50 protein-coding genes (1 of these 50 cut by a window edge) are annotated in these 56,875 nt (G+C 70.5%); 27 read left to right on the top strand and 23 right to left on the bottom strand.

The genetic code is table 11. The features are described from left to right. Nucleotides 1-15: 15 nt before the first annotated feature. Complete coding sequence (locus WMF12_RS18955) at nt 16-300, bottom strand: hypothetical protein (protein ID WP_437872977.1); 285 nt, start codon at nt 298-300, stop codon at nt 16-18. Between the two features lie 124 nt (nt 301-424). Beyond that, nucleotides 425-2,659 (bottom strand): tetratricopeptide repeat protein, encoded by a 2,235-nt coding sequence (locus tag WMF12_RS18950; RefSeq protein WP_437872976.1) that lies wholly within the window; start codon nt 2,657-2,659, stop codon nt 425-427. 249 nt (nt 2,660-2,908) lie between these two features. On the opposite strand from WMF12_RS18950, the gene WMF12_RS18945 reads away from it, so the two are divergent. After that, nucleotides 2,909-3,088, top strand: coding sequence for a hypothetical protein (locus tag WMF12_RS18945; protein ID WP_437872975.1), 180 nt, complete (start codon nt 2,909-2,911; stop codon nt 3,086-3,088). A gap of 140 nt (nt 3,089-3,228) precedes the next feature. Next, nucleotides 3,229-3,510, top strand: coding sequence for a hypothetical protein (locus WMF12_RS18940; protein ID WP_437872974.1), 282 nt, complete (start codon nt 3,229-3,231; stop codon nt 3,508-3,510). A gap of 4 nt (nt 3,511-3,514) precedes the next feature. Here WMF12_RS18940 and WMF12_RS18935 read toward each other — a convergent pair whose 3' ends face one another. After that, nucleotides 3,515-3,736, bottom strand: coding sequence for a hypothetical protein (locus WMF12_RS18935; RefSeq protein ID WP_012236178.1), 222 nt, complete (start codon nt 3,734-3,736; stop codon nt 3,515-3,517). Between the two features lie 144 nt (nt 3,737-3,880). Here WMF12_RS18935 and WMF12_RS18930 point away from each other — a divergent pair, with 144 nt between their 5' ends. The 7 genes from WMF12_RS18930 (at nt 3,881) to WMF12_RS18900 (ending at nt 12,003) form a co-directional block, all read left to right on the top strand. Further along, a complete protein-coding gene (locus tag WMF12_RS18930; protein WP_437872973.1) occupies nt 3,881-4,030 on the top strand; it encodes a hypothetical protein in 150 nt (49 codons plus the stop codon). Beyond that, nucleotides 4,030-5,070, top strand: a complete 1,041-nt coding sequence (locus tag WMF12_RS18925) for an STAS domain-containing protein (protein ID WP_437872972.1) — start codon at nt 4,030-4,032, stop codon at nt 5,068-5,070. The genes WMF12_RS18930 and WMF12_RS18925 overlap by 1 nt, the downstream gene beginning before the upstream one ends. 100 nt (nt 5,071-5,170) lie before the next feature. Continuing rightward, nucleotides 5,171-6,166, top strand: coding sequence for a phosphogluconate dehydrogenase (NAD(+)-dependent, decarboxylating) (gnd, locus tag WMF12_RS18920; RefSeq protein ID WP_437872971.1), 996 nt, complete (start codon nt 5,171-5,173; stop codon nt 6,164-6,166). Nucleotides 6,167-6,210: 44 nt separating this feature from the next. Next, nucleotides 6,211-7,524 (top strand): DUF6531 domain-containing protein, encoded by a 1,314-nt coding sequence (locus WMF12_RS18915; RefSeq protein WP_437872970.1) that lies wholly within the window; start codon nt 6,211-6,213, stop codon nt 7,522-7,524. Continuing rightward, nucleotides 7,521-8,447: a hypothetical protein gene (locus WMF12_RS18910; protein WP_437872969.1), complete on the top strand. Its 927-nt coding sequence runs from the start codon at nt 7,521-7,523 to the stop codon at nt 8,445-8,447. Before WMF12_RS18915 ends, WMF12_RS18910 begins: the two co-directional genes overlap by 4 nt. Before the next feature lie 4 nt (nt 8,448-8,451). Next, nucleotides 8,452-9,450, top strand: a complete 999-nt coding sequence (locus WMF12_RS18905; RefSeq protein WP_437872968.1) for an RHS repeat-associated core domain-containing protein — start codon at nt 8,452-8,454, stop codon at nt 9,448-9,450. 33 nt (nt 9,451-9,483) lie between these two features. Next, nucleotides 9,484-12,003: an AAA family ATPase gene (locus tag WMF12_RS18900; RefSeq protein ID WP_437872967.1), complete on the top strand. Its 2,520-nt coding sequence runs from the start codon at nt 9,484-9,486 to the stop codon at nt 12,001-12,003. A 99-nt stretch (nt 12,004-12,102) separates the two neighbouring features. On the opposite strand, the gene WMF12_RS18895 is transcribed toward WMF12_RS18900, so the two are convergent. After that, nucleotides 12,103-13,944 carry an inositol monophosphatase family protein gene (locus WMF12_RS18895; RefSeq protein WP_437872966.1) on the bottom strand — a complete coding sequence of 614 codons (1,842 nt, stop codon included), beginning with the start codon at nt 13,942-13,944 and terminating at the stop codon, nt 12,103-12,105. 29 nt (nt 13,945-13,973) lie between these two features. After that, nucleotides 13,974-14,291 (bottom strand): LysR family transcriptional regulator, encoded by a 318-nt coding sequence (locus WMF12_RS18890; protein WP_012236172.1) that lies wholly within the window; start codon nt 14,289-14,291, stop codon nt 13,974-13,976. Nucleotides 14,292-14,394: 103 nt separating this feature from the next. On the opposite strand from WMF12_RS18890, the gene map reads away from it, so the two are divergent. Together map and WMF12_RS18880 are read left to right on the top strand one after the other, a co-directional pair. Beyond that, nucleotides 14,395-15,144 (top strand): type I methionyl aminopeptidase, encoded by a 750-nt coding sequence (gene map / locus WMF12_RS18885; protein WP_437747042.1) that lies wholly within the window; start codon nt 14,395-14,397, stop codon nt 15,142-15,144. Between the two features lie 15 nt (nt 15,145-15,159). Beyond that, nucleotides 15,160-15,690, top strand: a complete 531-nt coding sequence (locus WMF12_RS18880) for a Uma2 family endonuclease (protein ID WP_437873870.1) — start codon at nt 15,160-15,162, stop codon at nt 15,688-15,690. 32 nt (nt 15,691-15,722) lie between these two features. Here the strand turns inward: WMF12_RS18880 and WMF12_RS18875 are convergent, their stop codons facing one another. After that, nucleotides 15,723-16,214 carry a hotdog fold domain-containing protein gene (locus WMF12_RS18875; protein WP_437747041.1) on the bottom strand — a complete coding sequence of 164 codons (492 nt, stop codon included), beginning with the start codon at nt 16,212-16,214 and terminating at the stop codon, nt 15,723-15,725. Between the two features lie 77 nt (nt 16,215-16,291). After that, nucleotides 16,292-17,950: a protein kinase domain-containing protein gene (locus WMF12_RS18870; RefSeq protein WP_437872965.1), complete on the bottom strand. Its 1,659-nt coding sequence runs from the start codon at nt 17,948-17,950 to the stop codon at nt 16,292-16,294. Nucleotides 17,951-18,125: 175 nt separating this feature from the next. Between WMF12_RS18870 and WMF12_RS18865 the strand changes: the two genes are divergently transcribed. Beyond that, the gene (locus tag WMF12_RS18865; RefSeq protein WP_437872964.1) at nt 18,126-19,382 is read left to right on the top strand and encodes a dicarboxylate/amino acid:cation symporter; all 1,257 of its coding nucleotides are present in this window, start codon (nt 18,126-18,128) and stop codon (nt 19,380-19,382) included. 131 nt (nt 19,383-19,513) lie between these two features. After that, nucleotides 19,514-19,924, top strand: coding sequence for a hypothetical protein (locus WMF12_RS18860; protein ID WP_437872963.1), 411 nt, complete (start codon nt 19,514-19,516; stop codon nt 19,922-19,924). Nucleotides 19,925-20,170: 246 nt separating this feature from the next. On the opposite strand, the gene WMF12_RS18855 is transcribed toward WMF12_RS18860, so the two are convergent. The 4 genes from WMF12_RS18855 to WMF12_RS18840 all read right to left on the bottom strand — a co-directional run bounded on the left by WMF12_RS18855 (nt 20,171) and on the right by WMF12_RS18840 (nt 23,976). After that, on the bottom strand, nt 20,171-20,488 hold the full coding sequence (locus WMF12_RS18855) for a hypothetical protein (RefSeq protein ID WP_437872962.1): 318 nt from the start codon (nt 20,486-20,488) through the stop codon (nt 20,171-20,173). Nucleotides 20,489-20,584: 96 nt separating this feature from the next. Continuing rightward, nucleotides 20,585-20,986, bottom strand: coding sequence for an SPW repeat domain-containing protein (locus WMF12_RS18850; protein WP_437872961.1), 402 nt, complete (start codon nt 20,984-20,986; stop codon nt 20,585-20,587). Nucleotides 20,987-21,263: 277 nt separating this feature from the next. After that, nucleotides 21,264-22,283, bottom strand: coding sequence for a M23 family metallopeptidase (locus WMF12_RS18845; protein WP_437872960.1), 1,020 nt, complete (start codon nt 22,281-22,283; stop codon nt 21,264-21,266). Between the two features lie 238 nt (nt 22,284-22,521). Beyond that, a complete protein-coding gene (locus WMF12_RS18840; RefSeq protein ID WP_437873869.1) occupies nt 22,522-23,976 on the bottom strand; it encodes a DEAD/DEAH box helicase in 1,455 nt (484 codons plus the stop codon). 707 nt (nt 23,977-24,683) lie between these two features. Between WMF12_RS18840 and WMF12_RS18835 the strand changes: the two genes are divergently transcribed. Both WMF12_RS18835 and WMF12_RS18830 read left to right on the top strand, forming a co-directional pair. Further along, nucleotides 24,684-25,817 carry a hypothetical protein gene (locus tag WMF12_RS18835; RefSeq protein ID WP_437872959.1) on the top strand — a complete coding sequence of 378 codons (1,134 nt, stop codon included), beginning with the start codon at nt 24,684-24,686 and terminating at the stop codon, nt 25,815-25,817. A 482-nt stretch (nt 25,818-26,299) separates the two neighbouring features. Then, nucleotides 26,300-29,569: a UvrD-helicase domain-containing protein gene (locus WMF12_RS18830; RefSeq protein ID WP_437872958.1), complete on the top strand. Its 3,270-nt coding sequence runs from the start codon at nt 26,300-26,302 to the stop codon at nt 29,567-29,569. Here the strand turns inward: WMF12_RS18830 and WMF12_RS18825 are convergent. Next, complete coding sequence (locus tag WMF12_RS18825) at nt 29,566-31,176, bottom strand: SEL1-like repeat protein (protein ID WP_437872957.1); 1,611 nt, start codon at nt 31,174-31,176, stop codon at nt 29,566-29,568. The genes WMF12_RS18830 and WMF12_RS18825 overlap by 4 nt on opposite strands. Before the next feature lie 124 nt (nt 31,177-31,300). Here WMF12_RS18825 and WMF12_RS18820 point away from each other — a divergent pair, with 124 nt between their 5' ends. The 3 genes from WMF12_RS18820 (at nt 31,301) to WMF12_RS18810 (ending at nt 33,418) form a co-directional block, all read left to right on the top strand. Next, entirely contained in the window at nt 31,301-31,552 is a 252-nt protein-coding gene (locus WMF12_RS18820) for a hypothetical protein (protein ID WP_437872956.1), read from the top strand. A gap of 102 nt (nt 31,553-31,654) precedes the next feature. Then, nucleotides 31,655-33,088: a magnesium transporter gene (gene mgtE, locus WMF12_RS18815; protein WP_437872955.1), complete on the top strand. Its 1,434-nt coding sequence runs from the start codon at nt 31,655-31,657 to the stop codon at nt 33,086-33,088. Between the two features lie 39 nt (nt 33,089-33,127). Continuing rightward, nucleotides 33,128-33,418 (top strand): SelT/SelW/SelH family protein, encoded by a 291-nt coding sequence (locus WMF12_RS18810; protein WP_437872954.1) that lies wholly within the window; start codon nt 33,128-33,130, stop codon nt 33,416-33,418. A 30-nt stretch (nt 33,419-33,448) separates the two neighbouring features. Here the strand turns inward: WMF12_RS18810 and WMF12_RS18805 are convergent, their stop codons facing one another. Both WMF12_RS18805 and cysK read right to left on the bottom strand, forming a co-directional pair. After that, nucleotides 33,449-34,441, bottom strand: coding sequence for a serine O-acetyltransferase (locus WMF12_RS18805; protein WP_437872953.1), 993 nt, complete (start codon nt 34,439-34,441; stop codon nt 33,449-33,451). Between the two features lie 7 nt (nt 34,442-34,448). Beyond that, nucleotides 34,449-35,441: a cysteine synthase A gene (gene cysK, locus WMF12_RS18800; protein ID WP_437872952.1), complete on the bottom strand. Its 993-nt coding sequence runs from the start codon at nt 35,439-35,441 to the stop codon at nt 34,449-34,451. A 772-nt stretch (nt 35,442-36,213) separates the two neighbouring features. Here cysK and WMF12_RS18795 point away from each other — a divergent pair. Beyond that, nucleotides 36,214-37,452 (top strand): hypothetical protein, encoded by a 1,239-nt coding sequence (locus WMF12_RS18795; protein ID WP_437872951.1) that lies wholly within the window; start codon nt 36,214-36,216, stop codon nt 37,450-37,452. A gap of 67 nt (nt 37,453-37,519) precedes the next feature. Here WMF12_RS18795 and WMF12_RS18790 read toward each other — a convergent pair whose 3' ends face one another. Then, nucleotides 37,520-37,936, bottom strand: coding sequence for a hypothetical protein (locus WMF12_RS18790; RefSeq protein WP_437872950.1), 417 nt, complete (start codon nt 37,934-37,936; stop codon nt 37,520-37,522). A 106-nt stretch (nt 37,937-38,042) separates the two neighbouring features. Between WMF12_RS18790 and ligD the strand changes: the two genes are divergently transcribed. The 4 genes from ligD (at nt 38,043) to WMF12_RS18770 (ending at nt 42,280) form a co-directional block, all read left to right on the top strand. Then, entirely contained in the window at nt 38,043-40,088 is a 2,046-nt protein-coding gene (ligD, locus tag WMF12_RS18785; RefSeq protein ID WP_437872949.1) for a DNA ligase D, read from the top strand. 192 nt (nt 40,089-40,280) lie between these two features. After that, the gene (locus WMF12_RS18780; RefSeq protein ID WP_437872948.1) at nt 40,281-40,913 is read left to right on the top strand and encodes a hypothetical protein; all 633 of its coding nucleotides are present in this window, start codon (nt 40,281-40,283) and stop codon (nt 40,911-40,913) included. A gap of 152 nt (nt 40,914-41,065) precedes the next feature. Next, nucleotides 41,066-41,665 carry an RES family NAD+ phosphorylase gene (locus WMF12_RS18775; protein ID WP_437872947.1) on the top strand — a complete coding sequence of 200 codons (600 nt, stop codon included), beginning with the start codon at nt 41,066-41,068 and terminating at the stop codon, nt 41,663-41,665. 189 nt (nt 41,666-41,854) lie between these two features. Next, entirely contained in the window at nt 41,855-42,280 is a 426-nt protein-coding gene (locus tag WMF12_RS18770; RefSeq protein ID WP_437872946.1) for a hypothetical protein, read from the top strand. A 52-nt stretch (nt 42,281-42,332) separates the two neighbouring features. Here the strand turns inward: WMF12_RS18770 and WMF12_RS18765 are convergent, their stop codons facing one another. From WMF12_RS18765 to WMF12_RS18755, 3 genes are all read right to left on the bottom strand, one after another. Further along, on the bottom strand, nt 42,333-42,941 hold the full coding sequence (locus WMF12_RS18765) for a DUF4360 domain-containing protein (RefSeq protein WP_437747021.1): 609 nt from the start codon (nt 42,939-42,941) through the stop codon (nt 42,333-42,335). Nucleotides 42,942-43,205: 264 nt separating this feature from the next. Then, the gene (locus WMF12_RS18760; protein WP_437872945.1) at nt 43,206-45,047 is read right to left on the bottom strand and encodes a M14 family zinc carboxypeptidase; all 1,842 of its coding nucleotides are present in this window, start codon (nt 45,045-45,047) and stop codon (nt 43,206-43,208) included. A 205-nt stretch (nt 45,048-45,252) separates the two neighbouring features. Further along, a complete protein-coding gene (locus tag WMF12_RS18755; RefSeq protein ID WP_437872944.1) occupies nt 45,253-46,206 on the bottom strand; it encodes a hypothetical protein in 954 nt (317 codons plus the stop codon). A gap of 741 nt (nt 46,207-46,947) precedes the next feature. On the opposite strand from WMF12_RS18755, the gene WMF12_RS18750 reads away from it, so the two are divergent. Together WMF12_RS18750 and WMF12_RS18745 are read left to right on the top strand one after the other, a co-directional pair. Next, complete coding sequence (locus tag WMF12_RS18750) at nt 46,948-47,235, top strand: hypothetical protein (protein ID WP_437872943.1); 288 nt, start codon at nt 46,948-46,950, stop codon at nt 47,233-47,235. 931 nt (nt 47,236-48,166) lie between these two features. After that, nucleotides 48,167-49,231, top strand: a complete 1,065-nt coding sequence (locus WMF12_RS18745) for an IS1 family transposase (RefSeq protein ID WP_437872942.1) — start codon at nt 48,167-48,169, stop codon at nt 49,229-49,231. Between the two features lie 223 nt (nt 49,232-49,454). Here WMF12_RS18745 and WMF12_RS18740 read toward each other — a convergent pair whose 3' ends face one another. The 3 genes from WMF12_RS18740 to WMF12_RS18730 all read right to left on the bottom strand — a co-directional run bounded on the left by WMF12_RS18740 (nt 49,455) and on the right by WMF12_RS18730 (nt 51,318). After that, nucleotides 49,455-50,348 (bottom strand): BRO family protein, encoded by an 894-nt coding sequence (locus WMF12_RS18740; RefSeq protein ID WP_437872941.1) that lies wholly within the window; start codon nt 50,346-50,348, stop codon nt 49,455-49,457. Nucleotides 50,349-50,512: 164 nt separating this feature from the next. Then, nucleotides 50,513-51,064 carry an RNA polymerase sigma factor gene (locus WMF12_RS18735; RefSeq protein ID WP_437872940.1) on the bottom strand — a complete coding sequence of 184 codons (552 nt, stop codon included), beginning with the start codon at nt 51,062-51,064 and terminating at the stop codon, nt 50,513-50,515. Beyond that, the gene (locus WMF12_RS18730; RefSeq protein WP_437872939.1) at nt 51,061-51,318 is read right to left on the bottom strand and encodes a transcriptional regulator; all 258 of its coding nucleotides are present in this window, start codon (nt 51,316-51,318) and stop codon (nt 51,061-51,063) included. Before WMF12_RS18730 ends, WMF12_RS18735 begins: the two co-directional genes overlap by 4 nt. Nucleotides 51,319-51,835: 517 nt before the next feature. Between WMF12_RS18730 and WMF12_RS18725 the strand changes: the two genes are divergently transcribed. Both WMF12_RS18725 and WMF12_RS18720 read left to right on the top strand, forming a co-directional pair. After that, on the top strand, nt 51,836-52,846 hold the full coding sequence (locus WMF12_RS18725; RefSeq protein ID WP_437872938.1) for an extensin family protein: 1,011 nt from the start codon (nt 51,836-51,838) through the stop codon (nt 52,844-52,846). A gap of 632 nt (nt 52,847-53,478) precedes the next feature. Next, nucleotides 53,479-54,843, top strand: a complete 1,365-nt coding sequence (locus WMF12_RS18720; protein ID WP_437872937.1) for a hypothetical protein — start codon at nt 53,479-53,481, stop codon at nt 54,841-54,843. Nucleotides 54,844-54,883: 40 nt separating this feature from the next. Here the strand turns inward: WMF12_RS18720 and WMF12_RS18715 are convergent, their stop codons facing one another. Both WMF12_RS18715 and WMF12_RS18710 read right to left on the bottom strand, forming a co-directional pair. Then, nucleotides 54,884-55,234 (bottom strand): hypothetical protein, encoded by a 351-nt coding sequence (locus WMF12_RS18715; protein WP_437872936.1) that lies wholly within the window; start codon nt 55,232-55,234, stop codon nt 54,884-54,886. Between the two features lie 1,242 nt (nt 55,235-56,476). Continuing rightward, on the bottom strand, nt 56,477-56,875 hold the 3' portion of the coding sequence (locus tag WMF12_RS18710) for a sensor histidine kinase (protein ID WP_437872935.1). It continues 2,352 nt past the right edge of the window; only the last 399 of its 2,751 coding nucleotides appear in the window; its start codon lies off the right edge, out of view — the gene reads right to left on this strand; the stop codon is at nt 56,477-56,479.

Here is a 56,875-nt window from a genome sequence, read left to right as displayed (position 1 = left end):
GGCTGGGATATAGCGTTACGACCGGGCCAACATCGGCGTTTGCCCAGATTTGGCCAGGATGAGAGGCAGGCGGGAGAAGGACCTTCTCCGCCGTTGATCGGGGTCGACCGCGGATGGTCCGGACCAGGCGGGCGCGACCTGCGGATCGGTCGAGCCCGCGTCCGCGCGCTGCAGCAGGTAGGCGGCGCGCAGCGGCTCGGTCGACAGCGGCACCTCGCGCCGCACTTCGAACCGGCGTGGGCCCCGCTGGACGAGCGGCGCCGCGAACAGCGCGTGCCAGGCCGTCCGGGTCGAGCTCATGGGGCGTCTCTAACGGACGGGACAGGCGGGGCAAGTATCCGCGCCGCAGCGCACTCCCAGGGTCTCCAAGCGACGGTTCACCTGCTGGTGTGCCCGAGGTTGGACCGTGCGGCGTCGCGAGAGCTCAGGAGGGGAAGTCCTGGTCCAGCTGGGCGACCAGATCGTTCCGATCGATGCTACGCCATGCGCTGCACGCGGCCTCGATGTGCCGCCGCCGAGCGGCCGAGTCGGGCGCGAGAACGGCGAGGCGGTGATGTGTCCAGCCGATGGAGTAAGGCGCCGGGATGCGCTCGTAGAGAGCCAGGGCCTCCTCGTAGCGAGCACGGGCAGCGCTGGTTTCGCTGTGGGCTTGCGCGATGTCTCCAAGGCTCTCGATGCAGTCGGCCTCGCCATGCACAGCCCCCACCTGCCGGTAGAGCGGCAGCGCTTCTTGATAGCGCGTCCTCGCCTCGTCGTGCTGTGAACGCTCCAGCGCAATATCTCCAAGGCTCTTGATGCAATTGGCCTCGCCGCGCAATGACCCTACCTGCCGGTAGAGCGGCAGCGCTTCCTGGTAGCGCGCCCTCGCCTCATCGTGATGCGAGCGCTCCAGCGCAATATCTCCAAGGCTCTTGATGCAGCCGGCCTCACCGCGCAAAGACCCCACCTGCCGATAGAGCGGCAGCGCTTCCTGGTAGCGCGCTGTGGCCTCGTCGTGATGCGAGCGCTCCAGCGCGATGTCTCCAAGGCTCTTGATGCAATTGGCCTCGCCGCGCACATCCCCCACCTGTCGGTAGAGCGGCAGCGCTTCCTGGTAGCGCGCTGTGGCCTCGTCGTGATGCGAGCGCTCCAGCGCGATGTGTCCCAGGCGCAGGATGCACTTGAGCTCGCCGAGCACATCGCCCACGTGCCAGTAAAGCGCCAGCGCTTCCTGGTAGCGCGCTGTGGCCTCGTCGTGATGCGAGCGCTCCAGCGCGACGTGTCCAAGGCTCCGGATGCAGGTCGCCTCGCCGACCACATCCCCTACGTGCCGGTACAGCGCCAGCGCTTCCTGATAGCGCGCTGTGGCCTCATCGTGCCGCGAGCGCGGCAGCGCGATGTCGCCAAGGCTCTGGGCGCACAGCGCCTCTCGCCGCCGGTCTCCGGCGCGCTGCGCCACCTCCAGCGCGCGACCAAAGGGCAATGGAGCCGCATGCCCGGAAAAACGCGCGAAGTTGGTCAAGGCCACGGCCGCGTCGATCCATCGACCCGCGTCGGCATCCGTCAGCCCGCGCCGGATCATGGCGTCCAGGTTCGCGCCCTCCGCTGCGAGCCGCGCCGCCGCCTCCGTGCCGCCGCGTCGCCCCGGCACCGGTCCGTGCGTGCACGCGAGCTCCCGATAATGCTCCATCGCCCTCGCGAGGTCCTCCACGACCGGCGGGTACTCCGCCGCCACGTACTCGCGCACCGGCGAGAGCATCTTCAGCCGGCCGCCCTCGAAGTAAGCCAGCCCTACCTGCGCCAGCGCCCGCGCCGCCGCCGGCCCTGTTCCCGGCAAGAGCACCGCAAAATCCCGCTGCGCGATGCCGTCCGGCAGCACCGCCAGCACCGAGAGCAGCCGGCGCGCGCCGGCCGCCATTCGCGGCGATCCGAGCGACAACTCGAGCGAGGTCTTCCAGCTCCGGAGCCGATCGCGGGCTCCACCGTCGCGCTCCAGCACCGCAGTCCGGCGCGCCTCCCACTCCTCCTTCAGGTTGACCAGATCGTTGCCGTGGGCCGCTTGTGCCAGCAGCGTGATCGCCAGCGGGATGCCCTCCATGAGGGGAAGGAGCGCCGAGAGCGCCGGCTTGCCCCGGTGCTCCTCGCCCGCAATCGCGCAGAACACCGCCTCCGCCTCGGCCCGCCCCAGCGGCCGGAGCTCGACGGGCGAGCTCCAGGTCACGTGACCCGGCCGGCCCGCGCCGCGCACCGACGCCACAAGCGACAGGCCCGGCACGGCCGCAAGCTCCGCGAGCAACGCCTCGGTTCCGGACTGGTCGTCGCCATCCCAGGGCGTCTCCAGGTTGTCCAGCACGAGCACGGCCGGGCCCGCTGCGAGGACCGACAGCGCCCGCTGCCACCGATCCGGCCCGGAGGTGACGCGCAGCGCGCCGGCCAGCGCGACGGCTGCAGACTCGGCATCCGGCGCAGCGTCGAGCCGCGCGAAGAAGCGCCGCTCCCCGAAGCGGGCCACGACCTCCGGGCGGTGCAGGACCGCCAGGCTGACCGTGCTCTTGCCGACGCCCGCCGCACCAAGGAGCAGCACGCGTCCCGGCGGCTCGCGCACCAGCGCCGCGACGATGGCGTCCACCACCGGGCCCCGGCCGATGCACAGCTCCGCCGGCGGCAGCCCCGCGGCCAAGGCGCTCCGTCCTCCCGGAGCCGCCCGCCGGCTCATCACGCCCTCGACCACCGCGCGTAGGCCACGCACCACCTCGGTCCACGCCTCGCCCCGAACCGGCCAGCCCTCGACAGGCCGCCCGCCCTCGGGGAGCGGAGCGAGCTTGCCGAATTCGGTCCAGCCCCAGTCGCAAGGTCGCACAGGCACGGGCACGACCACCACCTCGCCCGCGGCACGCCGGGCGAGAGCGCGCGCTGCCTCCTCGTCGAAGTGACGATCGGAGGCGAGGAAAGCGGGGCTCACCAGCAGGACAACGACCTCGGCCGCCTCGATCTGCGCGCGCGCTTCCGCCGCCGGTGCTCCCCCCGCAGCGACGCGGTCGTCGTGCCAGACCGCGATCGACCCGCTGCGCTCGATCGGCCTCAGGTGGACCATGAGCTCGGCGCGTAGCGCGGCGTCTTCCGGGACAGATGAGATGAAGAGACGAACCGGCTTCGCCATGCGCGCCCAGGACTGCGGTCTGTTCCGCCGAGCTTAGCGACGTCACGGTGGGCTGGATAGCCCACGGTGCCCGCCGCATCCCACATCCCATGGGCGGTCGCGTGTCAGCGGGCAGCAAGTCAGCGCCCGCGGACTACGACTATCCCGCGACCCGCGACGCGCTCTCGGGGTGGGCCGACGGCTCGAAATACCGCTTCATCGAGTACAGCCATCGCGGCCAGCGCATGCTGGGCGCGAGCGCTCCGGACGCGGCCCGCGCCGAGGCGCTCGCGGCGCGCCTGCGGGAGCGCGTCAAGGGGGCGTCGCCCGCGGTCGCCTGCTTCACCCCGGCAGAGGTCCTCCGTGAGGTGAGGCTCGCGGGCGCGCCGTGACGGCTCAGCTGATCCCCATGGGCGCGCCGCCCTCGGCGACGAACCGATCGGCGATGTCCACGAGGAGCGCGTCGGTGGCAGGCTTGCTCTTCACCGTGACCTGCGTCTCGTCCGGCAGGAGCACGAACGAGCCGACCACCTTGCCGTCGAGCCGCACCTCGTGGCTCCCGCCGGGCGGAGCAGGGGCAACCTCGTAGACCTTGCCGTCGCGTGCCTTGATCTTCATGACCTAGCGGTAGCACGCAGGAGCACCGAGCGCGTTCCCCCGGGCGGCGGCCCCACGGCAGCCCGCCTCGGGCAAGAGCCCCTCCACCGCGGGCGGATTGCGCGGTAGGATGCGGCTGCGCGCTGAGCGCGAGGAGTGTTCACCGTGCCGAGATTCGATCTGGTCCCGAGCCCGTTGCTCGCGTCGACGACGGCGCGGAAGCGACCCGGGGAGAGCGTCATGACAGCGGCCTCCGCGCGCGCCATCGAGCCACGGACCTACGCCGCGGGCCGCCCGCTCGACGCCGATCGCTGATGCTGACGCCAGAGCCTGGCCAGCCCCCCGAAGCCGGCGGCGGATGGATCGTCCTCGGCGTCCTGAACGAGATCCTCCTCAAGCTCGCCAACCAGCCGGACCTGCGGTCGCTGTGGGAAGAGGTCTGCGCGAGCGCGCGCTGGATCGTCCCGTCCCAGCGGCTCTGCGTCATCCTCGCCAAGGACGGCGGCGGCGCAAGGATCGCGGCGAGGTACGAGCGCGGCACCTTCGAGTACGGGGCGCCCGAGGGCGGCGGCGTCGTCGTGGACGCCTGGATGGTCGCGGCGCTGGAGGCGCAGCGCCCCGCCTGGTTCAGGGGGCCGTGGGACGAGGCGCGCGAGTCGGATCGCGCGCGCGCGTGGCTCCTCGCGGAGGACCCCGACGTCGTCTTCCATGTGCCGATCCAGGTCTACAAGAAGACCATCGGCACGATGCTCTTCGCCCTGGAAGACCAGCGCCAGATCGACCGGAAGGCGCTGGCGAGCGCGACCACGTACGCGCTGTACGTCGGGGCCACGTACACGACGCTCAAGAACTCGCTCGACCTCGCCGCCGCGAGCGCGCGGCTGCGCGAGCAGAACGACGAGCTCGAGCGGGTCCAGATCGAGCTGCGCCTGCAGCTCGACCGGGTCCGCGCGGCGCACGAGGCGATGCTCGAGATGTCGACGCCGATCATCCAGGTGTGGGACGGCGTGCTCACGCTGCCCGTGATCGGCACGATCGACAGCGCGAGGGCGGCCCGCATGATGGAAGAGGTGCTCGACGCGGTCGTCCGGCACGGCGCCCGCTTCATGATCGTGGACCTCACCGGCGCGCAGGCGGCGGACACCTCGACCATCGATCACCTGCTGCGGATCTTCGCGGCGACGAGGCTGCTCGGCAGCCGGTGCATCGTCTCCGGCGTCCCGACGGCGATGGTCGGGCGCATCCTGGAGTCCGGCGGCAGCCTCGACGGGATCCCGGTGTTCAGCACGCTGAAGAGCGCGCTCGAGCACGCGGTGGGCGCGATCCGGCAGCAGGCACAGCCGGCGCGCCGGTAGCCGCCGCAGCCGGAGGAGCGCCCGGACCGGAGCGGTGAAGGCCGCGCGCCGCGCGCCGCGCGCTGTGATACGCCCGCGATCCCACACAGGAGCATGACGGATGAAGCTCGCGATGATCGGACTCGGCAGGATGGGCGCCAACATGGCGCGCCGGCTCATGCGCGGCGGCCACGAGGTCGTCGCGTTCGATCTGAACCAGGACAGCGTGAAGCGGCTCGGCGAGGAGGGCGCGGCGACGGCCTCCTCCCTGGGCGACGCGGTGGCGCAGCTCGCGTCGCCGCGGGTGGTCTGGGTCATGCTGCCCGCGGGCGCGCCGACCGAGCGCGTCGTGGAGGAGCTCGGCGAGCAGCTCGGCGCCGGCGACGTGATCATCGACGGGGGCAACACCTACTTCAAGGACGACGTCCGCCGCGCCAGGGCGCTCGCCCCGAAGGGCATCCGCTACGTCGACGTGGGCACGAGCGGCGGCGTGTGGGGGATCGACCGCGGCTACTGCCTCATGGTGGGCGGCGCCCCCGAGGCGTTCGCCCTGGTGCAGCCGATCCTGCGCACGCTCGCGCCGGGGCCGGGGGACATCCCGCGCACGCCGGGCAGGCAGGAGGCCCAGGGCGGCACGCACAGCACGTCGGAGGAGGGCTACCTGCACTGCGGCCCGGTCGGCGCCGGGCACTTCGTGAAGATGGTCCACAACGGCATCGAGTACGGCCTCATGCAGGCCTACGCGGAGGGGTTCGACATCCTCAAGAACGCGGCGACGGAGCGCCTGCCCGAGGAGCACCGGTACGCGCTCGACCTCGGCGAGATCGCCGAGGTGTGGCGTCGAGGCAGCGTGGTGGGGTCGTGGCTGCTCGACCTCACCGCGATCGCCCTCGCCGAGAGCCCGGAGCTCGCCGGGTACAGCGGCTTCGTGCAGGACTCCGGCGAGGGCCGCTGGACCGTGATGGCGGCGATCGAGGAGGCCGTCCCCGCAGAGGTGCTGTCCTCGGCGCTCTACGCGCGCTTCCGCTCACGCCACGATCACACCTTCGCCGAAAAGGTCCTCTCCGCGATGCGGCACAAGTTCGGCGGGCACCTGGAGCGCCCGACGGGGGGCTGAGGCGAGGTTGACGGTCAGAACCGACCTCTGGCAGCGTTGCCGTCATGGCCCGCACCGCCCCTGTCCCGAACATTCCGGCGATTCCTGGCATGAACCCGGGGGTGTTTATCATGGGAGGAGGCGCCGTCGTCGGTGGGCGCGGCGGAGCCTCAGGCCGTGGAAAGGCGCGAGGACAGGGGGCCAGCGGCAAGAACGGCGGCGACAAGGCGAAGGGCGGTGGAAAAACCGCCTGCGGCGCAGGTAAAGATGGCGGCGGTTGCCCGAACCACCATGGCGGCCGCGGAAGCGGAAAGATCGCCCAGGGCGATCCGGTCGATGTGGTCACTGGCCGCGTGTTTACCGTCCCCGAGACGGACGTCGACATCCCGGGTCCTCTGCCTCTCCAGATCGTTCGGTCGTACGGCAGCCAAGCGCGTGGGCGGGACGTCGGGCTCGGCTTCGGATGGACCCACAGCCTCGCATGGGCGATCGAGCTTCGCCGGCGGACCACCATCGTCGTCACGGCCGACGGCAACGAGGAGGAATTCGGACTCGTTCCGCAGGACGCTGGCGTCCTCGGCCCGCATGGCTGGGTCCTCCACAAGGAGGGCGACGGCTTCTCCCTCGATTTTCCGGACGGGGATCGCCTGCTGTTCGAGCCGGATCCGGGCGACCGCACGCCGCATCGCTTCCGCCTCGCCGCGCAGGTAGATGCATTCAACAACAGAATCGCCCTCACCTATATTGAAGGTCGCCTGGCCCAGGTCACCGACAGCGTGGGGCGCGTACTACGGATTCGACCGGCGTCCGCGGGACGTATCGGCCAGATCGAGTTCGTGAGCCGCGCGTCCAGGGGGCGTTCGCTCGTCTTCGCGCGCTACCAGCATGACCAAGCAGGCGATCTCGTTGCAGTGACCGACGCGGATGGAAACACCACGAAGTACGGCTACGACGACGAGCACCGGCTCGTCTGGCAGCAGAGGCCGACCGGGCTGACGTTCCACTACCGATACGATGCCGCAGGACGGTGCGTCGAGACATGGGCAGACTACCCCGGCGCGGTCGACCCGTGCCTCGCCGCCTCTGTCCCGGCGCTTCTGTCGGATGGCAAGACGCCCGCGAAGGGCATGCACCACGTTCGACTCGACTTTTATCCCGATGGCTACTCGGAGGCCACCGACTCGGTCACATTTCACCGTTACTTCGGCAATGAGCACGGTAAGGTCGACAAGGCCATCACAGCCGGAAGCGTGTATACGCGCACGTATGACGAGCGGGGCCACCTGCGCTCGTTCACCGATCCACTCGGAGCGACGACCTGCTGGACGCGCGATGTCTTCGGGAACGAGACGCGAATCGTGGACCCGCTCGGGACGTGACGGTGATCGAGCGGCTACGGAACGGCGATATCCGCAAGATCATCGATCCGGAAGGCAGCGTGACGGAGGTGGCGTACGCCGAGCGAGCGATCTTCTGGACCGATCCGATCGGCGCGACCTTCGAGATCCGCTTCGACGCTCGCGGCCTCATGGAAGCGACCGTGGCTCCGACGGGGCATCAGACGCGTTACCGTCACGATGAACACGGCAATCTCGTCGAGGTGCTCCGCGCGTCCGGCACGCGCTGGACGGCCGCGTACGACGAGCTCGGGAGGCGGACGGCGGAGCGCGACGAGAGCGGACGCGTGACCGAGTTCTCCTACAGCAACAAGGGGCTGCTCCTCGCGGTGCGCGAACCGAACGGCGCTGTCACGCGTTACGATTACGATGGCGACGAGAACCTCCTCTGTGTGACCGATGCCGACGGCCGGGCGACCCGCCTCGTGCGCGGAGGCACCGGCTCGCTGGCGGACGCCATCCTGCCGGACGGGAGCGTCATTCAGCTCCGGTACGACCGCGAGGAACGCCTCGTCGAGATCCGCAATGCGAACAGGGAGGTGTACTCGATCGAGGTCGGCGCTCTCGGCCTCCCGATCGCGGAGAGGACGTTCGATGGCCGGGAGATTCGCTATCAACGCGACGCGCTCGGGCGCGTCCTCCTGATCCGCCGTGGAAGCGAAACGACAGAGCTCCAGCGCGACCTCGCCGGACGCGTGGTGAAGAAAATCTACGACGACGGAGCCGAGGAGCACTTCTCATACAACGGCCGTGGCGAGGTGATCCTGGCGGAGGGGAGCGGCTGTACGGTCGAGCTGCGACGCAACGCGGTCGGATGGGTGATCGGGGAGAAGCAGGTCGTGGACGGCGAGGCGTTTCAGCGGAATGCTCTCGAAGATCGAGGGGCCAGACGGAACGACGGTTGAGTTCATGTACGACGCGTTTGCGCGGAGGATGAAGAAGACCGTGTGGCAGAAGGGAGAGAGCGGTGAGGCGTGCCTCCTGCGCACGACGCGCTTCTGCTGGGACGCGATGACCCTCGCCCACGAGATCGCGGGGATCCCCGAAGGGGAGATCGAGGAGCGCACCTACTGCTTCGATGAGAGCGGGGCTCCGTGGGCTCACCGCGACACGAGGCACACCGGGGAGGGGTCGGTAGCGGGGCCATGGCTCTTCTATTTGAACGAAGCCATGACGGGCTTTCCGGAGCGCCTCGTCGATGGGAAAGGTGAGGTCGTGGGCGAGCTGTTCCGCACGGCATGGGGGAAGGTGACGTCCGAAGCCGGAGGCAGCGCGCCGACACAGGTGCGCTTCCTGGGGCAGTATGAGGACGTGGAGACAGGGCTCTTCTACAACAGGCACCGTTACTACGACCCCGATCTCGGGAGGTACATCTCGCCCGATCCCGCAGAGATCGACGGCGAGCTGAACGCCTACTGGTACGCGCGCAACCAGCCGTGGACCATCGTCGATCCCGATGGGCTCATCTATTCCCGCATCCTCGACAAGGACGGCAACGTCCTTACGTACGTGGATGAAGATACCAGTACGAAGCCGTATGTGGGGAGGAACCCCAGCGAGGGAGGCAAGGTGACGCCCGCCGGCCACATCAGCGACAAGCCGTGCGCGGAGGCGCAGGTCTTGACGGTCATGGGGGAGAACATCCGAAGAGACGTGATGAAAGAGCAGAAGAAGGTGCGCGTTCAGGATCGCATGACCCCCGAACAGGTCGACGCCGAGGTGAACCGGCGCATCAAAAAGAAGTTCCAGGACGAAGGGCTCTCGATCGAGACGTACGACAGCGCGAAGATGCGGAAGCGGGTCGACCCGTGCGAGAGATGCGGAGCGATGTTCGAAAGGCTCGGCATTCAAGAGCACGTCGTCGGGATGAAGGGCAAGAAAGGCCAATACGGCGTCTACAGGGCCTAGAACAGGCGGCGAGCGTCCCCCACCGAGGTGCGAATGCATCATAAGGAAAAGGAAGGATCTCCCGCAGCCGTCTCTTGGACCGAGGAGGAAGAGCGCGCCCGCGAGGCCATCGAGCGATGGCGCGCTTCTCCAGGCCCCGCGTGCCTGCTGCACGGCCCTCCTGGAGCCGGCAAGACAGCGCTGTGTATCCGGCTAGTCGCCGAGACGGGCGAGCGTGCCGGGATATGCTGCGCCGCGGTGCAGGTAGGGAGAGCGAACCGCGTCATCTCCGAGCAGGAGATCCTCGCGTCGCTCCTCGGGCAGCTCGGCGAAGACGTGCTGCACCCTCCGCGGGATGCCTTGAAGCTGCGCTCGGATCTCCGGAACAGGCTGGCCAATGGCCAGGATCAGGACGAGCCCGAAGTGCTCCTCGTGCTCGATGGTCTCGACGAGTGCGTCGACTGGCCTCGTGCCGCGGGGATATCGACGCTTCGAGAGCTCGGAAAGCGCGTTCGATGTCTGGTCTCCATCTCCGGCGGCGAGGGTGACGCGCACGCCTGGAGGGAGCGGCTCGGATGGAATGCCGGTGATGCGCTTTTCATCGAGGTTGCGCCGCCTTCCCCCGCGGCAGCGGAGCGCCGAGGCATTCCGAGCTGGGCAGCTGCAGGGGGCAACGGCGGACCGGAGGCGCTCGCCGCGCAAGTCGAGCGTGAGCTCCGACTCCTCCGGGGAGGAGAGATCGCGCTGGAGATGCTCTCCGTGCTGGCCCGCGCGCTCGCGCCGCTCGATGCAGAGGATGTCGCGGAGCTCCTGGAGATCGAGGACCGTGCCGTGCGCGGTCGCCTGCGCGTGTACGGATCGTTCCTCGATCGGATCTTGCGCCGGGATGGGCCGGTGCGCGCGGTGCGATTCCAGCACGAGGCGCTGCGGGTCGCGTGGGAGCAGAGGAGCGCCGGTCGGGAGGAGGCGATCGAGGCGCGTTACCGCCGCGCGATCGCGCGATGGACGGCGGAGCCCGCCGGCCGCCGGCCGGCCTACTTCCGCCGCTATGCGAGCGCACACCTCGCGCTCGGCGGCGCTCCCATCGCTTCGATGCTCGCGTTTGCCGAGCCGGGTTGGGTAGCGGGTAACTCTGCCGAGGCGCTCGCGTATGCCCTCACAGATCTCCGCCGCCTGCGCGATCGAATAGGAGAGGAGGTGGAGCGTTGCAGGTCCCTGCCTCCCCCCCTCGCCGCGGCGCTCGTCCGCTGCGCGGCAGCGCAGGGCGCGGCGGCGACGCTGGGAAATGCGGAGCCGTGGGAGAGCGCCGATGCAGATTTCGCGACTCCACTGCTCGATGCGGACGCGGCGCGCGCGCTTTCATTGCTTGCCCTCGCTGCGGAGGTCTCACTGTCCGCCCAAGCCGGGGTCCGCGAGCGAGCGCTCGAGATCGCCGATCGCACGGGCGCGCGGTGGTCGAGCGCCTCGGCGCTGATCGCCATGGCCGAGGCGGCGGAGGGCGAGAGGCGCACCCGGTATGCGCGCGCCGCTCTGGAAGCTGCGCGCCAGTCGGACGGGGAAGATGCGCCCCGGGCGCTCGTCGTGGCGGCGGGCCTGCTCCCCGAAGAGGAAGCCCAGGAGGTCGCCGCAGAAGCCATCGCGCGCGCGGGAGGGGCGCCGCCCGCGATCGTGCCTGAGCCTGGAGTCAGCGAGGCTTCCGCCGTCGCGCTGGAGCGAGCTTCGCGTTCCCTGCCAGCGCCCCAGCGAATTCGCGTCCTCGCCCGGTTGCTCGCGGACCTGCCGAAAGAGGCGAAAGTTCACGCTGTCCAGGAGATTGAACGGCTCTGGACGCCTTGGTGCTTCGAGAGCAAGAAGGAGGCCGAGGCGGTGGCGCCTTATCTGTCCGACGCTCTCCTGGAGAGGGCGCTCGAGGAGGTCCCGGTCTGGCCGGTGCACGCTCTCGGGGCGAGGCTGGTCTCGCTCGGGCGAGAGGCCGACGCCCGCGCGCTCGTGCTGCGATGGGCGGCGAGCAGCGCAGGGTACCGGGCGGACGCGCTGCTTCGCCTCGGCGAGAGGCTCCCTGCGGGGCGGCGGCCGGTGGAGGAGGTCCAGGCCCTCTTCGAGGAGCTCGCCCCGGAGGAGCGATGCAATTTGATCAAAGAGCACCCTTCCGCTTCGGTCGCGCTCCTGGGGGCGGAAGCGGCTTTACGCATCGCAGGGGACTGCGTCGAGCCCTCCGGGAGCTACGTTCGGGCCGTCGCGCTGGCACGGCTTGTAAAGGCGCTTCCTGAAGCGATGCGCGCCGATGCGGCCCGACGTGCGGTGCTCGCCTTCGAGGCAGCAGGCGCAGACGCCGATGTGCTCGGCGATCTCTGCGAGGCTGCGCCGTGGATGAGCCCTGCCGAGGCGGCACGGCTGGTCTCGACGAGCCTGTTCGACGCCTCAGGGATTCCGTCGCTGGCAGGCGTCTTCCAGGGATGGGCAAGTGTGGCACAGCTCGCGCGCGTCTTTCGCCAGGCCGGAGGGGAGGAGGCCGTGCTTGCGGCCGCCGATGAGGTGGCGTTCGCGGGGCGGTGGCTGCGCAGCGTGGAGTGACCCGTCCTCCCCCGCTCATGCTCATGCAGGACGCTTGGTCAGGAGTGCCACACGCCGCGCCGAAGAACGATGAAGCGTCGGTGAGGTCGAGTCGCGATCCTAACGCCCCGATGCGAGGAGCGCCTCGGCGAGGAGCATCGCGTCGACCGGCCAGAGCTCGGGTGGACGCCGGTGCTTCGCCCCTGCCTCGGGGAGCGGGCGGCAGCTGAGCACGAGGCGGCGGAAGCGGTCCGGGACGGCGTCCCGGCCGTGCGCCGCGCCGAGCAGCGCGCCGGCGATCGCGGCGTTCGTGTCGGTGTCGCCGCCGGCCATCACCGTGTCGACGAGGCCCCGCTCGAGCGAGGGCGCGTGGAGGAGCTGGTAGAAGGCGTTCTGCAGGGCGATGAGGACCCAGCCGGCCTGGTGCGAGAAGCTCCGGGGCGGGGCGCTGCGCGCGGCCGTGAGCGCGGCGACGACCGCGCGCTCGCCGCTGCGCTCCGCCTCGTCGAGGGCGGCGGCGCAGGCGCCCTCGATGCCGGCGCCGCCCACCGCCGCGGCGATGGCCGCGACGAACGCGGCGGAGGCGGCGCAGCAGACCGGGTGGGGGTGCGTGAGCGCGCTGTCGTCGCGCGCCCAGGCCGCGGCCTCCCGCGGGCGCCCCGCGCCGAGGACGCCGAGCGGCGCCGCGCGCATCACCGAGCCGTTCGCCTCGCTGGTCAGGCTCGCGGCGGCGCGGGCGCGCTCGCGGCGCGCGCCGGGCAGCGGCGCGCCCGCGGCGGCCCTGAGCGCGGCCGCCGTGGTGTTGCCGATGTCGAACGGGCCGGAGCCGTACCAGTGCACGTAGGCGTCGAGCGCGGCCTCCGCGACGAAGCCGCGCTTGCGGACGATCGAGCGCGCGAGCATGAGCGCCATCTCGGAGTCGTCCGTCGGCTGCCCGGCCAGCGTGCCCCACGTCCCGCCGTCGGCGAGGTCGCGGACGCCGTCCGGGTAGAGCGGCGCGATCGCCTCCGCGGTGCGGAACTCGACGAGCGCGCCGAGCGCGTCGCCCGCGAGCTGGCCGAGCAGGCAGCCCTGCGCGCGCGCGAGCGTGCCAGCGCCCTCGACGAGCAGGCTGCGCGAGGGGCGCAGGAGCCCGTACGTTCCCTGCGGCGGCGGGATGCGGCCGTGGATGACGGCGTTCCACGGGCGGCGCGCGAGCTCGCGCACGACGGCGGGGGCGCCGCCGAAGAGGCGGCAGACCTCGCCGTCGCCCTGCGCGGTGTACGCGACGGGCGCGCCGTCGTCGTCGACGAGCTCGCCGCCCGCCGCGCGCACGAGCGCGTGCCCGGCGGCGTAGTCCCAGCTGCGGGGCCGGCTGAGCGAGACCGCGGCGACGCCCTCGCCGGCCGCGGCCAGGGCGAGCCTGTAGGCGAGGCTCGGGAGGGCGAGGAACCGCGCGGGGGCGACGCAGCGGGCGTTACGGGCGGGGAGGTAATCCGCCGACTGCGACAGCAGCACGACGGCGTAGCGATCGAGCGCGCCGCCGGCGAGCGACGTCGAGACGGCGGCGCCGTTGCGCCGGATCGGCCCGGCGCCCTCGGCCCAGGCGATGAGATCGCCGTCGTCGTCGGGGTAGGCGTACGCGAAGACGACGCCGAGCACCGGGGTGCCCTCGCGGAGGAGGCCGATGGAGACCGAGGCGCCGCGGTAGCCGTGCAGGAAGGACGCGGTGCCGTCGTGCGGATCGACGACCCAGCGGTGCGACGGGTCCACGCCGTCCAGGGCGCCGGTCTCCTCCCCGAGGAACGCGTACGGGGTGGCCCGGGTGAGCGCGTCGCGCAGCAGGAGCTCGACCTCCACGTCGACGTCGGCGCTCGTCCCGGCGCCGCGTGGGCCGCCCGGGCGGTGGAACTCCGCGCGGAGGAGCGCGCCCGCGCGGCGCGCCGCGTCGACGGCCAGCGCGAGCTCAGCGTCGTAGCCCATGCCGTTCCCCTGGTTCCACGCGAGGCACCCTACCCCAGGTCGGCGCGCTGGCGGTGGCCGGCGTCGAGATCGCCCGGGGGAGGCGCGGCGCCGTAGCCGCGCACATCGGCGACGGCCGCGTCGACCTGCGCGACGATGGTCCGGGCGTGGTCGAGGAACGCCGCGCCGGCCGGCAGGAGCCGCATGCCGCGCGCGGTGCGCTCGAACAGCTGCGCGCCGAGCTCGTCCTCCAGGCCGCGGATCTGCCGGCTGAGGGGCGGCTGCGCGATGTGGAGCCGGCGCGCGGCGCGGCCGACGTGGCCCTCCTCGGCGACGGCGATGAAGTAACGGATCTGCGAGAGGCTCACGCGGCCGATTCTAGCCCGAACCCCGCGCGCGGGGAGCCGCGCGCGAGGGCCCGATATCAAAACGGTATTGGATGGCCGCTCGCTGCGCGCGCATACGCCTCGCATGAACGTGGACATCCTCAGGCCTCACGCGTGGGAGGCGATGCGGCGCGCAGGGCGCGCGGCGGCGGCGACGCTCTCGGCCGTCGGGGCGCGGCTCCAGCCCTTTGTGACGACGGCGGACATCGATGAGTGGGTGCGCGAGGACACGGCGCGGCGCGGGGGCCGCCCGAGTCAGCTCGGCTACAAGGGCTTCCCTGCGGCGGTGTGCACGAGCCGGAACCACGTCGTGTGCCACGGGATCCCTCGGCGCGACGAGGTGCTCCTGCCGGGCGACATCGTCAACGTCGACGTGACCACGGAGCTCGACGGCTACCACGGCGATACCTCCGCGACGTTCTTCATCGGGGAGCCGAGCCCCGAGGCGCTGCACGTGGTGGACGTCGCCAGGCGCTGCCGGGACGCGGGCATCGCGGTCGTGCGCGACGGGGCGCGGCTCGGCGACATCGGCGCGGCGATCGAGGAGATCGCGCGCGCGGAGGGGTGCGGCGTGGTCCGCGAGGTCGGCGGGCACGGCATCGGACGGAGGATGCACCTGCCGCCGCACGTCGCGCACACGGGGGTGCGCGGGGCGGGCATGCGGCTCCGCGCCGGGATGGCCATCACGATCGAGCCGATGGTCAACCTGGGCTCGCACCGCATCCGCACGCTCGACGACGGGTGGACCATGGTCACGGAGGACGGCAGCCTCTCGGCGCAGTTCGAGCACACCGTGCTCGTCACGCGGGACGGCTGCGAGATCCTGACGCTCTGAGGGCCGCGCAGCGGCCTGCGCCCGCGCGCTCGCAGGCCGAGGGAGGGCAAGGGGCTCGATCTGGTCCTGGAGGTGGCCTACGCGGGCAACCTGACGAAGGATTTCGAGACCAACGTCGAGCGTTATGCCCGGCTCGGCATCTCCGAGTACTTCATCTTCGACCGGCGCCGGCTGAGCCTCCGCGGGTACCGGCTCCCGCCGGCCGACACGGCGCGCAGGGCGCGGAGCTACCAGCCCGTCATGCCCCAGGCAGGCCGGTTCGCGTCGCAGGTGCTCGGGCTGGAGCTCGCGGTGGAAGGCTCGAAGCTGCGCTTCTTCAGCGGGACGGCGAAGCTGGAAGAGGCGGATGAGCTGATCGCGCGGCTCGGCGTGATGCTGGACGACGTGCTCGCCCGCAAGGACGATGCGGAGCTGCGGGCCGCGGACGAGGCCAGCCGCGCCGAGGAGGCGGAGCTTCGCGCCGAGGCGGAGGCCAGGCGCGCGTCGGACCTGGAGCGCCAGCTCGCCGAGGCGCTGGCCGAAATCGAGCGCCTCCGCCGCAACTGACCGCGCCCGCGCCGCGCGCGAACGCGGCGGCGTCACACCCCCTTGGTCACCCAGGCCCAGACGAACTCGCACTCCATCGGCGATGCGCCGCTCTCGTCGGTCACCGTGACGGCGACCGCCACGTCCCCTTTCGGCTGGTCCAGGAAGGACTGGCGCTGCTCGGGCGTGAGGGTCGCGACCGCGCGGAGGCCGCCTTGGGCGCGGCGTTTGTAGTCGATCTTCATGCTGCGCAGGAGCGGCAGCTTGTCGTCCGGCAGGTTGACGGCGACGACGAAGCCGGTCGCCGTCTCGGCCAGGAGCCCCGCCGCGGCGGCGTGCACCCCGCCGATGTGGTTCCGCACCCTGCGCCCGTTGGCGAGCCGCAGCGCTACCCGATCCGAGCTCACCTCGTCGAACTGGATCCCGGCGGTCCCGGTGAACGGCACCATGCGCTGGAACAGCACGGTCTGCGCGCGCGTGCGCAGGAAGGACGGGAGCGCCTGGAGCGGCGCGAGCGAGCGGGAGATGAAGTTCAGCTGGGACATGGATCCTCCGAAGGACCGCGAGCTTAGCGCATGCCGGCCCGGCGCCTTGTCAGGCCGTGGGCGGCGCGGCTCCGACGTCAGCGCCGCCGCCGCTGGGGCTTGTTCACCGCGACCGCGGCCTCTTCTTCCGCCCGTTCCGCCCGTTCCGCCGTGGAGCGCGCGGTGTCCGTCTCGACGCGCAGCTTGCCCTGACGGTCCCCCTCCTCCGCCGCGCCGATGCGCTGGCGCGGGGCCGCCGCAGGGCGCCAGTCCTTGCCGATCGCCCTCGCCATGGCCACCTCGTGCCTGCGGCGATGCTGCTCGTGCCACCACCGCATCTGCTCGGCCTCCTCCGCCCAGTCGTCCTCGTGCGCGGTGAACGCGACCAGCCCGTGGATGGCGACGCCGATCGCCCAGCCCAGCGGGATGATCGCCGCCCAGAGCACGACGCCGAGCGGAAAGGCGAGCGTGAGGAGCGCCGCGTTGACGATGAGGTAGACGCCGAAGTGCCGGTAGAAATCGCGGCGCTTGCGCCGGAGCCACGTGGCGCGCTCGGCGGCGGTCGCCGCGCTCGACCTCCGCTCCACGTCGTCGCGCTCGCCGCGCTCGCGCGCGCGAAGCGCGCGGCTCGCCTCGCGCAGCGCCTCGGGGCCCACGCCCACCTCCTCCGCCGCGGCGAGCAGGTCGTCGAAGCCGAGGCGCGCGTCGCCCCGCAGGGCGCGCGCCGCGCCTCCGTCGGCGGAGGCCTGGCGCTCGATCGCCTGCGCCAGGACGTCGCGGACTTCCTCGGTCGAGAACCGCTGCGCCGCGGTCTCGCCGCCGCGAGGCGCCTCGCTCCGCTGCGCGCCGGGCGCCTGCGCGGGCGGCGCGGACGTCGCGGCGGCAGGCGCGGCGGGCGCCTCGCCCCTCCCGGCCGCCTCGAGCGCGCGCAGGAGATCGTCCATGGACGCGAACCGATCGTCGGGGCGCTTCGACAGCGCGCGCAGGACGACCGCGCTCACCGCGGGCGGAACGGCGGCGGCGTCGAGCAGGGCGCGGTCGGCCTCGTCGGTGAGGATCGACGCGACGACAGCGAGCATGTCGCCGGCGCCGCGCCAGGGTAGCCTGCCGGTGAGGAGCTCGAAGGCGAGCACGCCCCACGCGAACTGGTCCGCGCGCCCGTCGAGCTCGGCGCCGCGGATCTGCTCCGGGGCCATGTAGACCGGCGTCCCGAGCTTGACGCCGAGCGCGGTCAGCGTCGGCAGCGCAGGGGCCTCGGTGGACGCGTTCGGATCGGCGTCGCCGGCGGCGCGGCGCGCGATGCCGAAGTCGAGCACCTTGATCACCCCGTCGTCCCGGACCATCACGTTCTCCGGCTTGATGTCCCGGTGGACGAGCCCCCGCCGGTGCGCCGCCGCAAGCGCGCGGGCGACGTCGGAGAGCCAGGCGACCCGCGTCGAGGCCGGCGCGTCGGCGCCGCTGATGGCGCTGCGCAGGGTGCGGCCCGGGACGAGCTCCATCACGATGAACGGCGTCCCCTCGAGCTCGCCGACGTCGAAGATCGAGACGGCGTTCGGGTGATCGAGCGCTGCGGCGGCGCGCGCCTCGCGGAGCAGGCGCGCGCCGGCGTCCTCGTCCACGGCGCCGCCCGCGATCACCTTGACCGCGACGCGCCGCCCGAGCCGCGCGTCGTGCGCCCGGTAGACGCAGCCCATCCCCCCCTGCCCGATGGCGGCCTCGATCGTGTACCGCTCGAACGAATCGCCCGGCTTCAGCATTGCCGGCCGGGAGCCTAATGGATCCGCGTGGGCTTGGACAGGCGGCCCTTGGCCCGCGAACGGCGCGTGCGGAGGTCGATCTGTGGCCGCAGGACGCCCCGTTGGCCGTGGAGGGCCCGGGGGCGTGGCGTCAACTCCGCGGATCGCGGCGCCGCGGCTTGTGTAAGGTGGCGCCATGTCATCGCATCGAACGATGCTGCTCGGCGTCGCGGTCGGGGCAGCGGGCGGTCTCACGGCGAACGCTGTCGCGGCAGGGCACCCGGCGCTCACCTGGATCGTCGATCACATCACCTACCCGGTGGGCCAGATTTTCCTGCGCCTGCTGTTCATGCTCGTGCTCCCGATCCTGTTCTCGGCGCTCGTGATGGGCGTCTGCGAGCTCGATCTGAAGCACGTCGGTCGGCTCGGCCTGCGGACGCTGGGCTACACGGCCGTCGTCTCGAGCATCGCGGTGCTGATCGGCCTCGTCCTGGTGAACCTGATCCGCCCGGGCGACGGCCTGCCCGAGGCGGTCCGGAGCCTCGCGCACGGCGGGGGGATCAAGGCGGCGACCGCGCCGGCCGACACCTCGCCGGTGGGGATGATCATCGCGATGGTGCCGGACAACATCTTCAAGGCGGCGGCAGGGGGCGACGTGCTCGCGGTGATCACGTTCTCGCTGCTCTTCGGCATCGCCCTGTCGCTCACGCAGACCGATGGGGCGGCGCGGCTCCGCGAGTGCATCCAGGGGCTGCTCGACGTCTCGATGCGGCTCATCGAGGGGGTGCTCCGGTTCGCGGCGATCGGCGTGGGCGCGCTGCTCTTCACGATCACGTCCCGGATGGGCATCGGCATCATGCAGCAGCTGGCGGCGTACGTGCTCACGGTGCTGCTCGGCCTCGGCCTGCACATGTTCGTTGTCTATTCGCTCTCGGTCCGTTTCCTTGGCGGGATGTCGCCGGTCGCGTTCTTTCGCGGGAGCCGGACGGCGATCGTGACGGCGTTCTCGACCGCCTCGTCGAACGCGACGCTGCCGACCGCGCTGAAGGTCGCCGAGGAGGAGCTGAAGCTGCCGCCGTCCGTGGCGCGCTTCGTGCTGACCGCCGGCGCCGCGATGAACCAGAACGGGACGGCGCTGTTCGAGGGGGTGACCGTGCTCTTCCTGGCCCAGGTCTACGGCGTCTCGCTGAGCTTCGGGCAGCAGGCGACCGTGATGCTCATCTCGGTGCTCGGGGGGATCGGCACGGCGGGGATTCCAGCCGGCTCGCTGCCCGTCATCGCGATGATCCTTGGGATGCTCGGCATCCCGCCCGAGGGGCTCGGTCTGGTCCTCGGGGTGGATCGGTTCCTCGACATGTGCCGGACGGTGATCAACGTGGTGGGGGACCTGGCAGCGGCGGTGTTCGTATCGCGGGATCAGCACCCGAAGCCGCAGGGAGCAGCCGGCGCGTGACTGGACGGGGCGAGCGCCCACGCGCGACGCCTCGCAGCGGAGGCGTCGCGCCCCGCAGGTCTGGAGCGCCCGCTCCCGACCGTCGGGGCTGAGCCGCTCGCCGACGTTCCTGGGTTCAGGCCGCCATCTTCATGCCGGGCATCATCATGCCCATCATGTTCGGCATCATCATCGCGGGCATCATCATGCCCATCATGTTCGGCATCATGCCGCCCATCATCGGCATCATGCCCATCATGTTCGGCATCATGCCGCCCATCATCGGCATCATGCCCATCATGTTCGGCATCATGCCGCCCATCATGCTCGGCATCATGCCCATCATGCTCGGCATCATGCCCATCATGTTCGGCATCATGCCGCCCATCATGCTCGGCATCATGCCGCCCATCATCGGCATCATGCTCATCATGTTCGGCATCATGCCGCCCATCATCGGCATCATCGGCATCGGGCTCATGGGCATGTTCATCATGGCTCTCCCCTGGGTCAGTCGTTGCGGAAAATGGAGTAACTCCCTGACCGGATCGGAGCAATGTTGAAGACTTGGAGCGCCGTGTTTTCCTCCACGGGAGCGGACAGGGCTTCGGACCGAGCGGATGGACGGCCAAGCCAAGCAGAGGAACATCCACGATAACGGCAGCCGTCGCTGCCGCCCTGGCCGAAACAGGGCCCGTGAGGCGGGCGCGCTCAGGATGGGAGTCTCGGAGAACAGGCGCCGGAAGGCTGTTCCGTCGCGGTCGAGGTGTGCGCGGAAACGGGGAGCCGGTGGACGGTGCCGCCCTCCGTCACTCGAGCGTGAACGTCGCTCCCGTCACCGGATCGCACAGCGAGATCGGCACGTCCTCACCGGCGCTCTTCAAGCGCGCTCGCGCCTCCTCGATCGCCTCGTCCACGGCTGCCTCCGCTGCCTCCTGCGCGGCCTCCCCTGCCCGCTCGCCGCTCGCGCCGAGCTGGGCCGCCCGCTGGTCCTCCTCGGCCCGCTGCGCTCGCTCGCGGTTCGCCTCGGTATCGAGGGCGTCGCTCGTCTCACCGACGGGCACCATCTTCACGAGGAAGTCACCCACCCGCAGGCTCATCGGATCCGGCTTCTTCAGGTCGCTCACGGCGTCTGTCCTCCCGCCACGCATGAGCTTGCCGCAAATCCGCGCGATCCACCACCCCGACCGCCGCGCCGATCGCGAGGCGCACGCGCACGCCCCTCAGGAGAACGACCGGTGCTCCGGCCGGTAACGAGCGCTGGCTGTCGTCGTGGCGTAGGAAGAACGGTAGTCCGTCGCGAGCCAGACCAGGCCGACGGCCACGCCCGACACGAGATAGAAGCTCCTCGCCGCGGGCTCCTCATCGAAGCCGAACAGCCACGGCGCCGCGACGAGGAGCACGGCGACCGTGGCCTCGATCGCTCCGTGGACAGGGAACGGGATGAGCTTCGCGGCGCCCAGCGGGAACGCGGTGAGCAGCGTCATCGCGAGATGTGCGGCGCCCAGGATGTAGCAGAGCGTCTCGGGGAGCCCGCCGAAGCCGAACAGCGAAGGGGCCAGCAGGAACAGGGCCGCAACCGCATAGTCCACAAAGCCATGAGCTCGAGGCGACAGCATCTTCATGACCGACTCCTTGCAAAATCGATGTTCGGATTGATTGCCTTCGTCGGTCCGGAAATTTGCAAGGGGTATGCCGCCCAGAGGCTCGCGGGAGAGAGCTTGTCCTCCCGGCGACCTCGGCGGCCATTCGATCATCCATCATCCATCGGCCAGGAAAGGAAGATCAGCGGGCGTGCGCCTGGAGGCGCCGGGCGCTTCGACGGCCGAACCCGAGCCACATTTCCGCCCGGGGGAGCTCAACCACGAACGCTCTTCGTGTGGCACATTGCCCCGCCGTGCGTCACTTCGCGGCGGAGACCAGGAGCTCTGGATCGACGCGTGTCTCGAAGAGATTCATGCGCCAGTCGAGGTGCGGTCCGTTCGTGCGGCCGGTCATCCCGACGGTCGCGATGACCTGCCCCTGCTTGACCTCGTCGTTCACCTTCACGGCGAAGCCGTGCAGATGGATGAACGTGGAGGTCAGTCCCTGCCCGTGATCGATGATCACGGTGTGACCGCTCAGCGGGAGGTCCTTCTCGACGAGCACGACCTTGCCGCAGGCAGGCGCGCGCACCGGCGTACCGACGGGCACCGCGATGTCCACGCCCCAGTGGATCCCGCCGTCCGTGCCGTTGAGCAGGCGCGGCTGGCCGTACCGCGAGGTGATGGGGCCCTTGGACGGCCAGATGAAGCCGTTCTTGTAGCAGTTCCTCTTCGTGTACTTGTTCCGGAGCGCGTCGAGCTTCTTCTCGGCCTGCGTGAGCTTCACGCGCGTCGCCATGTCGAGCTTGACCATGTTCTCCGGCAGGTGGTCGACCTTGTCGACCTCGAACTTGCGAGGCTCCACGTCGAAGATCTTCTCGAGCACCTGCCCGTCGTCGAACGTGATGGTCAGCTTCTCCTGCGCTGGCGCGTTGCGCGAGAAGGCGATCAGGAACTCCCCTTCGTCGCTGACGGTCACGCGATGGCCGGGGAACGCCATGCGGCGCAGCTTGCCGTTCAGCTTGGCGCGCAGGAGCCCTCCCTGGACGGCGCGCCCTTCCACCGAGAGGCGGCTGTCGTCGGCCGCGGGCGGCCCGGCGTCGGCCGCCGCGCTCGGCGCGGGCGCCGCGGCATCGGCGGTGTCGGCCGCCGCGGGAGCGGCGCTGGCGTCGGGCGCCTCGGCCGGCGCGCTGCTCGCGGAGGCGACCGGGGCGGCGGAGGCAATCGGCGCCGGATCGGCGGAGGCTTGAGCGCCCGTGGTGGACGAGCTCGAAGAAGGAGCACCGCGATCGCAGGCAGCGATCGTGAGCAGGCTTACAACGATGACGGGAACGCGCATAGCGGCGATCGTGCCAGAGTTTCCGCACATCGACGAGATAATGTCGAAGCGCGTCATTCAGGCATGGTCCGGTCGCAAACGACCTGTGCGCCTCGCAGACGACCTGTGCGCCTCGGCGCGGCGCCCTCCCCCCTCGTTGGCGCGCGACGAGCGCCAACGAGCACCGGGCTCGCGACGCCGCGCGCATCAGGCGATGCGCGGCGTGACGGATCGGGCGTGGCGGGCAGCGCGGTGAGGATCAGTTATCGACGCGAGGGGTGTCGTGCCGCGGCTGCGGCCGCGCCGGGGGCTGCGCCTGCGCGGGGGGCTGCGCCTGCGGCCGAGCGTGCCCCTGGGGGTGTGGGCGGCCCTGTCCCTGCGGGCGAGCTTGCCCCTGCGGCCGGCCCTGCGCCTGCGGGCGAGCTTGCCCCTGGGGGTGTGGACGGCCCTGTCCCTGCGGCCGGCCCTGTCCCTGCGGGCGAGCTTGCCCCTGGGGGTGTGGACGGCCCTGTCCCTGCGGCCGGCCCTGTCCCTGCGGGCGAGCTTGCCCCTGCGCCGGCGGTGCGGGCCTGGGATCGATCTGGAAGGCGGGAACCCCGGGGTCGGCGAGGAGGGGGAGGCGCTTCTGGATGAGGCGCTCGATGTCGGCGAGATAAGCGCGCTCCTCGCTGTCGCAGAACGAGAGCGCCACCCCGGACGCCCCGGCGCGCGCCGTGCGGCCGATGCGGTGCACGTAGCTCTCCGGGATGTTCGGGAGGTCGTAGTTGATCACGTGCGAGATGTCGTCGATGTCGATGCCGCGCGCCGCGATGTCGGTCGCGACGAGCACGCTCGTCGTCCCCTGCTTGAAGCTCGCGAGCGCACGCTCGCGCGCGCCCTGGGACTTGTTCCCGTGGATGGCGACCGCCTCGATGCGCGCACGGCTGAGCTGCTGGACCACGCGGTTGGCGCCGTGCTTGGTGCGGGTGAACACGATCGCCCGGCGGAGCGCGGGATCCTTGAGCACGTGCTCCAGCATCGCGCGCTTGTCGGACCGCTCGACGAAGACCACCCGCTGGTCGATGTTCTCGGCCGTCGTGGCGATCCGCGCGACCTCGACGCGCACCGGGCTGCGCAGGATGCTGTTCGCGAGCTTCAGGATGTCCGGCGGCATCGTCGCCGAGAACAGGAGCGTCTGCCGGCGCTCGGGCAGCATCGCGAGCACGCGCCGGATGTCGTGGATGAACCCCATGTCCAGCATCCGATCGGCCTCGTCGAGGACGAGCGTGTCGAGCCGACCGAACGGGGCGAGGCCCTGCGAGCAGAGATCGAGCAGCCGGCCCGGCGTCGCCACGAGGACGTCGACGCCGCGGCGCAGCGCCTCCATCTGGGGGCGCTGCCCCACCCCGCCGAAGACGACCGCGGTCCGCAGGCCGAGGTTCTTGCCGTACGTGGAGAAGCTCTCGGCGACCTGCGCCGCGAGCTCGCGCGTCGGGGTGAGCACGAGCACGCGGAGCCCGCCCTGCCTGGGCCCGCCGCTCTGCGCGAGGCGCTGCAGGATCGGCAGCGCGAACGCGGCGGTCTTGCCCGTGCCGGTCTGCGCGCAACCGAGGAGGTCGTTGCCCTCTAGGATGGGCGGGATGGCCTGCTGCTGGATGGGCGTCGGGGCGCTGTACCCCTCGGCCTCGATGGCGCGGAGAAGCGGTTCGATGAGCTTGAGATCGGCAAATTGCATGGACATCGGGCTGGAATCGGGCTGGAGTACAGCCCCTCCTGAGCAAGGGCGGAAAGTACGCCGCGGCACCGCGCCCTCCTTGTGGAGAGGGTTCGATCACGGAGAGCTGCCGCCTCGCGCCCCCTTGAGCGGAGGCTTGCGAGGACCAATGACAGCGACCGAGCACCGCGACCCGTGCCAGGTCAGTCCGAGGCGGCGACTCTAGTACGGCGTGGTGAGGAAGTCGAGCCGCGACCGCGAGCCAGCAGCGAGCCGTCACGCTTTGCTCACCTTGCTTTGCTTCCGGTTCCGGTTCCGGTTCCGGTTCCGGTTCCGGTTCCGGGGTTGCCTTGGCCCGATCTCGCTTGTCAACGCCCGTTGCGCTGCCGCCGGAGCCGCGATCGCGTCGCTTCGCTCGCGGTGCGCGGAGCGGCCTCCGCGCGCGCGGCGCACCATGCTAGACCGTCGCCCGAGCGGAGGGCCCGCTTCTCGTGCGCTCGCGCTCGCAGGTCGCCCCGCGTCGCCCGCGACCTCCAGCGTCTTCCCGCCCCTTCGAAGCAGTGCACCACGCCATGGCCGAAACCGCCGAAGCCTCGAAAACGCCGGCTCAGGTAGGGCACTCCGCTCCGGAGCGCCCTGTCCTTCGGTTGCCCCGATCCCGGCTTCGGCGCTGGGTTCTCGGTGCCGTCGCGGTCCCGATGCTCTCCGGGGCCGGGTTATGGATCGCGGTGCACCGCATTCCATGGATGGGCCCGCTCGTCGCGAACGGGCTGCGTTCGGTGATCGGGGCCGAGAACGTGACGGCGCTCGAGGAGACCGCCTACGCCCTGGAGGATCGCGTCCACCAGCTCTGGCGCAAGGACGAGCCGCCGAAGACGTACTGGGAGGTGCCCGAGCAGCCGGGCCCTGCCGCGACCGCCTCGCCGCCTTCGGCCGGGACGCCGGGCTCGGCCGCGGGCGGCACCGGCGCGGCGGCGTTCCGGCCGACGGACGTCGGCCCCTCGCACGCGGCCTGGTCGGCTCCCGGCGACGGGCGGTGGGTGCCCATCGCGGATCACGCCCATCCGAGCGACGCGCCGCGCCTCCACAAGACGCTGCTCCACCCGGATCCGAACCGCTCCTGGGCGGAGCTGTTCATCGTGGCGGTGGATCTCGCGCGGGTCGATGTGCACCTCATGGCCGGCTCCCGCGAGCCGGCGGCGACGACCGAGGAGGGCAAGCCCTACGAGCGGCCCGCGAAGATCCCGGAGGCGGACCACGGGCGGCTGCTCGCGGCGTTCAACGGCGGCTTCATGACCGAGCACGGCCAGTGGGGGATGCGGGTCGACGGCGTGACGCTGGTGCGCCCCCGGGACCAGGGCTGCACGCTCGCGCGGCGCCGCGACGGGCGGCTGCAGATCGCGCCATGGACCAGGCTTTCGGCGGGAGAGAGCGACATGCAGTGGTGGCGGCAGACGCCGAGCTGCATGGTCGACGAGGGCGAGCTGCACCCGCTGCTCCGCGCGCCGCAGGTCCGCAACTGGGGCGCCACGCTGGACGGCAACACGGTGATCCGCCGCTCCGCGGTGGGGCTCGACCGCGACGGCAAGGTCCTCTACGTCGGGATCAGCAATCACACGACGGCGCCCGCCATCGCGCTCGGGATGCAGCACGCCGGCGCCTCGGCGGTGGCGCAGCTCGACGTGAACTGGTCGTACCCGAAGTTCCTCCTCTACGAGCCGGGTGAGGGCGGCGCCCTCGCGCCGGTCGCGCTGGCGAGCGGCTTCGAGTTCTCGGAAGACGAGTACATCCGCAAGCGCTCCCTGCGCGATTTCTTCTACCTGACCCGCAAGACCCCGGCGCCCTCGACCGCGATCCCGTGACCTCGTGATGCCTCGCAGCGGCCGGCGGTCCCCTCCGGACCGGGGCTCGCGCCCGCGCGTGTAGGCCCGGGTCGAGCCGCTGTCGAAGGCTCGCGAACGCCTGCCAGCCCGGCCGCTGCGCCCGGCGCGGCGGATGCCGGCGCCGGGGTGCGCGCCGGCCGGTCCTCGCCTCGCCTCGCCGTGCGGCCTCGTGCGGCGCGGTCGGCCCTCACGGCATGAACGTGTCGTCCAGGTGAGCCCGTCAAACCGCATTGCATCGAGCGAGCACCTTTTGCCACACGGGCGAGCCCGTCGAACCGCATTGCATCGAGCGAGCATCTTTTGCCACAGGACAAGGACTCTCACGCATCGCGACGCATTGCGGTCAGCGCTCCTCAATTTCCAACCAGATTTCATCAAGGCTGCTGGTATCCGCGATTGACAGCGCGAGGGAGCTCGATAGGTAACTCGATAGGTAAAACGACACCTCACGGCGGAACACCATGCGTTTCTATGCAGACCTCCATGTGCACTCGAAGTACTCCCGCGCGACGAGCAGCGATTGCGATCTCGCGCATCTGAGCTACTGGGCTCAGCGCAAGGGCATCGCGGTGCTGGGCACGGGGGACTTCACCCATCCAGCGTGGATGGCCGAGCTCCGCGAGCACCTCGTGCCCGCCGAGCCCGGGCTCTTCCGCCTGCGGGACGATCTCGGCCGCGCGGTGTCGGAGCGGCTCCCCGGGGCCTGCCGCGGAGCGACGCGCTTCGTCCTCTCCGTGGAGATCTCGACGATCTACAAGAAGGGAGATCGGACGCGGAAGATCCATCACCTCCTCTACGCGCCCAGCTTCGACGCGGCGGAGCGCATCGTCCGCGCGCTCGCCAAGATCGGCAACCTGACCTCCGACGGGCGGCCCATCCTCGGGCTCGATTCGCGCCACCTGCTCGAGATCGTGCTGGAGGCCGGCGAGGGCTCCTACCTCGTGCCAGCGCACATCTGGACTCCCTGGTTCTCGGTGCTGGGCTCCAAGGCGGGCTTCGACGCGGTCGAGGAGTGTTACGGCGATCTCGCGCCGCACATCTTCGCGCTCGAGACCGGGCTCTCGTCCGATCCTGCGATGAACTGGCGGATCTCTGGGCTCGATCGGTACCGGCTCGTCTCGAGCTCGGACGCGCACTCGCCCGCGAAGCTCGGGCGCGAGGCCACGGCCTTCGACGCCCCGCTCGACTACTTCGCGATCCGGCGCGCCCTGGAGACCGGTCAGGGCTTCGGGGGCACGGTGGAGTTCTTCCCGGAAGAGGGCAAATACCACCTCGACGGCCACCGCAAGTGCAATGTCGTGCTCTCGCCGGCGGAGACACGGGCGCTCGCCCTCGCCTGCCCCGTGTGCGGGCACCCGGTCACGGTGGGCGTGCTGCACCGGGTCGAGGAGCTCGCCGATCGCGACGAGGGCGTGCGCCCCGAGGGGGCGAGCGAGTTCCGCAACCTGGTGCCGCTGCCCGAGGTGCTGGCCGAGCTCCACGGCGTGGGCGCCTCCAGCAAGGCGGTGCAGCGGAGCTACGACGGGGTGCTGTCGCGCATCGGCCCCGAGCTGTTCCTCCTCGGCGACGCGCCGCTCGACGAGATCGAGCGCGCCGGCACGCCCCTGCTCGCCGAGGCGATCGCGCGGATGCGCGAAGGGCGCGTGATCCGCGACGCAGGCTACGATGGCGAGTACGGCGCGATCCGGGTCTTCCAGCCGGAGGAGCTCGCGCAGCGCCGCGGGGGCGGGCTCCTCTTCCAGCCGGAGGCCGCGGCGCCGCAGCCGCCTCCCTCGGGGGCGCGCGCTCCCGCGGCGTCGCGCCCCCCTCCGCGCCGCGGCCGGGCCGACGCGGCGCCTCGCCCGGCGCCGGCCGGCGAGGTGTCCCGCGGCGCGCCGCCTGCGCCGGGCGGCGCAGCGCCGCTCGACGCGCTCGACCCGGAGCAGCGGGCCGCGGCGGAGATCACGGACGGCGCGCTGCTCCTCCTCGCGGGGCCAGGCACAGGCAAGACCCGCACGCTCACGCACCGGATCGCGCACCTCGTCCTCGATCTCGGGGTGCCGCCGGAGCAGTGCCTCGCGATCACCTTCACCCGCCGCGCCGCCGACGAGCTGCGGGAGCGGCTCGGCGCGCTGCTCGGCGAGGCCGGCGGCCGCGTGCCCGCCATGACCTTCCACGCGCTCGGCCTCTCCCTGCTCCGCGAGCACGCGCAGGGCGCGGGGGCCGCGCCGCCCGCGATCGCCGGCGAGCGCGAGCGGACGGCGCTGCTCGCCGCGGCGCTCGGCGTCCCGGACCGCCGGGCGGCCAGGTTGCTCGCCGACATCGCCGCGCTGAAGCGGCGCTGCCCGCGCCACGCCGACGCGCACGGGCCGCCGGCCGCGGGCGGCGAGATCGACCGCCACGTCGATCGCGCGTGGAAGGTGTACGAGGACGAGCTCGCCGCGCGCGGGCTCCTCGACCTCGACGACCTGATCGGGCACGCCGTCCTGCTCCTGGAGCAGCAGAGCGGAGCGCTCGCCGCGGCGCGCGAGCGGGCCCGGTATCTCTCCATCGACGAGTACCAGGACATCGATGAGCGCCAGTACCGGCTGATACGCGCGCTCGTCGCTCCCGGCGGGAACGTCTGCGCCATCGGCGATCCCGATCAGGCGATCTACGGATTCCGCGGCGCGGACGTGGGCTTCTTCTTCCGTTTCCAGCAAGATTTCCCGGCGGCGCGCGTGGTGCGCTTGAAGCGGAACTACCGCTCGTCGCGCCCCATCGTCGAGGCGGCGCTCCAGGTGATCGCGCCCTCACCGACGCTCGGCGCGCGGGAGCTCCTGCCGAGCGCGGGCGGCGTGGAGCTCGTGGCGGTCCACGAGTCGCCGACGGAAGCCGCCGAAGCCGAGCGCGTGGTCCATACGATCGAGCGGATGCTCGGCGGGTCCACGTTCTTCTCGATGGATAGCGGGCGGGTGGGCGATCCTGCCGGGAGCGGCGACTACTCCTTCTCGGACTTCGCGGTGCTCTACCGGACCGAGGCGCAGTCCGAGCGGCTCCGGGAGGCGTTCGCCCGCTCGGGGATGCCGTTCCAGCGGCGCTCGGATCGCCGCCTCGCCGAGCGCGCGGGCTCGGAGGCGCTCGCGCGGGCGCTCGCCGGCACACCGCCGGGGCCGCTCGCGGCGCGCCTCAAGGCGGCCGCGGCGCGCCTCCGCGAGGAGGTGGCGCAGCCCGGGCTCGCCGGCGCTCCGCCCGCGGCGGGCGCGGCCGAGGAGGGCGCGGCCTGCGCGGCGGTCCTCGGCGAGGCCGACGTGGACGCGGCGCTGGAGCTGCACCTCGCGCTCGCGGAGCGCTGCGGCGGCGACGTCGATCGCTTCTTGATCGAGCTCGCGGTGTGCTCCGAGATCGACGCGTGGGATCCGCGGGCCGACCGCATCTCGCTGCTGACGCTCCACGCGGCCAAGGGCCTCGAGTTCCGGGTGGTCTTCCTCGTGGGGTGCGAGGACGGCCTGCTCCCGCTCCGGTTCTCCGGCAGGGACGAGACGGACGTCGCCGAGGAGCGCCGGCTCTTTTATGTGGGCATGACGCGGGCGCGAGAGCGGTTGTTCCTGACCCGGTCCATGCAGCGCGCGCGGCACGGCAAGGTGGTTGAGACCGAGGTGTCGCCGTTCATACGCGAGGTGGAGGAGCGGCTGCTCCTTCGGACCGGCCCGTCGCCCGAGGCGCAGAGGGGCTCACGCGCCGGGGCCGATCGTCAGATGAAGCTATTTTAGCGCGGCGCGCCGCCGAGCCGCTTCTGGGCCGCGCACGCCGCCTTGTCCTGCGTCCGCATGCACTGGTCTGCGTAGAAGGTCCGAGCCCGCTCCTTGTCCTTGCGCTCCAGGAGCGGCCCGAACGCGTCACACGCCTTCTTCTCGCCCCACTGCGTGCAGGCCCTCTCGTAGAGCGAGTAGGCCCGCTCCGGATCGGCGGTCACGCCGTCGCCGCGCTGCCAGATCTCGGCGGCCCGCACGCAGCCGCCGGTGCCGCACACCTTCTCGTAGAGCGCCGCGGCGCGCGGCATGTCCTTCGGAATGCCGTTCCCCTTCTCGTACATCCCGGCGAGGCTCAAGCACGCCTCGGCCCCGAACCCCTTCTCCGGACAGCCCTTCTCGAAGAACGAATACGCCTTCGCGACGTCCTTCGGAACGCCGTCGCCCTGCGCGTAGACCGAGCCGGCGGCGTTGCAGGCGCGCATGTCCCCCAGGCTGCAACCGTGGCTGTACGCCGCGATCGCCTTCACCCCGTCCTTCGGCGCGCCCTGCCCCTTGCGCAGGATGTCGCCGAGATCGACGCAGTCCTCGGACTGGCCGCCCTGGCACGCGCGCTGGAGCACGCCCACGGCGACCCCCACGTCCTTCGCCGCGAGCTTCCCCTCGACCAGCATCTTGCCCAGCGCGCTGCAGCTCGGCCCGTGCCCGAGATCGCAGCCGCGCCGGAGGAACGCGACCGCGCGCGTCGGGTCCTTCGGGAGGACCGCCTGCGGGCCTTCGCTGAGGTACCACTCGGCCACGCTGAAGCACGCCCAGCCGTCGCCCATCTCGCACGCCTTGTCGGCGAACTCTCGCACCTTGGCCCGCCCCGCGGCGTCCGGGGGGACCTTGGCGCTCTTCATGTCGCGCAGGACTTGCTTCGCCCTCGCGTAGCAGGCCTGCGTGACGCCGGCGCCGCACGCCTTCTCGAACAGCTCCGCCGCCCTCGCGTCATCGCGCGGGAAATCCTTGCCGCCCAGGTACTGAATCCCGAGGTGATAGCAGCTGCCGACATCGCCCTTCCCGCACTCCGCCGCGCAGGATCGGGCGTCGGTGGGCTCGCACAGGTGCGCGGGCGCGAGCGCAGGCGGGGAGCACTTCGCCCCGCTCGGCACCGTCCCGAGCGGGCACAGGCTCGACAGCTTCGGGAACTCGTCTTCCGCCTGCTTCACCGGAGCGTCGGCCGCCGCCGCCCTCTTCGCGAGCAGCGGGACGAGCTCCAGGCGCAGCGGCGCATGGCAGCGCTCCGTCGGCGCCTGCGCGTCGGGCTTCGCGGCCCGGCAGGCGTCGATCTCCCCTTCCTTGCTCGTGGTGCCGCCCTGGCCCGCCGTCGCGGCCGCCCCGAAGACCTGATCCACCGTCCGCGCCGTGCCCCGGCTGCCTGGCACCATCGCGAAGGCCCCGAGGAGCGCGGCGCGCACGAAGTGCGTCGCGCCCTCGCAGCTGCCCGAGAGATCCTGCGCGGAGGAGGAGGCCACCGTGGTCGCCATCTTCCCCGTAGGCACGAGCGCCACGTCGATCGCGGCCGAGCCGCCGCCCTCGATCGCGGTGCTCAGCGCCGGGGCCCCGAAGGGGACGTTCGCCTGCATCTCCGCAGGGTTTGTTAATTGTATTACTTTTTCTGCCCGGGTCACGCCAGCGAAGGAGTAGCTCCCTGGGAGCTTGCACTGCGTGAGGAGCTTCAGCGTCGTGCAGTCGTAGGAGACGACGGCGATGCCGTCTTTCATCGCGAGCCCGAGATCGGAGCGGCGTGTCGTGAGCCAGTCGACGATGAGCGGCTCCGCGTGGCCGATGGCCGGACACCCGCCGCCGGTCGTGCTGGCGGTGCTCTCCGGCGAGACGGTGGGCCGGGGAGGATGCACGACCACCTCGGGTTCCAGGCCCGGTCCACAGGCCATCGCTCCGAGCGAGAGCCCAACCACGCACAAATCGAACGCGCGCTTCATCGGGCCGACAGAACCATGAGCCATGGGGTCCGGTCAATACGGCGAGCGCGACCGCACGCGGCATACGACCGGCCGCGCGGACCCGGGCTATGCTCGGCGCGCCCCCGCGCCCGGAGCCGCCATGAGCACGCCCAGGTCCCAGGAGAAACTGCAAGAGAGCCTGAGCCTGGTGACTACCCTGCTCCAAAAGCAACGCGTCATCGAGACGCTGACCCACAAGCAGGAGAGCAGGAACAAAGAGCTCGTCGAGGCGCTGGTCCACCGGCAAAATCTCGCCCTGCTGCAGAGGAAGCTCAGGGATCTGCACCCGGCGGACCTCGCCCACATCATCGAGGTGCTCCCGCAGGCGGATCGCCTCGTGGTGTGGGCTGAGCTCGAGCCCTACCGCGCCGCACAGGTGCTGCTCGAGTCCTCGCGGTCGGTCCGCGACTGGCTCGTCGCGGAGACGGAGCGCCCTCGCCTCGTCGCGCTGCTCGGCCAGCTCGATCCGGACGATCTGGCGTACATCAGCGAGTCGGTCGATCCGGAGATCGTGGCGGAGGTGTACCAGTCGCTCGACGCGCGCGAGCAGTCGCTCTTCCAGTCGACGATCGCGTACCCGGACGGCTCTGTGGGCCACCTGATGAGCCCGGAGCTCGTCTCGGTGCGCGACGGCCGGGACCTCGGCGGCGCGCTGGAGGACGTGCGCCGGCGGGGCGAGCTGCCGCCGCACACCGAGGCGCTGTTCGTGGTCGACGCGCGCAACGTGCTCCGCGGCGCGCTGTCGCTCAAGGACCTGCTGCTCCGCGAGCCGCGCGCGCAGGTGAGCGCGGTCATGTCCACGGACGTGGTGAGCTTCACGCCCCAGGAGCGCGCGAGCGACGCGGCCAGGGCCTTCGAGCGTTACGACCTCATCGCCGCGCCGGTGGTGGACGAGCGCGGCAAGCTCGTCGGCCGGCTGACGGTGGATGTGATGATGGACTTCCTGCGGCGGCAAGCCCAGAGCGAGGCGCTCTTGCGCGCAGGCCTCGCGGGAGAGGAGGACTATTTCGCGCCCGCGTGGACGAGCGCGAAGAACCGCTGGCTCTGGCTCTTCGTCAACCTGCTCACGGCATTCCTGGCCTCGCGGGTCATCGGTATCTTCGAGAGCACCATTCAGGATCTCGTGGCGCTGGCAGCGCTGATGCCCATCGTGGCGAGCGTCGGCGGCAACACGGGCAATCAGACGGTGGCGCTCGTGATCCGCGGCCTCGCGCTCGACCGGCTGACGCGGGCCAACACGGGGCACCTCCTGAAGAAAGAGCTCTTCGTCGGCCTGATGAACGGCGCCGTCTGGGGCACGCTCGTGGGGCTCGCGGCCGCCGCCCTCTACGGCAGCGTCCCGCTCGGTCTGGTGATGGCCGCGGCCATCCTGCTGAACCTCGTGGTTGCGGCGATGGTCGGGTGCGCGGTGCCGCTCGTGCTCCAGCGCCTGGGCCGCGATCCGGCCCAGGGGTCGAGCGTCCTGCTCACGTTCACCACGGACAGCATGGGCTTCTTCATCTTCCTCGGGCTCGCCAGGGCGTTCCTCGTCTGAGCCTGCCCGCGCGCCGCGCGCTCGCGCTACGATCCTGGCATGGACGCCGCCCCCGCCCCGCAACGGCCGCTCGTCGCGATCCGGTATTGCCCCAAGTGCCGCTGGCTCACGCGCGCGGCCTGGCTCGCTCAGGAGCTGCTGATCACCTTCCCTGACGAGATCGACGTGCTCCTGTCGCCGGGCGAGAGCGGCATCTTCGACATCACGCTCGACGGCGCGCCGCTCTTCTCACGCGCCGTCGAAGGGCGCTTCCCCGAGCCCAAGGAGCTCAAGCAGGCGATCCGCGACCGCGTCGCCCCGGAGCGCCCTCTCGGCCACTCCGATCGATGAGACGCCCGTTCTGATGAGGAGAGCGCCGCTCTAGATGTCGAAGTCGAGGATGCTGTCCAGATCGGAGGCGCCGACGGCGGGCGTGCCATGGGGCGGCGACGCGACGCGCAGCCTCGGGGCCTCGAGCGCGACGCGCTGGCCGCCGGCGACGCTCTTCGTGAGGAACACCGAGCCGCCCACCACGCTCCCCTGCCCCAGCACCGTCTTGCCGCCGAGGACCGTGGCGTTCGCGTAGATGGTGACGTTGTCCTCCACGGTGGGGTGGCGCTTCAGGCCGCGCGCGCCCCGCGAGTGCTGCGGCAAGGAGAGGGCGCCGAGCGTCACGCCCTGGTAGAGCTTGACGTGCTCGCCGATGTCGGTCGTCTCGCCGATCACGACGCCGGTGGCATGATCGATGAAGAAGCTGTCACCGATGTTGGCGCCTGGGTGGATGTCGGCGCCCGTCCTCGTGTGCGCCCACTCGCTCATGATCCGGGGCATGAGCGGCACGCCGAGGAGGTACAGCTCGTGCGCGACCCGGTGCACCGTCACGGCGAGGAGGCCTGGATAGGCCAGGATGATCTCGTCCATCGAGGCCGCCGCCGGATCGCCGTCGTAGGCCGCCTGCACGTCGAGCAGGAGGCGCCGCCGGACCTCCGGCAGCCGGGCGATGAACAGCCGCGCCACGTCGCGCCCCCGCTGCCGGCACCTCGGGACGTCGAGGCGGCCCGCGTCGACGGTCTCGTCCTGGAAGCACAGACAGCGCTCGATCTGTCGCTCCAGCTTGTCGCGCAGCGTCGAGACCAGGGTGCCCACGTGGTAGAGCAGGTCCTCGTCCGACAGGTCCTGCCGCCCGTGATAGCCCGGGTAGAAGATCTGGAGCAGGAGATCGATGATCTCGGTGATCTCCTGGCGCGACGGGGTGAAGCGCTTGTTGATGTGATGCCCGCGCGCATCCTCCCGGTAGCTCGCGATCAGCGCGTCGACGATGCCATGCAGGTCGGCCGGCGCCTCGGAGGGGGCAGCATCACACTTCTTGCTCACGTCGACCTCACGAGGCCTTCATGGCCTCGACCTCGGAGAACATTCCTTCGAAGAGGGGCCCAGAGAGGTACCGCTCGCCGGTGTCCGGGAGGATGACCACGATGGTCTTTCCTTCCCACTTCGGATCCTTCGCGAGCCGGCCCGCCGCGACCATGGCCGCGCCGCAGGAGACGCCGCAGAGGATGCCCTCCTCGGACGCGAGGCGCCGCGCCATGGCGATGGACTCGTCGTTCGAGACCGTCTCGACCTGGTCCACGAAGGAGAGGTCGAGGTTCTTCGGGACGAAGCCGGCGCCGATGCCCTGGATCTTGTGCGGGGACGGGGTGAGCGGCTGGCCGGCGAGCGTCTGCGAGATGACCGGCGAGTGGACCGGCTCCACCGCGACGGAGTGGAGGGCGCGGCCGCGGCCGCGCTCGAAGTAGCGGCTGACGCCGGTGATCGTGCCGCCGGTGCCCACGCCCGAGACGAGGACGTCGACGTTGCCGCCGGTGTCGTCCCAGATCTCGGGGCCGGTGGTGGTCTCGTGGATCGCGGGGTTCGCCGGGTTCTCGAACTGCCGCATCAGCACGTACCGGCCGGGGTCGGAGGCGGCCAGCTCCTCGGCCTTGGCGATGGCGCCGTTCATCCCCTTGGGGCCCGGCGTCAGGAGCAGCTTGGCCCCGAGGGCGATGAGCACCTTGCGCCGCTCCATGCTCATCGTCTCGGGCATGCTGAGCACGCACTCGATCCCCCTCGAGGCGGCGGCGAAGGCCAGCGCGATGCCGGTGTTGCCGCTGGTCGCCTCGACGATCGCCTTGCCAGGGCCGAGCACGCCCCGCTGCTCGGCGTCCCAGACCATGGCCGCGCCGATGCGGCACTTGACCGAGTACGCCGGGTTGCGCCCCTCGATCTTCGCCAGCACCGTCGCGCGCGCGCCTTCGATCACGCGGCGGATGCGCACGAGCGGCGTGCGGCCGATGCTCTGGGTGTTGTCGTCGTACACGCGGGGGAAGCTGGTCATGGGGGGCCCGTGCGGGTGAGTGGGGAGGAAAGAGGAGATCCAGAGGCGCCCCGCGCTGTCAAGGTCCACGTGCGCCCCGCCTCGGTCGCGCCGTATTTCCAGAGGCAGCGCGGCGTCGTCCGTCGCTGACGTCGGGGCGGCGCCTGCCGCGCCAGCTCGCCCGGCGGGCGCGCGCCGCGCTCAGCGCGCCCCCTCGTCAGTGAGCCGTTGGACGTGCAACGGTTCACCGAGGGGGCCGGCGAGACACCCCGGCGCATGGAGGTCAGTCGGGCCATGAGCGGTCGTGCGGTGGATGGCGCGAAGTCGATTACGCGCTCCACGCGAAGCGCATGAGCCAACGAGATCATCCTCGGAGGGCGGACTGGCCTGCTCCGGCAGGGCCTCGACCGCACCGCGCCGGCGCTCGGGTGTCCCGAGTTCCGATGAGGCACAGGGGATGACGCAGCGCGACCAAGGTGGCGGTGATAGCGGCCAATTCATGAGAGATTTTGCCGGAGTGCGTCATTTCCTGATCTGCTGGCGCTTGAACATTCACGTCGTACCACGCCGTGCCACGTCGGAGCACCGACGGCTCAGAGGTGCTCACGAGCGCTCAGGAATACCGGAACCACGGTGACTACGTGCGCGAGCAAGGTGCTTCCCTGGGCAATCGATGAACCACCATGGGACTACGTCGGACCAGGTCCACTTCCTTGACGCATGCGCATGCGAACCTATCATGTAGAATTTTAGCTCTTGCCATGAGTGGCATAGGCCTCGCATCATCGCTGACATGTTCCCCGCTGAGCCCCCTTGCGCGGAGGTCCAACTGCCCCACGACGAGGATGAGCCCACTTTAATTTTCCGTCGTCCGCCGGCGTCGATTGGGGGCATGGCGATGCCGTTCGAATCGCCGGCTCCGGTCATGGCATCTCCGACCCGGCGTTCCACGTCGCGCTTGATCGCGTTGAGCGCGGGTGCCGGCCTGGGCTTCGCGGCGGTGGTGGGCGGGCTCGTCTCGATGCAGCTCGGCGCGGCGGGCTTCGATCTCCGCGCGGGCTCGGCGCTCCAGCCTGCCGCGGCCGCCGCGGCCATCCTGCGGTCGACGGGGGTGGCGGCGCGGGTCGAGGTGAAGGCCGGAGCGGCCGCGCCGCTCCAGGCAACGCCAGCAACGGCGGCGCCGGCCCTCGCTGCCGCGGATCGCGCCGACGCGACGCTCGATCGAACGGCGGTGATCCCCATCCCCGACGGGATCATCACCATCCCCGCGTCCTTCGCCTCGGCAGATGGAGCGTACGATCTGGTGATCCACTTCCATGGGGTCAACGACGTTGTGCAGGCGGGGTTCGATCGCGCCCGGCTCAACGCGGTTGTGATGATCATCAATCTGGGCATCAGCTCTGGCGCGTATGAGACCCAGTTCTCGATCCGCTCCTATCTCCCGGCGTTGATGGCGAAGGCGCAGGTGGCGCTCGAGGCCCGTGGGCTGCGCGACGCCCGGCTCCGGCGCGTCGCGCTCTCGGCGTTCAGCGCCGGGTATGGCGCGGTTCGCGGGCTCCTGAACCAGCCGGGGTTCACCGACAAGGTGGACGCCGTGCTGCTCCTGGACGGCATCCACACCGGCTACATGCCGCTCGACCGCAGCCTGGACATGGAGCGCCTCAAGCCGTTCAGCCGCTTCGCCGAGCTGGCGGCCGCCGGCAAGAAGCTGATGTCGATCACCCATTCGGAGATCACCCCGAACGGCGATTACGCCGGTACTCACGAGAGCACGGACGCTCTCCTCAAGCTCACGGGCGCACAGCGCTCCCCGGGCGCGGGCGCAGACGAGCAGGCGATCTACGACCTGACCGGGGAGGCGAGCGAGGCGAAGCTCCGGTTCGTCCCCCTGTCCGAGGCGCACAGGGGCGCGTTCCACGTCCGCGGCTATCCTGGCACCCAGAAGCCAGATCACGTGAGGCACCTCACCCGCATGGCGGAGACCGCGCTGCCTGATCTGGTGCGCTACTGGAGCGAGCCGCCCGCGCAATGACGGGTCGCGTCTCGGGGGCGCGCGAGCCGTCGGTACGGAGAAGCGTATTACGGAGACCGGGGCGTCTTCATTTGAGAATTCGTCGCGGTGCGGCCTTGGGTGGATAATGTGCGAGTGCTGGTGAGAAAGGCGGCCAGCGGATCCCGCTGATCTGCGATGGGCCCAGGCTCCTGCGATCGTCCTCTGCTACCGCGTTGAGCCGCTCGGGCGCCGCGTGCTGTGGGTCGCAGCGAACGAGCTCCTTCTGCTTGACGAGCTGATAGTTTTCCTGGTCGCCCGTTCCGGGCGAGCCCGCGACGAGCTCGGCCGGTGGGTCGCTGGACGCCGGACCCTCGAGTGGCGTGCGTGGCAGATCGCCGCATTCTGGGGCGCGCATGTCGAGCTCAGCCGGCCGCGCCACGTCCGGGAAACGGGAAACCACCGGCAGGCGACGATGCCATTGCGGTATCGGAATTGCTTTTTCCACCAAAAGCGACGGTGGCATGATGATGGCCGGACAAAGACAGGCACAAGGCGCGGCGCGGCGGACTCAAGCGGTGCGACAAGCAACCCTGACCGCCCGTCGCAAACGCGGGGCAACGGCGGCCGATGTGGACAGCCAGCGCTCGTCCGCGGCGACGGGAGAGGCGGACACCACCGCAGCGGTCCCGCGCCCGACGCTGACCTACGCGGATGCGCTCGAGGGCGCCCGGAAAGGGCCGTTCCCGGGCGAGATCGAGCCCCAGCTCGCGACGCTCGTCACCGAGCCGCCCCCGGGCGAGGGGTGGCTCTACGAGGTCAAGCTCGATGGCTATCGCATGCTCGCGAAGCTCCGCGGGGGGCGCGTGACGCTCCTGACCCGCCGCGGCCAGGACTGGACCGAGCGGTTCGCGGGCGTGCGCGACGACCTCGCCCAGCTGCCTGCGCGGGAGGCCGTGCTGGACGGCGAGATCGTCGTCGTGAGGCCGGACGGCGTGACCGACTTCCAGGCCCTCCAGAACGCGCTCAGCGACGGGAATGGCAGGCGCGAGGGGCGCCTGATGTACTTCGTCTTCGACCTGCTCTACCTCGACGGCCGCGATCTCCGCGGGTGCACACAGGTCACCCGCAAGCGGGCGCTCGAGGCGCTGCTCGCAGAAGCGCCCGAGGAAGGGCACCTGCGTTACACGGAGCACGTCGCGGAGGACGGCTCCGCCGTCGTCCAGCACGCGTGCGAGCTCGGGATCGAGGGCGTCATCGCGAAGCGCCCGGAGGCTCCCTACCGGAGCGGGCGCGGCGACAGCTGGCTCAAGGTGAAGTGCGGCCGGCGCCAGGAGTTCGTGATCGTCGGCTTCACCGAGCCGTCCGGCGCCCGGAAAGGGCTGGGGGCGATCCTCGTCGGCGTGAACAGATCAGGCAAGCTCGCCTACGCCGGCAAGGTCGGCACGGGCTTCACGAGCAAGACGCTGACGACCTTGCGCAGCCGCCTCGATCCGATCGCGCGCGCCACGCCGGCCTGTTCAGGGGCGCCGCGCATGCGGGGCGGGCGCTGGGTCGAGCCCAGGCTCGTCGCGGAGGTCCGCTTTTCCGAGTGGACGCGCGACGGACGGCTGCGACACCCCTCCTTCGAAGGGCTCCGCGAGGACCGCACCCCGGAGTCGGTCACCGTCGAGCGCGAACAGCCGCCGCCGCAATCGCCGCCCGGCGAGGCAGCGGGCGCGGCGCCGAGGAGAATCGCGAGCACGACGGCGGGCAAGACCCCGCGCGGGGGCCGGAGCAGCGGCGCGGAGCGGGTCGATGTCGCCGGGGTGCCGCTGACGAACCCCGACAAGGTGCTCTATCCCGCGCAGGGGATCACGAAGCTCGCTCTGGCCCGGTATTACGAGCAGATCGCCGAGCACATGCTGACCCACGCCGAGAAGCGGCTGCTCACGCTGGTCCGCTGCCCCGCAGGCCAGGGCAAGCCATGCTTCTTTCAAAGGCACGAGGCCGAGGGGCTGTCCGAGGCGATCCAGCGGATGGCCGTCCAGGAGGACGACGGCGAGCGCACCTATCTCTATATCAAGACCACCGAAGGGCTCGTGTCGCTCGTCCAGATGGGGGCGCTCGAGGTGCACCTCTGGGGGAGCCGCGTGGACCGGATCGAGCAGCCCGACAGGATGGTGTTCGACCTCGATCCAGCGCCGGATCTCCCGTGGGAGCGCGTGGCGGACGCCGCGAGGACGGCGCGGCGCCTCCTTTCGTCGCTGGGGCTACAGAGCTTCGTCAAGACGACCGGCGGCAAAGGCCTGCACGTCGTGGTCCCGATAGCGCCACGCAGGGGCTGGGACGAGGTGAAGGCGTTCACGAAGGCCGTGGCCGACGCGCTCGTGCGCCTCGATCCAGCGGGGTACACCGCGACGATGTCGAAGGCGAAGCGCGCCGGCAAGGTCTTCGTCGACTACCTGCGGAACGGGCGCGGCGCCACCGCGGTGGCGCCCTACTCGACGCGGGCGCGCCCCGGCGCGGCCGTCGCGACCCCGCTCTCGTGGGACGAGCTCGACGCGCCGCTCGATCCCGCCTCGTTCACCATCGAGTCCGTCCCGCAGCGCCTCGCCGCGATCCGGGACCCATGGGCAGAGCTCACGAGCGTGCGCCAGTCCATCACCAGCGCGATGCTGAAACAGGTCGGCCTCTGACCTTCTTTCCCACGTCCCCGACAAACCCAGGAGCCGGTGAGCTCACCGAAGAAGAACGACACCAACGACACCAACGACACAGCGAATGGCTTTCACTGACGTTCCGTTCAGCGTGGTCGTAATGACGCAGAAAGGTGCCGGGCGCTTGGTTGACGGCGCTGCGCGCGCGCTGCATCGTCCCCTGGGTCGGCCATGGCCAAGGATCGGGACTCCAGCGCCCTTTCGGAAATTGCAGAGCGACTCCAGCAGTTCGATGGTGAACCGCTGCGCGTCGCGTTCCTGGCGCGCGGCATCGACGCGCTCACCCAGGTCGCCGAGCGGCTCGATCAGAGCGAGCTTGGTGAGGTGGACGCGTCGCCCAGCAACGCGGACGCCCTGGTGACTGCCCTCACGCAGCCGAGCGCCATCGGCCTCTTTTCCGCTGCAGATCCGCTCATGCCGGCCCGCCTCCGCGGCCTTCAGGCGAGGGACGCGCTCCTCGCGGCCGAAGGGGGCGCGCTCACCGCCGAGGAGGTCGGCGAGGGGCTCCACCTCCCGCCCCAGGCGGTCGAAGCGCGGCGCGCCGCCGGAAGGCTGCTGGCCGTCAGCATCGGCGGTCGTGGCCACCTCTACCCCGCATGGCAGTTCGCGGACGAGGGCTTGCTGCCGGGGATGGAAGAGATCCTGGCCCTCCTCGAAGAGCACCCCCCGCTGGCGAAGGTCCGCTTCTTCCTCTCCGGCAACCTCCGCCTTGATGGCGAGCGGCCGCTCGACTGGCTCCGCCGCGGCGAGCTGGACCCCGTGCGGCTCGCCGCGCGCACCTTCGGTGAGCAAGGCGCGGCCTGAGAACGCGCCGCGATGACGACGCCGCCGCGCTCGCCACAGGTCCGGGCGAATGCGCTCCGCGCAGCGAACCCCGGACACGCGGGCCCGGAGCACGTGCGGGACGTCGAGCGCGTCGACCGTCCTGGCGCTCGTCCGCGTGGAACAGGGTCGCCATGACGACAACGCTCGGGGCCCATCCGGACCCGCCCCTCGACCTCGCGACGTCGCCGCTCCCCATCGCGATCTACCGGCGGAGCTGGTTCCGGATCCACTGGCTCACGCGCGATCCGATGCACTTCGGTCGCTCGGGCGACAACCGCTTCGACGCGCCGGACGGCGAGTTCGGCGTGCTGTACGCCGGGAAGGACGCGCGCTGCGCCTTCATCGAGGTGTTCGGCCACGCGACCGGCGTGCGCTTCGTGGAGCAGAGCGAGCTCGCCGCGCGGGGGCTCGCGCGCATCGCGCCGCTGCGGCCGCTGCGGCTCGTGAACCTCACGGGAGAGGGGCTCGCGCGCCTCGGGGCCGACGCCCGCCTGACCTCGGGGGAGTCCTATCGGGCCGCCCACCGCTGGGCGCGCGCGATCCACGACCACCCGAGGCGACCCGACGGCATCGCGTACGCCGCGCGCCACGATCCGACCCGCGTCTGCGCCGCCCTCTTCGAGCGCGTCAGCGCGGAGCTCGAGGTGACCCGGCTCGGCTCCCTCGCGGATCCGGCGCATGCGGCGCTCCTCGCCAGGCTCCTTGATACCTACAAGTTCGGGCTCGTCTGAGCCTGGACGAGCGGACGGCGGCGCCGCGCCTGTGGCGCTCCGCCGAGCGCGATGGCGGCGCAGGGCGCGCGTGCGGGCTCCGCGCGCGCGCGCCGGCACAACCGGTGCTTCTCCCTAGAAGCAGGCGCGCCGCCGCGGCGCCGCGATGGGCGGAGATCGCGGGACGCACGGCCTAGAGGCGGGGGTCCGATGAAAATCAAGAATCTGCGGCTGGAAACAGGCTATCTCGTGGAGCCCATCCCGCTCCAGAAGGGGATTTCGGCTCATCAGATCCAGATCACCACGGTGGGCGAACAGGCGTCGTCTCGGGTCCGGATCTCGCTCGATCCCAACCGCTGCACGGTGGACAGCTTCGGCGAGGCCAAGGCGTGCACGCGGGTGGCGCCGGTCCAGATCGAGGCGGACGTGGAGCTCCTCGAGGAGTGCGACGACAAGCAGCTGCTCGCCCTCAAGTTCGAGGGGGGCAACGGGCCAGCGGTCCGGCTCGCGCTCCTGCCCCTGTGCGGCACGGGCAAGGAGGCCATCGTCGCGCGGCTCCTGATCTTCGGGGAGACCGGGGAGATCATGGCCATCGTGCCGATGCAAGGGTCGTCGGCCGGCTGCCTGATGGCGTGAGCGAGCCTGGCGCGGCACCGCCGCGCCAGGCTCGCCGGGCGCCCTGCCGACCTCAGGGACCGGGACAGGGGCGGTACACGAGGCCGTACTCGAGCCGGACCTGGAGGTCGGTCGTGTCGTTGGTCAACACCCCGGAGCTCGACGGCGCAAGCCGGTTCGTGACATAGAGGCTCGTCTTGATGTTGAGCGGCCGCACGGTGCCGCACTCGGACCAGACCGTGGTCGTGAAGGTGTCCGTGCGGGAGAAGTCGCTCGTGAACGGCCCGATCATGCTCCACATGAGCGGCCCCGAGGTGAGCGGCGACCCCGAGAAATAATACGATGTCTCGTGGAGCCCCTGGACGCCGCCCTCCAGGTCGGCGAACCCCCGGTACGTGGCGTCGAAGACCGCGACTTGCCACCCCGGATCGAACCGCAGATCCACGGCCAGCTGGCAGAACGCGCGGTTCGCGGCGCGGCCGATGCCCGGGCCGGCGTGCGCCTCGAACTGGTCGAAGATGACGGTCAGCGCCTTCTGATCAGGCGAGATCACCCCCGCAGCGGAGCCGACAGGGCAGCCGCTGCCAGCATAGGTGAAGTTCGCGATCCGCGTATTCTGCGCCAGCGCAGGAAAGGCGAAGAAAAACGCCGAACAAAAGCCGAACGCCCATCGCAGGAACATCGTCCCCCCCTTTCGCCGTCAGGCGACATCACGTCGCCGTGCGTCGTCGTAGGCGCGCGCGTCACCGCTGTCGCACGCCGGCCGACATGTCGTGACGAGCATGCGATCGCGGCGCGCTCCGCGCAACCCGCGCGGGGCCCCCTCGCCCGGCGCGGCGCCGCAGACTGGCCGGAATCCATCGAATGATGTGAGGCCTGTGGGGCTCACGGACATTCGGCCAGAGCCGGAGCGCAGGCGAAGCAGACGAAACGAAGGAGAGGCCTGTCACGGCGGCGCGGCGACGCGGAATACCGGGACGAGATTCACGCGCTCGTCCCAGGACGGATGGCGCTTGTAGAAGAAATCGAGCCGGGCCTTCGCGTCCTTCGCAAACGCAGGATCGCGCAGGCGCGCATTGAACTCGTTGCGCAGCGCCGGATCCGCGGCGAGCATGCTGCGCGCCTCCTCCTCGGCGACGTAGGCTTCCATGTACTCCTTGCGCTCGAAGGAGGCGTTGAAGAAGCCCCAGGCGACGAGGGAGTCGGGCGCGAGCGGCTCGAGGAGGTGCAGGACGAGGGGCGCCCGCGGCTGCGCGGTGGGAACGAACAGCGAGCCGGCCCGAAGATCCTGCCGCTCCGGCCGGAAGGCGCCCTGGAGCTTCACGCGCGTCCGACCCTCGAAGGGCCGCTCGAACGTCACCGCGTCGGCCCGGAACGCCTCGACGGCGAAGCCGGGGCGAGCCTCGGGGAGGATCTGGTAACGCACGCCGTGCAGGCGCAGCTTGTCGGCCACCCAGGCCGCGTGCGCCGCCGGGATGACGTAGCCGGCCTCGGGCGCGGTGACCGTCAGGTCCGGCTGGATGCGGTCGAACAGCGGCACGCGCCAGATCTGCGGGCGGGACTCGTCGTAATGGGTCCACGTGCCGCCCGAGATCTCCGAGGCGCGCTTCTCGTAAGCGAAGCCGCGGAACGGGAAGATGCGCGAGACCGGCCCCGCGCGGTGCGTGAGGGCGAAGGGGACGCCGGCGAGGCGCGCGCTCGCGGCGTCCGCGCGCTCGGCCGCGGCGCGGAGGGCACCCGCGCCGGAACCGGAGGAGACGCGCTCGAAGAGCGCCGCGAGGAGGTCATGCACCGCGCGCACGCGCTCGGCGTGGGTGGCCCAGCTGTGCGTCTCGACGAGCACGCCGATGCGGTTGCGGGCAGCGGCGTAGGACTGCGAGAAGCGCGGCGGCCCCGGCTCGGTGGAGATGCCCGACGAGGGGTCGTCGTCCTCGCGGAAGGCCGGGTAGAACGGGAGCGGCAGGTGACCGAGCGCCGAGAGGCGCGCCTGGAGCTCCCCCGAGAGGGCGCGCGCCACGGCGTCGAGTCCGCCGGGGTGAGGCACCGAGGGCTCCACGACCACCGCGATGTCGTGCTGGAACTTCGCGCCGTCGGTCGTGTGCAGGTCGACCTGGACCACCGGATCCCAGGCGTCGAGCAGCGCCAGCATCGCCCGCATCTCGGGCGTCTCGGCCTTCATGGTATCGCGGTTCAGGTTGAGGTTCTGCGCGGTGGCGCGGAAGCCCATCTCCTCGGGGCCGCGCTGGTTGGGCCGCTGGTTTCGACGGAACCGCTCGTGGCCGTCGACGTTGAACACCGGCACGAACACCGCCGTGGCCGCCGCGAGGGCGCCGGGCGCCATCGCCCCGTCGAGCAGCTCGCGGAGCGCCCAGAAGCCGCCGTCCTTGCCGTCGATCTCGCCGGCGTGGATGCCGCCCTGGAACAGGATCACCGGGCGCCGCTTCGCCCGCGCCGCCGCGGGGTCGAGCGTGCCGTCGTCGGAGGCGGCGATCGCGAGCATGGGCCTGCCCTCGGGCGTCGTGCCGAAACGGACGCAGCGGGCGCGGCCCGGATAGGCCTGCTCGAAGCCGCGGCATAGCCGCTCGACCTCGGCATAACGACCGGTGCGCCGGAAGCCGGTCCGCTCGGCCTCGGTGACGAGCGAGGGCGCCTCGGGGCGCGCGGACAGCGCTGGCCCGCCGCCGACCGGCGCGCCCCGCGCCGGGGCCTGGCGGGGCGCGAGCAGCGCGGCCAGCGCGATCCCGAGGGCGGCGGTGTGATAAAGGAGCGCGACGCGGGGGTGCGACATCGCGGGAGTCGAGCAAATTCCGCGGAGAGCGGCAAGGCGCGATTGTCCTGGCCGGCATCGGGCGAAGCGTGATGACGGCCGAGCTCAGGAGTGCTCTCTCAGCGGGGCGCGAATCGGCCGTGCTTCAGCGGACGCGCGATGTCGGCGCCGGCGGTTGGCCAGGCAGCCATTGTTCTTGGCAGGCGCTCGCCGCGGGCGGCAAGCTCTACCCGGTGGGCGCCGTGCCGCTCGGCGCAGCGCCGGGCACCGCGTGTGCCGTCGTGCCGTTCAGCACAGCGGGGGCCGCCGCGCCATTCGGCGCAGCGGGAACTGCGGCGCCGGGCGAAGCCGGCGCCGTCGGCCCAGCCGGGGCCTCGTCCGCCGGTGCGGCGGCGGTGTCGCTGGACGACGCCGCGCGGCCAGTGCGGCCCTTGTAGAGGGACGGCGCGATCGAATCGGCGTCCCCTTCATTCCAGCGCAGGTACGCGACGGCGCGGCGGGTCTGGTCGTAGGCGTGGACGAGCAGCGAGAACGCCCGCGCCCTCCTGTCCGCGGCCTCGGTCGGCCCGGGACCTTTGCCATGCTCCCTCACGCCGAGGGCCGCGAGGATCTGCGGCCCGATCTCCCCTGCGCGCCTCACTTCTTCCTCTGTCGCTGCCGTCTTGCCGGTGACCTCCGACCAGCTCGCGGTGAAGAGCGCCGAGAGCGCGACGAGGTCATTGGCCGTGTCGATGTACCCCTGTCCGGCCCGGATCTCCGCGACAGTGTCCGCGTCGAGCAGGCCGCGGCGGGCCAGCGCCTCGGCGTCGCTCAGCAGGTTCTCGCGCAGCGGGGCCGCCTCTGCGAGCAGCGGCTTCAGCGCGTTCTCGGCGCCTCCGCTCGACAGCCACGCGAGGTGCGCGTACCAGGCGGCGAGCGCATACGTCTCGAGCCGGTCGAGCAACGCGACATCGTGCTGCGGCAGGAGCTCCGCGATGGCGGGGCGCAGCGCGAGGATGCCTGGCAATACGCCCAGCACCTGCGAGACCACCCGGGGGATATCGAGGTTGATAGCGATCAGCCGATCCGTGCTGAGCGCCTCGATCTCGGACAGGGTCTTGTCGAATGCCGCGGCTGCCTGAGGCGGCGCCGCGGGCTTCTTGGGGGCAGGCTTCTTCTTGAGCGGAGAAGGCTTCGTCATGAGGGGATGACCTCTCGTGTTCGTCGTCGCGGAGCCGCGGAGAACAGGGACAACGCGCTCCTCACCCCGCGCGCTGGACTCGGTGTGAGCGCCAGGCGTACGCCGGACGTTCCGGGCAGGGATAATCACCCCTACCGAGCCGTCAATCGATCTCCCGGCTGATCTTCTGACGGCGTGCCGCCGAACGTCGTAATCTTGCGCCATGGCACTCGAGCCCGCGCAGGGCTGGGCAGCGACGTCGCCCTGGCAGAAGGGAGCCTGGCCTCCCGGGGCCCGAGCCATCGGTTCAGGCGCTCCAGCGCAGTGACAGGCGCGCTGGGTGTGCCGATGATTGGACAGCACGTGCTGTGCCATGAACCAGGGAGCACCGCTATGGACCACCGTCTCCGGTGCCAGGAAGGCTGCCGGCAGCCTCTCCCGGACCGTGTCCGGTGCTGCCAGGGCTGCCGGCAGCCTCTCCTGGACCGTGTCCGGTGCCAAGAAGGCTGCGGGGAGGTGATGTCCGGAACCACATCGGCGCCATCCGCATTCCGGACACCCGCGCGGCGCATCCCGGACACCCGAATCCACTGAAGCGATTCTGAAGCGGTCGACGCGCCCCAAGTGGTCGCCGTCGCGATGCCATGACGACGACAGCGTTGCCGCACATCGTCACCAATAGACGCACATCGTGACACTGAGCACGCGTCGAGTTTCCGTCGCGCCTCCGCTTCGTGTAGCCATGCCAACAGGGAGGCCGAAATGCCGATCATGTTAGTGACATATGACGTGCACAAGTCCGACGAAAAGCGGGCCAACGTCCTGGCATTCGTCAAGCAGCACGAGCACGCTCAAGTCTCTGAGTCATGCTACCTCATAGACACAGATCGCACGATAGAGGACATCCACGACGGTCTGCTGTTTGCCGGTGGCGGTGACCATGAATATGCGGTCATAGGGCCAATTGACAACCCTTTGACGATCATGATCTACAGTCGCGCGCCTGGAAGCTACGATTGGTTGCGCTCAAGGCTTCCGATCGGCAGCTGACAGGCTTCGACGACTACTTCGCGAATCCAGTGTTCGCCGGTTCTGAAGTCCACTTTTGACACGTAGGCCACCTGCCGCATCTGTGGAACTTTGCTCGTGCCCGACTGCATGCAACCTGGCCCGTGTTCGCGGCTGTCAGAGGGATTTTCGTTGTCGTTCATTGAGCACCTAGGCATGTCGACGGTTCATTGCGAACCACGATGATGTCGTATCGGCCTGCTCTGGTTGAGCGGCTCGTCCTCGTCCTGCCGGCCGATGGGTAGTGGTCAAATTGACCGACCGACCGTCGCTCACTTGACGGTCACCCGCCCCGCCCGTTAGCCACATCACGGCTTGAATCTAATAATTGCCGCCTTTACCATGGATTGCATCACAGCGATCCAGCAGTGGTCACATGTCGGCTCTCGTCGCTCTGCCGGCCCTTGTGTGGGAATGAGGTTGCGTGAGCAGGCGATCGCCACAACGGGAGCGCCGACGCTGCGCATCTCTCCGTGCGCAATGCCCAGGTGCAAGAGTCCATTTGTGGCGTGCCACACTCCATCGTGAGCTTGCACACAGAAAGGAAGTGGGTCGAATGTGGACGGCGTCGGCAACTCGGGGTCGAGGGGGTCGCGGAGGACCTCGACCCAGGCGTTGGGCATGCCCGATCCTACACCGGCACCGCGCTGCCCGTCAGTGCTCGCGACCGACGACGCGAAAACGCCGTCAAACAGGCTGTAAACGCGCACACTGGCTAGGACACTCGCTGTCCTAGCTGTTCCGAAACCCCGAGAAAACAAGGCATTCCGTTGCTATGTTACAGGGCACTTAGCAAAGCGCCCCGCCCTCGGCTGCAACCGGGAGCGGGGCTGCGAAACACCCTGTGGAGGCCCACAGAGCGCGCGTCGCAGCCGCATCATGGGCCGGCCCGGGGAGAGAGGCAAGGCCCGTCATGCCCGCACCGCTCCCGCTGGAGACGCGCGTCCGCATCGCGTCCGCTCTCGTGGAAGGCAACTCGATCCGCGCCGTCGCGCGCATGGTCGACGTCGACAAGGGGACCGTAATGGCCCTGGCCCTTCGCCTCGGCGAGGGTTGCATCAGGTTCCACAACCGTATGGTGCGCGCCCTGGCGGTGCACGTGATCCAGATGGACGAGATGTGGAGCTTCGTCCAGAAAAAGCAGGCCCGCGTGACCGAGAAGGACGCCGCCGAGCACGGCGACGCGTACCTCTACGTCGCGCTGGACGCCAACACCAAGCTCGCCATCTCGTTCCACTGCGGCAAGCGCGACGGCGAGAACACCGAGGCGTTCATCAAGGACCTTCGCTCGCGTCTCACGGTCGTGCCGCACATCACGAGCGACGGCTGGCAGCCGTACATCGAGGCGATGGCCGCGAGCTTCCGCGGGTCGGCCGACTACGCACAATGCGTCAAAAACTACCGCGGCGGTCCGCAGCGCTCGCCTGACCACAGGTACGAGCCGCCTCGCAACCCGTTCGTCACCAAGACGCCGATCTTCGGTGCGCCCAAGGACGAGCTCATGAGCACGAGCTACGTCGAGCGCTTCAACCTTCAGACCCGGCACACGGTCGGCAGGACGCGCCGCTTGTGCCTGGCCTTCAGCAAGACGCTTCGCGGGCACCGTGCCGCCGTCGGACTGGGAATCGCCGCCTACAACTGGGTCCGCGTGCACGGCACGCTCGGCACCACCCCGGCCGTCGCAGCGGGCCTCGCGGAGCGCCCCTGGACCCTCGCCGAGCTCGTCACGGCCGCCATTGTCGAGGAGGAGACGGCGCCGCCGGTCGCGCAGCCGCTCAAGTTGCAGCCTCGCCCCGGCGAGACGGCTGCGCCCGCTCGCGAGTTGCCCAACGGCCGCGGGTTCCTCCGGCTGGTCGGCTCCGCTCCGGCTGCGCCCGTGGCGCCTACGCCCGCTCCGGAGCCGCCACCGTCAGAACCCCCGCCTGCGCCGGAGCCGAGGCGGATGGTGCAGTTGAATTTGTTTGGGGACCAGGGATGACCGCGCTGCATGCCTCACGGCTGCTGCGACGCCTTCGTCGCACATTTATGGCATCGACGAGACTGTGGCGAGCGTGTTCGACTAGTCGTCTTGCCGGACAGATCGTGCCTGTAAGAATCACAGCGCAGGAGATGCCCGCACTCCAGTTCGTCCCAATACCCGTCGCTGAGCTGGGAGTGGCTAAGTACACGTCGAAGCGGCGGAAGGCACTGATCGGCCATTGCTACTCGGAGTCTTCTTCAGGGTCAGGAGTGTAGCCAGGGCCGTCGCCCAACGATTCTTCGTCGACCAGATCGCGCTCTTCAACGACCTTAAATAGAAGCTCGTCGCGCTCTTTCGTGGCGTTGAGTTTCTTCAACTCCTTACGGGCCGTCTTCAGCTTCTTCTTGGCCACATCGATGTGCTCGGCTATCGGCAACTGCTCCGGCGCCGTGTTGTTGAGGTCGATCATGGCCTTACGTACCACCGCGCCAACTTCACTCGCTGCATTTTCAAGCGCCGCCTGACCGTGCACGTTCTCGTTTTCTATTTTCCTGTCGGTCTGAGTAATCCTAAACAGGTTTGCGGCGAGCTCAGTGCGATCCATGCGATCGAGCAATTGTTCGCCTGGTCGAATTCCCTTCAGGCGCTCAAGTTCGGCCAGGCTTCTGTTGTACATCCCTCTGTAGCCAGCGTCCATGAACCGTGCATAGTCCACGACCCCATGGTTCTGTGCCGTCGCAGAGAGCGACTTCATCCCGTCTGTAACCTCTTCGCGAATGATTACACGATCGACGCGCGCGGCCTGTATGCGCGGGTCGGGGATCACGTCGGCCAGGGCGGCGAATTGAAACTGCACCTGTGCAACACGCGGCTTTCTCGTGTCGCAACTCATGACGACCAGATAGCAGGCGAACCGGGTAAACCTGAAGCCGTCTCCGTCTTTGATGAAGTCATCGAGCGGCGACACGTTCATCGTGAGACACGCCTGCATGGCCTTGTGCACCGCCTTACGAAAGGCGGTGCGTGTCTCATATCCTAGAGTCGACATGAGTTCGTCTTCGGACCATGTGTACACACCATCTTTGGTGGCCGTCATCTCAAAGGCGTACATGCTGAATCTCTTGGTGATGTCCATGGTCCCAGCTCGTGCTGGGAGTGGAGTTTAGCATTTACGAAGCCCGAGCGCGTCGAATTTCTTGACGCTCATGCGCCGCCCGTGCATCGGGCGCGGCGATGGGTCGAGCGGCGGCGTTCAGCCGACGATGACGGCCAGGTCGTTCTCGGTCAGGACTGGCCTGCCTATCTCTGCCCCACCCGGAGTTTCCGAGCGAGGCGAGCTCGCGCGAGCCGCAGGCGACTGCCCGCCGTGCCGAGCGGGATGCGGAGGATGCTGGCGATCTCCGTGCCGCCGTGCCCGAGCGCAGCGAGGACCAGCACCTCGCGAGCCCAGAGCGGCATCCCGGCGATGACCATGAGCGCCTTGGCCGCGTCGATGCGCTCGCCAACGTGCCCGGGGTCGACGCGCTCCTCACCCGTGGCGGCCCAGGGGTCGAAGACGGGCACCTCGCGGCGTCTGAAGGCGCGCTCGTGGTAGTGCGTGCAGTGGAAGCGGCACACGCCGAAGAGCCAGCGCTTCAGCGCGTCCAGGGGCTCGCGCGTGCGGTCGGGCCTGTAGCGCCCCGCTTGGGAGCTCATCCACGCCCCGAGCACGACGTCCTGGGCCACGTCGTCGAGATCGACGGCGCGCACGCCGAGACCACGCAGGGCGCTGCGGATGAGCGGCTCCTGCGCGGCGATCTCGGTGATGGTCAGGACGCGAGCGGGGCCAGCGTTCGGGCCCCACGGGCTCATGGGGCACCCCGGCCGCAGTGCGGGCAGCGGTCAGCCGCCGCAGGGCGGCCCAAGAGCCGCTCGACCGTGGTCCCTGCGGCGCGCGCAGCCTTCGCGGCGAGCCCGTGCGTCGTGCTCGGGTGCGAGCCGTACACGAAGTTGGTGATGGTCGTCTTCGGGACGGCCATGGCGGCGGCCAGGCATGCCCAGCTGCCGAAGAGCCCGCGCAGGTTGCGCAGAGCAGCGCGCAGGCGCATCGCCTCCGCATCGGTCAAGGACGTGGAACGGGGACGGCGGCGCGCAGGCGCACCTCCGCCTTCTTGCTCGCCCGAAGGCGAACGGACTACGGTCAGCATGTCGGACCTCGGTTCTGTCGGGGTTCGGCCACGCGGCCCGGGGTGCTACCAACACCCGCGGGCCGCACTACTTCGGGTCGAAGCCTACGGACCGATCACGAGGTCACAACAGATATCAGCATTCCGGACACTGCATTTTCAGGTTCCGGACACTTGATCTGGGAGAGGGCCTATCCCGGACACTACCTGCGGGGAGCCTCCCCCCGGACCGTGTCCGGTGCTGCCAGGGCTGCCGGCAGCCTCACCCGGACCGTGTCCGGTGCCAGGAAGGCTGCGGGGAGCCTCCCCCCGGACCGTGTCCGGTGCTGCCAGGGCTGCCGGCAGCCTCACCCGGACCGTGTCCGGTGCCAAGAAGGCTGCGGGGAGCCTCCCCCGGACCGTTTTCGGTGCCACGAAAGCTGCCAGACTGCCCCGTCTCCCTTAAGCTCGGCCAGAGATGAGCGCGCTCCATTCCCGCCGTGCGCTGTCCCTTGGAGCGGCCCTGATCGGCGGCGCGGCGCTCCTCGCGCCGCTCGGCATCGCCTCGCTGCGCCGCGCCCCAGCCGAGGGGGTCGATGCCCCGGCGGCGGCACCCGGATCCCCCACTGCGGCGACGGCGCCTGTGGACGGCGGCGCCGGCCTTCTCGACGGCGACGTCGGCGCGCCTGCAGACGGCGGCGCCGGTCTCCTGGACGGCGGCTGGGACGCGGGCGGCGCGCCGTTCGAGCTGCCCGCGTGGTCCGCCTCGTCGCGCGCGGCCGCCTACGGTGGGCTCTCGGCCGACGGTTGCGACAGGGAGATGAAGCGCCGGGGGATCCCGCACGCCCCGGCGCGCGGCGCCCCGCTGGTCGACCGGCCGATCAGGATCACCGGCGCGTTGCACGGGGTCACGTTCCGCGGCGACGGCGTGGCGAAGCCCAGGTCGGCCTCCCCGTTCGACATCGCCGATTGCCGGCTGGTCCTCGCGCTCGACGATCTCGCCGCCTTCCTCGCGACGCGCGGGGTCGTCGAGGTCGTGCACTTCAGCATGCACCGGCCCGGTCCAGCCGGCGCTGTGGCGCCGACGAAGGCGCCCGCGAAGCCGCCGGCAGGCAAGAAGACCCCGAACGGCGCCGGCAAAGGGGCGAAGCCGGGCGAGCGCGCCCCGAAGAAGCCGGCGGCGGCGCCCGGGCGCCCCAACCAGCACGCCCTCGGGCTCGCCATCGACGTGGCCGCCTTCGTGAAGGCCGACGGTGCCCGGCTCGACGTGAAGGCCGACTGGCTCGGCGCCATCGGCGCGCCGCCGTGCGGCCCCGGGTCGGAGCCGACGGCGCCCAGCCCCCACGCCCTGGAGCTCCGGGAAATCATCTGCGCGATTTCCACGAGCGGGCTGTTCAACGTCGTTCTCACGCCCAACGCGAACGAGGCGCACGCGGACCACTTCCACTTCGATATCAAGCGAGACGCGCGCTACTTCCTGCTGGAGTGAGCCCGTGTCACGGCGCGGTGTCGCTCCGCTGCACTGGACGGATCGAGCGCCCGCCGGAAGCGAATGGCCCGCATATACCGCTGACCAGCGGGTCGCATTGCGTTATCGAGGGACATTTTCCACGGGCAAATGCTCCTTGATGCGGCTCCTGCTGGTTGACGCTGCGCGGCTGGCGCAACTACCGTGCACGCGGAATATGGGGATCCAGGGCAAAGCCACCTGGCGAGCGTCCGTTGTCGCTGTTGCGCTCTGCGCATGGACCGCGAGCACATCGACCGCGTGCACGTACTCCGATGCCTGCTGGGAGACGCGCACGTGCGCTCCGGATCCGGAGCCGCCGCCCGGACCGTGCGAGGGAGAGCCCGGCACGGCGCCGGCACTCGACGAGTGCGGGGTGTTCGTCAGCGAGCACGGCGACGATGACCACCCCGGCACGAAGGACGCGCCGGTGAAGACGCTCCAGCGCGCGGTCGGGCTGGCCGCGACCAGGCGAGGCGGCGGCGAGGCGCCGACCCGGCGCGTGTACGCTTGCGGCGAGGTGTTCGAGGAGGCCGTGCGACGCTCCGTCCGCCTGTCCGGGCGATGCCGTCCCGGAGTCGGCGTGCCTCGAGGAGCTCGCCGCGGATCGCGCGATGGACGGCTGCGGGGTGTTCGTCAACAGCGAGATCCTCGACGGAAACGACGCGAACCCCGGCACGAAGGACCGGCCGGTTCGCTCGATCCAGCGGGCGATCGAGCTCGCTCGCACCGGGCGCGGTCGCGTGTTCGTGCCCACCGATACCTTCGTGGGGGCGATCAGGCTTCCTTCCGGCGTGGACATCCATGCCGGCTTCGACTTCCTCGAATGGCGGCGCCGGAGCAGCGACAGCCACGGCCACATCAATTCCGAGACCGATGAGCGGATCGCGGTGATCGTCGAGCCGGCACGCCCCGGCGACACGGGGGCCGCGGACGGGGTCTCGACGCTCGATCACGTGTGGGTCCAGAGCGGGGTCCAAATCGGGGTGCTCGTTCAGTCCAACACCGCGGTGGAGATCGTCCATAGCGAGATCAGGGCGCTCTACGTCGGCAGGGCGGGTCACGACGGGGAAGAGTGGCGGCCGAGCCGAGCAGCGGCCGGCCCCGATGGCCTGTTCGGTGAGGACGGGTGTTCCGCCGCGACGATCCCCGGGGGCGCGGCGGTGACGAACCCGTGTGACGACGGAACGTCGAGCACCGGTGGCAAAGGCGGTGATGGGCTTCCCGCGCGGGCCGAGGACGGGGACACCGGTGACCCGGTGCCGGCGTCCGACCCGACCTCGGGCCTCGGCGGCGACGCGGAGCGCGAGGACAGCGTCTGCGAGAACGGCCGGTCCGGGCTCTCCGGGTCCCCGGGAACGGTGGGGGCGGCCGGCCAGGGCATCGGGCGCCTCACCGAGACGGGATGGGAGGGCGACAAGGGGACGGACGGCGGCAGGGGCATGCCGGGCCAGGGCGGAGGCGGGGGCGGCGGCCGGCGCGGTGGGCTCGCCGTGTGCGCGGCGGCGGACAAGGGAGGGGCTAGCGGCGGCTCTGGAGGCGCGGGCGGCTGTGGCGGCCGAGGGGGTCGAGGCGGCGGGAACGGCTCGCCGTCGATCGGCCTCGCTGTGCTGCACGCCAGGGTGACGGTCCGGGACAGCGTCATCAAGGCGCCCGCCGGCGGGCGGGGAGGCCACGGAGGGCCGCCCCAGCAAGGTGGCAAACCTGGGCGAGGCGCGCCGGGCGGCGACGGCCGCGACGGAGCGCGGGCCTGCGAGGGGGGCCGCGGCGGCGACGGCGCCGACGGCGGCTACGGCGGCCCCGGGCGCGGCGGCGACGTGATCGGGATCGCCCACCTGGACGAGGACCAGCTCACGCTGGAGGGGGTCACCTTCGAGCTGGGCCTGCCGGGCCCAGGCGGCACGAGCTGGAGCCATGACGGCACCATGACGACCGGAGAGGATGGCGTCGCCGTGGAGACGCTGCGCTTTCCTGAGTAGGCAGTGTCGCGAGCGAGCTCTTACGCTGGCGGGCGCCTCGTCACTTCTGCGTATCAGGAGCAGATTCGGTGCCGCGACGATCGAAGATCTTCAAAATAGACTCGATCATCGTCCGCAGCTCTTGTGGAGGCTGGCGCGTAGTCGTCCACTCCAGCACCAAGCCGACCAACCTTCGGACGAAGTCACAGTCAGCCTGCCGCACGACTAGCGTCGTCGTCACCTCTCTAGATAGAATCGCATCGAAGGCGTCTCCCATCGCGCACAGAGTATTTAACCATTCATTCGTCGGGAGCTCGGACACCGGCGCATCGACGTCGAGCGACTCCACGATCGCAGAGAGACAGTTAAGCCCCTCAGAGAGCGCCTGCGCCGCTTGCCGCTCACGCATCATTCGCCCGTCCTCTACTTGTCAAACTGATATCGACAAAGCCAAGTTCCAATTGGATTGATGATAGTGCAGTTGTCTTCATTTGGGTACTGATAAGAGCATGTCCACGTGGGTTTTCCACCCTTGCACCAGTATAGATCGCCAACTCCGCTGCTCGGACTATACGGATGCGAAGCGTGATGAACGCAGTAGGCGCCGATCGCCTCGCACTGGTCTACGCACGTATTGCTGCCGGGGGATGCGCAATTCACCTGGGCTGCTGCCTCAACGGCTTCACTGCACTCGGAACGCTCCAGCTCGTCTTGCGGATCCGGTGGCGCATCTCCGAAGCCTCCGGCCCCACCCGGGGTGATGATGCCTGCGCCGACGCCCTCACCACGACCATCCCGAAGGTAGCACTCACCCATGTCGTAGTTGCACGCAGCAACGAAGCCACAGATCAGAACTACACTAGCCTTCATGTCGCCTCCAGTCGCAAAACTGGTCCGACGGTTGAGCTGACCGCCATATCGTCAGGGAGCATCTGCCCGCATGGATACGACGCTATCATAGGGAGCCTCTGCATGGTGCAATGCCCACCTTAACACTATTGCTGGAGGTTGCCCCAGATCAGCAGGCAGGCCGCCATGACGCCAAGGCCGCCAAGAGGAGATAGCAAGGGCCGTCCCGGCATTTTCGCCTCCTATTTCCCTGGTTTCTTGGCGCCCTTGGCGTCATGGCGGTTTGCCTCCCAGCCCGACTTCCCGCAGTAGAGTTAAGCTCACGCCCCGCGGCTCGCCGCAGGTTCGCTGACGAGCCGCACCACTCGAGACTCTTCTCAGTCGAGCGCGGCGTCAATGGGTGACCAGGAGTACAAATTCTGTCCGTGCGCCAGTGGGGGCGGCAGGGCATCGGGCGCGCCATCGAGGCTGGATGGCAGGTGACGCCGCGCCGCGCGCCCCCGCCGACGCCGCGCCACCTCGGGATGCTCTTCTGGGGGTGGCTCTTGGGGCCGTCGCGGCCGAGCGGCGCGGGGGCGCGAGAGCCGGGGAGAGCGGGCCGAGCTGCCACCTCGCGCGGCCCGGGTCGCGGGACGACGTTCTCTAGAGCGGTTTTCAGCTGAGCCTGGTACGAGCGTCGCAGAGCGGCGGTCAGCCGCACAGGAGACGGGTCCAGATCGGCGTTTTCGGCGCGGAAGCGCACTCCAGTGCGCTGAGCACCGAAAACGTCGAGATGGGCCCGTATCCGAAGCGGGTGACCGCCGCTCTAGCGGCTCCCTCCGGCGGCGGCTCCCTCCGGCCGGGCGAGGGGGAGCGTGAAGAACAACGTGGCGCCAGCGCCGAGCTGACTCTCCGCCCAGATCCTCCCGCCGAGGGCTTCCACGAAGCCCTTCGCGATGGTGAGCCCCAGCCCGGTCCCCAGACGCGCGGTCTCCGCCACCTGCCAGAAACGATCGAAGATGTGAGGGAGCTCGTCGGCGTGGATCCCCGCCCCCGTGTCCGTCACGGCGAAGAGCGCCTCGTCGCCACGTGGCTCCGCTCGGACCGTGATGGCCCCTCCCTCCGCGGTGAACTTGATCGCGTTGCCGATCAGGTTCGCGAAGACCTGGAGGACCCTCTCGCGATCGCAGAGCACCTCGAAGTCGCCCCCGCCGCGGATCTCGCC

Source organism: Sorangium sp. So ce363 (assembly GCF_051520435.1).
GTDB lineage: Bacteria > Myxococcota_A > Polyangia > Polyangiales > Polyangiaceae > Sorangium > Sorangium cellulosum_B.
This window is presented reverse-complemented; position numbering and strand designations above follow the sequence as displayed.

Coding starts and splice junctions, on each gene's coding strand:
- gnd (WP_437872971.1), top strand. CDS start 5,171: ATGAAGCTCGCGATGATCGGACTCGGCAGGATGGGCGCCAACATGGCG.
- WMF12_RS18720 (WP_437872937.1), top strand. CDS start 53,479: ATGGACGGCTGCGGGGTGTTCGTCAACAGCGAGATCCTCGACGGAAAC.
- WMF12_RS18865 (WP_437872964.1), top strand. CDS start 18,126: ATGTCATCGCATCGAACGATGCTGCTCGGCGTCGCGGTCGGGGCAGCG.
- WMF12_RS18840 (WP_437873869.1), bottom strand. CDS start 23,976: ATGCAATTTGCCGATCTCAAGCTCATCGAACCGCTTCTCCGCGCCATC.
- map (WP_437747042.1), top strand. CDS start 14,395: ATGAACGTGGACATCCTCAGGCCTCACGCGTGGGAGGCGATGCGGCGC.
- WMF12_RS18775 (WP_437872947.1), top strand. CDS start 41,066: ATGACGACAACGCTCGGGGCCCATCCGGACCCGCCCCTCGACCTCGCG.
- WMF12_RS18915 (WP_437872970.1), top strand. CDS start 6,211: ATGGCCCGCACCGCCCCTGTCCCGAACATTCCGGCGATTCCTGGCATG.
- WMF12_RS18900 (WP_437872967.1), top strand. CDS start 9,484: ATGCATCATAAGGAAAAGGAAGGATCTCCCGCAGCCGTCTCTTGGACC.
- WMF12_RS18830 (WP_437872958.1), top strand. CDS start 26,300: ATGCGTTTCTATGCAGACCTCCATGTGCACTCGAAGTACTCCCGCGCG.
- WMF12_RS18740 (WP_437872941.1), bottom strand. CDS start 50,348: ATGGACATCACCAAGAGATTCAGCATGTACGCCTTTGAGATGACGGCC.
- WMF12_RS18780 (WP_437872948.1), top strand. CDS start 40,281: ATGGCCAAGGATCGGGACTCCAGCGCCCTTTCGGAAATTGCAGAGCGA.
- WMF12_RS18770 (WP_437872946.1), top strand. CDS start 41,855: ATGAAAATCAAGAATCTGCGGCTGGAAACAGGCTATCTCGTGGAGCCC.
- WMF12_RS18870 (WP_437872965.1), bottom strand. CDS start 17,950: ATGCTGAAGCCGGGCGATTCGTTCGAGCGGTACACGATCGAGGCCGCC.
- WMF12_RS18745 (WP_437872942.1), top strand. CDS start 48,167: ATGCCCGCACCGCTCCCGCTGGAGACGCGCGTCCGCATCGCGTCCGCT.
- WMF12_RS18940 (WP_437872974.1), top strand. CDS start 3,229: ATGGGCGGTCGCGTGTCAGCGGGCAGCAAGTCAGCGCCCGCGGACTAC.
- WMF12_RS18790 (WP_437872950.1), bottom strand. CDS start 37,936: ATGCCACCGTCGCTTTTGGTGGAAAAAGCAATTCCGATACCGCAATGG.
- WMF12_RS18825 (WP_437872957.1), bottom strand. CDS start 31,176: ATGCAGGCGAACGTCCCCTTCGGGGCCCCGGCGCTGAGCACCGCGATC.
- WMF12_RS18735 (WP_437872940.1), bottom strand. CDS start 51,064: ATGAGCCCGTGGGGCCCGAACGCTGGCCCCGCTCGCGTCCTGACCATC.
- WMF12_RS18860 (WP_437872963.1), top strand. CDS start 19,514: ATGCCGGGCATCATCATGCCCATCATGTTCGGCATCATCATCGCGGGC.
- WMF12_RS18725 (WP_437872938.1), top strand. CDS start 51,836: ATGAGCGCGCTCCATTCCCGCCGTGCGCTGTCCCTTGGAGCGGCCCTG.
- WMF12_RS18935 (WP_012236178.1), bottom strand. CDS start 3,736: ATGAAGATCAAGGCACGCGACGGCAAGGTCTACGAGGTTGCCCCTGCT.
- WMF12_RS18845 (WP_437872960.1), bottom strand. CDS start 22,283: ATGCGCGTTCCCGTCATCGTTGTAAGCCTGCTCACGATCGCTGCCTGC.
- WMF12_RS18760 (WP_437872945.1), bottom strand. CDS start 45,047: ATGTCGCACCCCCGCGTCGCGCTCCTTTATCACACCGCCGCCCTCGGG.
- WMF12_RS18820 (WP_437872956.1), top strand. CDS start 31,301: ATGCCGTCTTTCATCGCGAGCCCGAGATCGGAGCGGCGTGTCGTGAGC.
- WMF12_RS18750 (WP_437872943.1), top strand. CDS start 46,948: ATGCCGATCATGTTAGTGACATATGACGTGCACAAGTCCGACGAAAAG.
- WMF12_RS18850 (WP_437872961.1), bottom strand. CDS start 20,986: ATGAAGATGCTGTCGCCTCGAGCTCATGGCTTTGTGGACTATGCGGTT.
- WMF12_RS18755 (WP_437872944.1), bottom strand. CDS start 46,206: ATGACGAAGCCTTCTCCGCTCAAGAAGAAGCCTGCCCCCAAGAAGCCC.
- WMF12_RS18810 (WP_437872954.1), top strand. CDS start 33,128: ATGGACGCCGCCCCCGCCCCGCAACGGCCGCTCGTCGCGATCCGGTAT.
- WMF12_RS18875 (WP_437747041.1), bottom strand. CDS start 16,214: ATGTCCCAGCTGAACTTCATCTCCCGCTCGCTCGCGCCGCTCCAGGCG.
- WMF12_RS18795 (WP_437872951.1), top strand. CDS start 36,214: ATGTTCCCCGCTGAGCCCCCTTGCGCGGAGGTCCAACTGCCCCACGAC.
- cysK (WP_437872952.1), bottom strand. CDS start 35,441: ATGACCAGCTTCCCCCGCGTGTACGACGACAACACCCAGAGCATCGGC.
- WMF12_RS18905 (WP_437872968.1), top strand. CDS start 8,452: ATGTACGACGCGTTTGCGCGGAGGATGAAGAAGACCGTGTGGCAGAAG.
- WMF12_RS18895 (WP_437872966.1), bottom strand. CDS start 13,944: ATGGGCTACGACGCTGAGCTCGCGCTGGCCGTCGACGCGGCGCGCCGC.
- WMF12_RS18765 (WP_437747021.1), bottom strand. CDS start 42,941: ATGTTCCTGCGATGGGCGTTCGGCTTTTGTTCGGCGTTTTTCTTCGCC.
- mgtE (WP_437872955.1), top strand. CDS start 31,655: ATGAGCACGCCCAGGTCCCAGGAGAAACTGCAAGAGAGCCTGAGCCTG.
- WMF12_RS18925 (WP_437872972.1), top strand. CDS start 4,030: ATGCTGACGCCAGAGCCTGGCCAGCCCCCCGAAGCCGGCGGCGGATGG.
- WMF12_RS18715 (WP_437872936.1), bottom strand. CDS start 55,234: ATGATGCGTGAGCGGCAAGCGGCGCAGGCGCTCTCTGAGGGGCTTAAC.
- WMF12_RS18955 (WP_437872977.1), bottom strand. CDS start 300: ATGAGCTCGACCCGGACGGCCTGGCACGCGCTGTTCGCGGCGCCGCTC.